We start from the raw sequence: 57671 nt of genomic DNA, 5'->3' as shown, positions 1-57671 counted from the left end.
CAAATTAAATTTATCGATCAATTAATATATCTTCTTCGCTTATATTTAAATCATAAAAGCTTCTTATATACATTTTTAGTTGTTAAACTTTTCATCTAGCATCTCTTTTGCGATTTTATCGCTTAAAGTTGGGTTAACTTGACCTCCAGTAATTTTCATTAAATTTCCTAACACAAATTTTAAAACTCTTTCAGGACGCTCTTTGTATTCATTTACTATTGAAGTATTATTTTCGATAATTTCACTTAATAAATCTTGAATTTGTTGAGGATCGGAAATTTGTTTTAATTTATGTTGATCAAGTAATGAATCTAATGAAACGTCATTAAAATCACATAGTAATGGAATAAGCCTTTTTAATGATTTTCCTGAAATAATTTGTTGATCAAGTAATTTTAAGCTTTGAGCAATATGCTCAGCTTTGATATTTAATTTTGTTGGATGAATTTCTTTAGAATTAGCTAAAGATACAATTTCTGCAAAGAAAACTTTTGAAAGTTTATCTTTATCTTCATAAGGAATTGCATCAAAGTATTTAGCAAGTTCAATATCATCTACTAAACTTTTAACATAAATGTTTTGAATATTTTCGCTTAGATATCTTTTTTCTTTTTCAAGCGGTAATTCAGCTACTTTTACTGAATTAATAAAATCTTGTGAAAGCTTAATGAAAGGAATGTTTGGCTCAGGGAAGTATTTGTAATCAGTTGTCCCAGTTTTAGTACGCATAACAATATTGGTGTTACTTTGATCGTCAAAACGTTTAGTTTGCTGTAAAATTTCTTCATTTTGAAGCAATTTTTGAGTTTGAAGCTTTATTTCAAAATCAATTGCTTTTTTAACATTTGAAAGCGAGTTCATGTTTTTTATTTCTACTTTTGTGCCAAAAAGATTACTTCCATAAGGTCTTAATGAAATATTTATATCAGCTCTTAAAGAACCTTCTTCAAGTTTTCCGTCAGAAATTTCAAGTGAATTAACGGTTTTTTTAATCATATCAATATATGCAGCTGCTTCTTCTCCGTTTTTCAAAACTGGATAAGTCACTATTTCAATTAATGGAGTTCCAGCACGATTATAATCTAATTTAGTTCCATCTTGATCGTGAATTTGCTTTGCAGTATCTTCTTCAAGGTGAATACGTTCAATTAAAACATCTTTTAACCCTTCTGAAGTTTTAATTGAAATTTTTCCATTTTTTCCAATTGGCCGAAAAAACTGAGTAATTTGAAATCCCTTTGGTAAATCGGGATAAAAATAATTTTTTCGATCAAAGTGAAGCTCGTCATCAATTTCCATATTTAGTGCTTTTGCAAAAGCAAGAGCAAATTTTACCGCTTGTTTATTAACTAATGGTAAAGTTCCTGGATATCCTAAATCAATTTGATTGGCATTAGTATTTGGTACAGCATTAAAATCCACTTTTGCTGGAGAAAACATTTTAGTTTGAGTTTTAAGTTCAATATGAATTTCAATTCCAATAATTGTTTCGAAATTATTCATTTTTAGCTCCTATTAGTTTTTCAAGATATAAAGCATAATTTAATAAATCGCTATCACCATAAATTTTTGAATCAATAGTTAAATTAAAAGGCATATTATTTTTATTTCCTAAAGGAATAGATAAAGAAGGATTTCCAGCTAAATTTGAACCTGTTAAAATATAATCCATTACATCATATGAAGTGCTTGAATTTAATAGCGGGGCTATTGAAGCAAATGAAGGATAAATTAATATATCTGCACTTTGATGTAACGAGTTAAGATAATCTCTAATTACACGACGAGCTTTCATAGCTTTAATAAAAATTTCTTCTTGATTTTCACTATATAAAAAGTAACTTCCAAGAGCTAATCTTTCACTTACCATATGTCCAAATTTTTCGCTTCGAGTTTTAGTCATAATTTCGGTGTAATCATTTCCGTTTACTTTGGAACCAAAGCAAATTCCGGTTAAATTGGACAAATTTGAAGAAGCTTCTGAAAAACTAATTACTTGATAAACAGGTTTTATACATCTTAAAATATCTAAATTAGGCTGAATAATATCCACATTTATTGATTGCTTTTGTAGTTTATTAAGCAACTTATTAAAAGTTTCGTTAACCTCAGAATCACAAAATTGCGAAAAATCAAAAGCTATAATTTTTTTAGGTTTTGTTTCTTGAAGATTATCTAATGGAACTTTCACCGAAGACATATCTTTAGAATCTTGTCCGTATAAAGCTTTAGATACATAGTAAATATCATTAACATTATGAGCAAAATAAGCTACAGTATCTAATGAAGAAGCATACGCAAACAATCCATATCGAGAAATAGCTCCATACGAAGGTTTAAACCCCACAATCCCATTATATGAAGCTGGAAGTCTAACACTATCTCCGGTGTCGCTTCCAATTGCAAATGAAATATTTTCGCTAAAAGTTGCAACAGAACCCGAAGAACTACCTCCTGCTAGTCTCAGTGAATCTTTTGGATTAACTATTAAACCATAAGCACTATGTTTTCCAGTTCCTCCTAAAGCGAGTTCATCATTATTAACTTTAGCTACTAATAAAGCCCCTGCTTGTTGAAGTTTTTCTACAACAGTTGCATTATATGAAGGATGAAAATTTTCTAAAATTTTTGAAGAAGATCGCACTACGCCAGTTTTTGTGGCATAAACATCTTTAAGAGTAAAAACAGCTGAATCTAAAATTCCATTTCCGTGTTTTTGTTTTTCAAAAACACTTATAACTGCATTATTTGTGTCTTTTAGTAATTCTTGAGATGCTTTTTCAAAGTTTCCTAAAACTTTTAAATTTTGATTCATTATTTAACCACCTTTGATGTTATGATGTAATTTTGATCCTTATCTTTAGCATTTTTTAAAATATCATCTTTGGAAATTGAAAAAGAATTATCCACAATGTCTTCTCTTAAAAAATCAACTAATGGAGTTTCGTTAATATGTGAAAGGGGAGCTACATTTTCTAAATCTAATTTATTAAATTTTTTCAGTTCATTTTGAATATTATTTCAATTATCCAAAATATTATTTAAAACTTCATCAGTTGGTTCAATCATTAGTGAAGCAACAATTTCTTTTAGTTTTTCTTTGGTTATGTTTTTCATTTTTTCTCCTATCATTTAATTGGACATCAAAATTCTTTGTTATTTAAATAGCTAAGTTGACCATTTAATCCGTTAAATTTTAAGTATCATGAATGTAACATTAAGCGTGATGCTTTTTTACCGCCGTACTTTCTATCACCGTAAATTGGAGCATTTAGATATTTTAAGGTCAATCTAATTTGGTGCTTTCTTCCAGTAAGAATTTGTGCAATTTTTTTATTAGCTTCATTATAAAATAAAGTAATTCCCTCTTTAGATTCTGGGACAAGTTTGGGCGAAACTTTCATTTTTTGAGTTTTTAAATCTTTGTAAAAATAAAGTTTAATCTCTTGATTTTTTGGTATAAAATCAGATAAAAATTGATATTTTTTAATAAATTTAGAACGAGCTTCATTGAGCATTTTTACAGTTAAAAAATTTTTACCATAAACCATAATTCCGCTAGTTTCTTTATCAAGCCTTCCGATATGACTAGGGGTAAAGCTATCAATTTTTTTGAAATTTAAATATGCTAAAACCTGATTATCTAATGCATTTTCCTCTCCGTGAACAGATATTCCAGAATCTTTATTGATAATTAAAATGTTCTCATCTTCATAAATAATGTTAAGTTCGTTTTTTAATGTGTATTTATTGAAATTTTGCTCATTTTTTTGCGAATCATAAATACCATAAACCACAATAATATCACCTTCATTTACTTTATAATTTTTATCTATTTTGCGATTTCCGTTCACTTTAAGATCTTTTTTGCGAAAGATTTTTTCAATTTTACTTAGTGGTAAATTGGACAAATACTTTTGTAAAAGTTTAAAAATACTTCTGGATGCATCATTTTTGGTTGCGACAATTTTAAACATTTACTTGCTCCTTTTGTTTTTTTAGAATAAAAAAGACAACCAACGGTTAGTCTTCCCTTTGACTAGTGAATAAGTCAAAATCAGAACTTTCATTTTCAACACCTTCAATATAATTAAAGTCATTAATTTTGGGTAAATCACGCATAGTTCTAACTTTAAAATGATCAAAAAACTTATTAGTTACACCGTATAGCACCGGATTTCCAGGGGTTGGAGAAATTCCGACCTCTTCAATAATTCCTTTAACTAAAAGAGTATTAACTACTTGTTCGGAAACTAAGCCTCTAATGCTGTTAATTTGACCTTTAGTAATTGGTTGTTTGTAAGCGATAATCCCTGCAACTTCAATAGCAGCATTTGAAAGTCTTTGTTTTTTAACTACTGTTACCATTTTTGAAACATATTCTTTAACTCCTTCACGAGTTGCAAGCTTAAACACATCATTAAAGGATACCACTTTAAGCCCACGATCTTGTGAATTGAAATCTTTATGAAAATCATCCATAACTTTTTTAGCCTCAGCAATTGTGTTTAAAGAAAAAATTTCCTTAACTTGTTCTAAAGTTAAACCTTCATCGCCTTGAATGTATAATAATGCTTCTAAAATTTTATTTTTCATTAAATTCACTTCCTTTTTGAATGTAAATATCTCCAAATTGCTCTTCTTGAACAATGACTAATTGCTGCTGACGAGCTAAATCTAAAATTGCAAGTAAAGTAATAACAAAATGACCAATAGTAGGTTGATTAAAAACCATTTCAAAAGTCACTTTTTCGTTTTGAGCAAGCAATTTCTTAATGAAAGGGAACTGATCTGAAGGGGTTAGCTTAATAGTTTCTAAAGTTGTTTGACGTAATTTTTGTGCATATACACGTTCAAACATTTTTCTTAAAGTAGTAATTAATTTGGTTGGATTAGAAAATCCATCAAGTCTCGAATCATCAGTATCGACAATATATTGATCAATATTGCTTGGTTTTTTAATAAAAATTTCTTCCCTTTGAAATTGAAAAGTTTTTAAGGCTTCTTTTATATCTTTGAATTGCTGATATTCCACTAATTGTTGAATTAAGCTTTCTTTTTCTTGTTTAAGTTCTTCGACAGCTTCAGGCTCTTGAAGAACCATTTTTGCTTTTAATTGAATTAAAGTAGCTGCCATTAATAGATAATCTCCAGCAATATCAATTTCGTTTTCTTTTAGTTGAGCAATAATTTGTAAATATTGAGTTGCAAGATCGGCCACATCAACATCAAAAATGCTCATTTTTTTATCCTTGATTAAACTAAGAAGTAAATCCAAAGGTCCGTCAAATTGCTTGATTTTAAAGGTATATTCGTTTAAATTACTGTTCATTATACTTTTTTATTTCCATTTCAATAAGTTCTTTAACTCTTTGAGCTAGTGCTTTAGGTTCTTGAGTGATGTAATTACCTGGTTTAAGCGGTTTTAAAAAAGAAACAGTAATTTTTAATCTTCCTTTTCTTTTTTTGTTTTCCGCTTCTAAAGAGTTGATAATTGCAACAGGAACAATGGTTAAATAATTACTTGCAGCAATTTTGAAAGCTCCGGATTTAAATTCACCTAAAGCCTCTTGTTTTACTCTAGTGCCTTCAGGAAAAATGACCCCTAAAGTTTTATTTACTCGAACAAATTCACCAAATTCGTTTAATTTTTTAAGCGATTCGCGAAAATTTTCTCGATCAATGATTATTGAATCAGTTAGCTTCAAAATTCTTTTAACTAAAAATTTCTTTTCTAGTTGTTTTTTAGCTAAAAAATTAATAATTCGGTTTTTGCTTCCTTGTTCAAAGTCTTGTTTTTCAAGAGCTGCAAATAGTGCTACAGGATCCATATTGGATTTGTGATTTGGGACAATTAATGTACCACCACTTTTAGGAACATTTTCAAATCCCTTAATTTCCAAGTCGATATTATTAACTTTTAAAAGTTTTTTTGATAATTTTAAAATATAATCGTTTCGAAATTGGGGACTTAGTGATTCATTATCCTTTTTGTATTTTCGATACATTGATGATATTTTTCTGGTTCGATGAAGCCACGCTAAAGAAGTGAAAATCTTCTTCAAAGTACGACTAAATGCTATTTTTTTCATATTTATCCTCGTTTTTAACAACCATAGCAACAAGTAAATCGCCATCATGAGAAATACTAATGCTAAAATTGCGAAAGTTTCATTTATTATTGGTTTTGGTTAAATTAATTTCAGAAAATTGGCTATAAGTATTATCACTTTTAAAAATTGCCTCTTTAATTGCTCAACTTCTAGCCAAAAATAACGCTTGCTTTTCAGAAGGTAGATTTATAAATTCAATTAATTCATTAGGAGATAATATTTTTTTAGCAAAGCTTAAATCTTTATCCTTAAAACGTGAAATTTTTGTTAAATCCACCCCGATATTCAGCATATTTTTATTATATTAAAAAATGCAAATTTTAAGATAAATCAGAGATAAAAAAGCACAGAAGTGCTTTTAATTTTCAATGGTCATTTTAATTTTAAAATTTCCAATAATATCTCTTTGATTTTGGTTTTTTGAAAAAAGTTCATATTCAAAAAAATATTCTTTTCCAAAATCAAATTCATGCTTGATAATTTGAGTGTAAAGATCCATCTCACGACCCACACCTTCGGGAGTCATAAGCTCAAAAACATTCAATGCACTTTGATTTGGATCTAAAACAATATAAAGTGTTGTTGGCCCAGCAAAAATATTAATTCTTTCATTAGAAATTTCGATACGATTAGCAACATTTTTGCTTGGTTCATTAAATGAAAATACCTCAAATTCTCCTTCTTTTGTCAATTCAAGAGGAGCGGTAAATTCGATTTCCTTTTGGTTGTCGTTTTGAAAAACAGTTGATTTAAATTTAATTTTCATATTGATTTAACCTTTTTAAAATTATGTCTTTTCCAAATAAATAAATAGCTTTAGCTAATTCAGGACCATGCTCAGCATTTGTGGTTGCAATTCTTATTGGCATGAATAATTTTTTACCTTTTATACCTAATAATTGTGCAGTTTGATTTATAGTTTCTTGAATATTTGCAATTGTAAAATCGTTTATTTTATTTTTAAGAAGCTCTGAAAAACTTTTAACAACTTGCATTTGTTCATCGTCAAAATCGGCTTTCTGAACTTTAACATTAGAGTAATTAACCAAATGTGAACTTAATTCGCTTAAAGTTGAGCAACTTTCTTTAAAAGTGTCAACAAAAAGATTTAATCATTCTTGCGAAGTCTCATTTACATTTAATCATGAAATTATTTGATCATTTTGCATTTGTTTTAAATATTGTTTTGAAAATCAGTTCATTTTATTAACGTCAAATTTAGAAGGTGATTTAGAAAGGCGTTGAGGATCAAATTTTTCAATTAGTTGTTCTCTGGTCATTAATTCATGTGCATCGGCACTAGTTCAACCCAAAAGAGCTAAAAAATTAAAAATTCCTTGTGAAATGTACCCTTCATTTTTGTAATCTTCAATAAATTGTTTTAATGAAGTATCTCTTTTTGAAAGTTTTTTACCATCCATGTTAGTAATAATGGTTAAATGTCCAAAATGAGGGGCTTCTCAATTTAAATATTGATAAACAACCAATTGTTTAGGAGTATTTCCGATGTGTTCTTCTCCACGTAAAACGTGAGTAATCTCCATATCATGATCATCAATAACTACTGCAAAATTATATGTTGGATATCCATCGGATTTAATAATTACTCAATCAGCAATTTCATCTGAATCAAATTCAATATCTCCTCGAACAAGATCTTTTCAAGTAATTTTTTGCTTGCTAGGCATTTTCAAACGAATTGAATATTGACCTAGGTTGTCTCTTTTTTGTTTTTCTATTTCAGAAATTTGTAATCAATTTGGATTATATCTAAAAGAGGCAAAACCTTGTTGTTCAGATTGGAGTTTTTGAGCTTCTAATTCTTCTGAGTTATCATAAGCTTTATAAGCAAAACCTTTTTCAATTAAAAGTTGTGCAATTTTCTTGTAGTGATTAAGTTTTTCACTTTGACGATATGCTCCATACTTAGAATTTGGGTTAAGTGGACTTTCATCAGGAATAATCCCTAGTCACTGAAGATTATCTAATTGTGATCTTTCTCCACCTTCAACATTTCTTTTTACATCGGTATCTTCAAGTCGAAAGACAAAATCACCTTGAAAATGTTTTGCAAATAGATAGTTAAATAATGCAGTTCGAGCACCTCCAATGTGCAAAAATCCAGTTGGACTTGGAGCGTATCTTGTTCTTATTTTTTTCATTAGTCTCCTTAAAACATAAAGTATTAAAATTATATAATAACTTATTTTTAAAAAATTTATCTACTTTGAAAATATGAATATTTTTTCCACATTTTAATTTTATGCTTTTGTTTTTGTTAAAAAGTGGTGTAATTAAATTAATGACCCATTTTGTAAAAGGGTTTTTAATTTTTTATGTTGGAGGTTGATTTGTTTTGAAGAAAAAATAATAAAGATTCCAATTTAAACAAACCTCAAGTTATTGAAAAAGCTCACACAGTGTATAAAAAAACTAGAATGTCTAATTTTGGTTTAAAGCTAAATTATTTTTACTCTTATTTACCAATGCCAAAGTTAATTTTTATTACTGTAACAACTGCAATTATTTTTGGAGTTATTAGTGTCTTTTTTGTTAAAAATGTTGGAATTTACAATTTTGGATTGGCTGCCTTTGGTCAAGCTATTGCTAGATTAATTATTGTTAAGCTAGCTGGAAGTGTATCTCCAGGACTGTTAAATGGAATTGATCAGTTGGTGTTTTGGCTTGCTTATATTATACTAAGTATCCCAATTTTTGTGCTTGGATATAAAAAAATAGGGAAAATTTTTGGACATTTAACAGTAATTTTTTTAGTAGTTTCTTCTTTAGTTTCTTTTTCAATTGGATTTATTAATGGAGCCAATGATGTATATGTAATTGGAAATTTTGGAAATAAGGATGTTAAGGATTTGATTAAAGATATTGCCAAAAATTCTAATATATTAGCAAACATGAAAGAGAATTTATTGAAATTATCTCCGCTTATTCCGCTTAGTTGACAAGAAGGTGGGAATATTATCGCTTTAATTATTATCGCTATTTTTTATGGAGTAATTTTAGCTTGAATTTTTGCAATAATTCAAATTATCGGCGGAACAGCGGGAGTTACCGGAATTTTAGGGGAATGATATTCAAACGAAACTCAAAAATCATTTGGGACTATTTCTGGATATTTAAATATTGTTATTATTATCATTTCAGTTTTAGTAGGGTCATGATTACCGGGTTCTTTGTATATTCAAATGATCAGTAATTTAGTTGAATCTAAAAATATCAATCATCTGTTATCAGATGGTTCTTTAAAAACTTTAGAAAAACTTAAGGAAAATGCTTGAGGTTTTGAATTTTATTTATCACCTAATTTTGTGGCTACATTTATTACCAATGTCGCTTATATTATGGTTTTAAACAAAATTTATCCTAAGTTTAAACTTGTTAAAGTTGAAATTTTTTCAAAAAAATATAGTCTTATTGAAGAAAAAATAACTAATGATCGTAAAATTGTGATTAAACTAACTTCTTTTGTTGCTCAATCACATAATAATGAGGAGCAAACCCATATTTTAAAAACTGTCACTTTATTTAGACAAGTTCCAAGAATGCTTAAAAAAATTCATCAATATGATCCAGATGCATTTGTGGCAATATCAGAAGTTTCAAGTATTGATGGCTATATTTATTTGCCAAGCGAAAAATTTTAAAATAAAAAATGGTTTCAAACCATTTTTTATTTGTAAAATTGTGGATAAACACTCAAATTTAAAGAATTTTTGTTTTTGAATTTATTAATATCTGAATAATCAAATCCTCTAAAACCACCAATTTTAAGATTCTTTAGGTTTAAAAGAATTTTATTATTTTTTAAGTTAGTAATATCTAAACTTAAAATTATTTGACCTAAATTTTGTGGATCTGTTTTAATATTTTTTATTTGAATATCAAGTGGAGAAAAACCTTGAGTGTTTTCAAAATCAAACAAGTAAGAGTTTAAAATAACAGCAACTTGAGCAACTATTCATTGCAAAGGATTTTGTCTTAAAAGGTTATCGCTAAATTCATAAGGATCAAATTCTTTCATTTTGACACCATTTCAAATAGCTTCATTATCTTTGTTAAGATACAAAAAATAATCAAATATTTTTTGTAAATTTGCTTGAGCAAAATCTTCTAAAGATAATGAAGATTTAATTTTCATTTCTTTATTATCTGAATATTGGTCAAAATTACTCAAAGTGTAATCAAAATTATTTTCAAAATTTAAATTATCATTTACAAAATATCCACTAAGAACGTGATGATGTTTACTAAAATCTACCGAATATCATCGGTATTGTTTTTTGCTCTCATTTTCTAATGTAATAGGAAAAATCAAACCAGAATTATTTAGTGGTAAATGAAGAGGAATTTCAAAAGATTTTTCTAAATTAACCCTTAAAGGAGTTTTTAAATTAACCGAATGAATGTTTATATATCTTTGTAAATATTTAAGCAGCACCAAAAATCCTTTTGCTGAAATTTTATGTAAAATTGAAGAATTTTCAATTAGACTCTCATATGAATTGATTAAAAGTGGATTATTTTTAAATAAAAATTCAAGGTCATTAAATTTTTCGTTTAATAATACTTCAGAATCGTTAATATTTAAGTCAAAATTTCGATTTCAAGTTTTTCTTTGATTATAATCTTTAAAATTAGGGAGCTCAAACTTGAACTTTTTTCAATTTGGGAACAAATCTTGGTTTTGTTCATTTTTAAGAGAAATTAAAACACTTTTATCATTGTTAAATATTATTTCAACATGCGAAAAATGTGGAATTTCAAAAGCTTTTAAGTAAAATGATAATACTTTTGCTAAATACTCTTGCTGTTCTTTATTTTTTAAAAAAGCTTCAAATCTTATTTCAGAAAAATTAATTCAATTAGGAATTGCTAATTTAAATAAATCTTTATTAAGAAAAATATCAAAAAGAGCATATTGTAAATTCGGAAAAAAGGATAAATTATTAAATTTTTCCTTTTTAATTGAATTTAAGTAATTATTAGAAGAAAAAATTTTCAATTCCTCAACTTTAATTTCGCTATTTTGATAAAGAATTTCTAAATCATTATTAAATTTCTTTAAAAATAAATTATTTTTTTGTTCTTTTAATTTTTCAACTTGAATTTTATTTTCCTTAAAATTAATTTGATTAAAAAATAAATGATTCTTAATTAAATAATTTAATTGCTCTTTGTTATATACTCAATCAAATAATTTTTGATTAAAATCATTGGTTTGGACTTGAATTTTTGAACATGAAAAAGCAAGCATTGTAAAACTATTTAGTGCTAAAATTGTCCATAAAAGTTTTTTAAGTTTCATATATTCCTTATCAGTAATATTATAGCAGTAAATAATTCAATTAAACCCTTAAAGAAGTATAAAAAAAGATGCCTTAAGCATCATATGGTGCGCGAGGAGGGACTCGAACCCTCATGCCGGAGGCACTAGAGCCTAAATCTAGCGTGTCTGCCAATTTCACCACCCGCGCACAGTAAAAATTTTATAAAAAAAGGCACTAAGTTGCCTGGTGCCGTCTATAGGACTCGAACCTACGACCTACTGATTACAAGTCAGTTGCTCTACCAACTGAGCTAAGACGGCGATAATATGGTGGAGAATAAGGGACTCGAACCCATGACATTCGCCTTGTAAGGGCGACGCTCTCCCAACTGAGCTAATTCTCCGAAAATGGCAGTCTGTACGGGGATCGAACCCGTGCGTGCATGGATGAAAACCATGTGTGTTAACCTCTTCACCAACAGACCATAAATGGCGCCGATTATTGGGATTGAACCAACGACCAACTGGTTAACAGCCAGCTGCTCTACCGCTGAGCTAAATCGGCAAGTGTGTTCAGCTTATTAATTATAACATTAAAATAACTTTTTAAAAATATTTTAAATGTTTTTATTTTCTTGCACAACGCCCGTCGTTTCGTTGCTTTATAATATTAACATAAAAAATAAAATCATTAAAAATTTTCTTATTTTTATCATAAGAAAACCTAAAATAGTTAAAAATTCACAATAAATTTGAATTTTTTATAAATATTATTATAAAAAAATTAAAATATTAGTTAAGACAATTATTTAATGACTTTTATAATATTATTAAGTTATTAACTATTTTATTATATGAATATTAACAGGAGAAATAATGACAATAAAAGGTATTGGTGCTTCACAAGGTGTTGCAATTGCTAAAGTTTTTAAAATCGAAGAAATTAAACTTAGCTACAATAAATCAACAACAAATGTTGAAGCCTCATTAAAAAAATACAATGACGCTAGAGAAGCAGTAATTGCAAATATTCAAAAATCAAAAGAATTAGCTAAAGATCCAGAGCATGCAGGGATTTTTGAAGCACATTTAAACTTTGTAACTGATGAATATGCAGTTTCAAGCGTTACTGATTTAATTAAAAACGAAAATTATTCATCTGAATATGCAATTGAAAGTTTTTATAAACAATTTGCTGATATGCTTTCAGGTCTTGATGAATATATGCGTGAAAGAGTTGCAGATGTTCATGATGTTGCTAAAAAGTTAATTTACTCAATTCAAGGAATTGAAGAAAAAGATTTAAGCGGAATAAGTGAAGAAGTAATTATTGTTGCAGAAGATCTTTCTCCTTCTCAAACCGTGCAACTTGATAAAAAATATGTAAAAGGTTTTGTAACCAATATTGGAGGAACTACCTCTCATACAGCCATTATGGCTCGTAGCTTAGGAATTCCTTCAGTTGTAGGAACTAATGTAATTATGGAGAAAGTTCAAAGCGGAGATCTTTTGGCTTTAGACGGAAGTAAGGGGGTTGTTGTAGTTTCTCCAAATGAAGATGAAATTGCACAATTTAAGGAAGCGGAAGAACAATATAAACTTTATTTAGAAAGACTCACTAACTTAAAAGGACAACCTTCAGTAACAGTTGATGGACATCATATTGAAATTGCCGCAAATATTGGAACTCCTAAGGATTTAGAATCGGTTTTAAGTAATGATGCTGAAGGAGTTGGTTTATTTAGATCAGAATTTTTATACATGGATAATGAAAATTGACCTTCTGAAGAAGAGCAATTTCAAGCTTATAAAACTGTAGTTGAGGGAATGAAAGGAAAAAGAGTCGTTATTAGAACTTTAGATATTGGTGGAGATAAAACTTTAAAATACTTTAAATTCCCAAGCGAGATGAATCCTTTTTTAGGATATCGTGCAATTAGATTTTGTTTACAAAATCCTGAAATTTTCAAAACTCAACTTAGAGCCTTAATTAGAGCAAGTGAATTTGGGAATGTAGCCATTATGTTTCCAATGATTACTAATGTTCAAGAATTTTTAGACGCTAAAAAAATGTATCTTGAAGCATATGAAGAAGTGTATGTAAACAATCAAAACATTGCTCCAAAAGATAAAATTCAAGTTGGGCTTATGATGGAAACTCCTGCAGCTGCAGTACTTTCGGACCAATTCTCAAAATATGCAGATTTTGTTTCAATTGGAACAAATGATTTAATTCAATACTCAATGGCTGCTGACCGGATGAATGAAAATATTTCATATTTATACCAACCACTTAATCCTTCAATTTTAAGAATTATTAAAATGATTATTGATGGTGCACACAAGCACGGGAAATGAGCAGGTATGTGCGGAGAAATGGCCGGAGATCCTCAAGCACTTCCGTTATTACTTGGACTTGGTCTTGATGAATTTTCAATGTCGGCTTCAAGTGTACTTAGAAGTAGAGAATTAACTCGTAAACTAAGTCATAAAGAAATGCAAGAGTTAGCTAATAAAGCTTTACAACTTGATACTCAAGCTGAAGTTGAGCAATTACTAGAATCAACCCTTAACAAATAGGCCTTTGGCCTATTTTTTGTTTTATAATTATTTTATGAAAACAAGTTCAACTAACGAAATTAAAAGAGAAATAATTAAGGCTAAAAAAATAAAAGAAATTCAGGCTTTTTTATTAGGTCTATTAATTGTTAATTCACCAACATTGCAAGTTTATGATGAAAAAATTTTTGAAATAAAAAGCATTCAATTGCAAAAAGAAATTATAAGAATGTGTAAAAAACTCAAAATTAAATTCGTTATTCCACAAAATTCAAGTAAAAAAATTATCATTACCGAACACAAATTACTATTTCCTGAACTTGAATCTTTACAATGAGATGATGTTGCAATTGATAGTGGAAATACTGATTTAAGCAAGTTTTTCGCTGGAGTATTTTTTGCTGGTGGAACCATTTCTAACCTTAATTCAAAATCATATTTTTTATATATCAGTGCTAAAAATAAAGATAATTTGCTTAAAATTCAAGAAATTTTAAATCAGTATGAATTTGATTTTAAATATCAATTTAAAAAAAATAAACACACTATTTATATTCGTAGTATTGATTTAATCATTGAATTTTTATCAGCAATTGAGGCTAAAAAAGCGTATTTTGAATATTTGGATTTAAAAATCAAGCGTGATATGTATAGTATGGTTAATCGGATTAATAATTTAGATTTTGCAAATCTTAAAAAAATCGCTTCCACTTCAATTAATTATGTAGAATTAATTAATTATGTTTATGAACATAATTTAGAAGAAAAATTTAGTGATAATGAACTTGTTTTTCATCGAATTAGATTAGAAAACCCTGGGCTTTCATTAACTTATATTGTCAATATTTTGCAAAGCGAACATAATATTTTTATTACTAAAGCTGGATTAAATCACTGAAATAGAAAACTTAAAAAAGTAGTTTTAGCACACCAAAAATTAAATCAATAATTATTAACGCATTAATTCAGTATTAAAATTAATTTGTTATAATTTAAATTATCTAGTATAATGATTTTTATACTGAAGAGATCTTATATTTTAGGAGAAATCTATGAACGAAAAATTAGAAAAGTACGCAGATGCTTACGAACACTATTCTAAATTAAAAGTGGAAAATAAAATAATCGAAAAACGTGTTAGATTTGGTCTTATTAAAAAACTCAAATTAGGAATGTATGGCCCTGTTGCTGAGTATGAAGAAGAACAACCAGCTAAAGAATGAAGTAAATTAAGTAAAATTATATTAATTACTATTTTAGTTATTTCGCTTGTTTTACTTGCTGTGTTTATCGCATATTTAGCTGATTTCTTCATTTACAAAGATACTGAATTTGATGGTCTTTTATTAACCAAAGCACAAAGATTCCACGGAATTTTCTGAAGATACTTTTAATCATAATTTCAAATCAAAAAAGCAGTTTTACTGCTTTTTTGTATTTATTAGGAAAAAATTACAGTAAAAAATCAGCTGATCAGACTGACTTTAAAATTATTACTTTAAGCTAAACCTTTAGTTTTAAGTGTTTTAATAGTTTTAGCTGAAACTCTAAGTGTTTGTTTACGTCCACCAATGACAACTTTAATTTTTTGCAAATTAACATTAAATTTACGTTTTGAAGCATTCATTGCGTGTGAACGAGTGTTTCCGCTCATAGGACCTTTACCGGTTAAGACGTCTCTTCTGGCCATAATATTTTCCTTTCTATTTAGCTAATTATTTTTTTAAAATAAGTATGATTATTATACTAAAAAAAGCAAAAAATCAAACAAATTGCTTTGACCCTTAGAAACGAACAAAAAAGTGTATTTTTTATCCACAAATCAACAGCGATTAGTTCCTTTTTGTTATAATTAAAAATATTAATATACAATGAACTTAACTTTCACTTTTAATAATTTTTTCAAGGAGAACAATGGAACAAATAAATATTTTTGCTCTTGGTGGCCAAGATGAAAATGGCAAAAACTGCTATGTTTTTGAATACAATAGTAGTATTTACATAATAAATAGTGGAGTAAAAATTCCAATTAATTCAAGCAATGGAGTTGATGCATTAATTCCGGATTTTTCATACTTAGTAAAACATAAAAAAAGAATTAAAGGAGTTTTTATTACCGATATTAAAAACGAAAGCTTTAGTGCTTTACCGTGACTTGTAATGAAAATTCCTGGAATTAAAATTTATACTAGTGCTTTTAATAAAATTATCATTATCGATCGTTTACAAAAGTATAAAATTAGTGAAAAAGATTACAAAATTCAAGTTATTAACAATGAAGTTCGCTTTGATAATTTAACTGTTAGTCCAATTAAACTAGCTGGAAGTATTCCTGAATCACTAGGATTTAATTTTAAAACTCAAAATGGTTCATATTTGTTTATGTTTAACTTTGTTGAAGGAAATTTGGGATTATACGGAAATTTAAATTTTAATAATTTACAAAAATCACTTTGAGATACTCGAGTTAATGTTCTTGTTTGTGATGCAGGAAAAAGTAGCGGAAAAGGACGAGCAATTGATAAACTCGAGCTTCCGGATTTTATTAAAGATGTCTTTTTAAAAGCTGGTCAGCAAGAAAGAATTATTGTTGGAGCTTATGATGAAGATATGGTTCAGCTTCAACAAGTATTAAATATGGCCATTGCAACTAATCGCCCTGTGTGTGCATACGGAAAAACTTATGGACAATTTATTTATTTAATTAGCAAAATTTCCAAAGATTTTCCGCTTCCACAGATGTTTGATTATCGCCAAATTAACAAACATAAAAATGCCATTATTTTAGTTACTGGTTCAATTGAGCGATTATTTTTAAGATTTGTTCGAATTACTGCTAAACGTGATGTTTATTTAAAACTTAAAAATACTGATAATGTTATTATGATGGCTCATCCAGTTAATGGACTTGAGTCTTTTGCAGCTGCTACTCTTGATGAAATAGCAAAAATTACTTCAAAACTTTATGATATTAATGAAAGTCAGTTTTATAAGCATCATCCAACCAGAGAAGATATTGCGAATTTAGTAGCGGCTATTAAACCAAAATATTTTATCCCTGCTCAAGGACTTTATCGTTATTTAGTTGATGCAGCAAATTACATCAACAACGATCCGGTGTTATCAAAACAGACTAAAACTTTAATTCTTCTAAATGGTAAAATTGCACATTTTACTAACGAAAAACTTTTTAGTCAAAATGGAAAAATCCAAGAAATTGGAGACACAATTATTGATGGATTTGGAATTGGTGATATTTCTTCAGAAGTAATTGCTGAAAGAGAATCGCTTGGACGTGAGGGGGTAATTATTATTAATTTACTTTATTCATCAAAACAAAAACGTATCACAAGCGATTTATTTATTGATTATATTGGAGTTATTGATGATAAAGATAAAGTTGAAATTAGTGAATTAATCAAAAATGTATTAATAAATGTTATTGAAACTAAAGATTTTAGTTCAATGAAAGATTTAAACGAAAAAATTCGTAAAGCAGTTCGTAAAAGAATTTATAAACTAACTGAAAAAGATCCAATGGTTGTGTTAGGAATTAATAATATTTAATATATGAAAGCAAAGCATCTTAATAAATTTTTAAATTTATCTGTTGTTGAAAGAAAAGTTATTAATCAAGTTTTTGTTAGCACCACTAAAAGAAAAATCTTACTAATAATACTTCCGCTAATTAGTATTTTTTTGCTTACGTCCACATTTGTTGCAATATTTGCCAATATTAGAATTTTTAATATTTTTTATAAATATGCAATTAATTTGCCTTTAGGGAACTTGGTTTTTTTAGTTTCGCTATTGTTAATGGTGTGATGAATAATACTTTTATTGCAAAAAAGATTAAGCCAAAATGCTTATTCGTGATTTAACAAAACCAAAAAAATTTCATATGAAAATCTTAAAAAGTTATTTTAAAAGCCTTTTTTTACTTATTTGTTATTGTTGCTTTAGCTGATCATATTATTTTTTACTTTTATAATCAAACCAATAATTTATTTGAGTTTAAATTTAGCCCCGAAAGCGTTTTAAAATTATATCAGAGCGGATTTTGAAATAATTTAGCTTTAAGTGAACTTGCAACTTTTAACTTTAAGCATATTGGATTTTTGTTCGAACCAGTTTTTAATTTATTTTATTTATTTGGATTTACTTGATTTGGCGCTTTAGGAATGGAATTTTTACTTACAATATTTTTTGTTTTAGATATTTATTATTTATCTTTAAGAAAAAAACCGTTTTTAAAACTTCAAAAACTTACACTCCCAGAATATGTGCAAAAAATTCAAAATGATACTGAAATTATTCCTGCTACAAATGATTTTAATACTTACATAGATTTTTTATTTAATGCTTGTAGGTATTTAAAAATTAATTATCAAGAATTGTCGCTTTTTAAAATTGAAAAACTAGTTAAAAAAAGATTAAAAACTAAAAAGGATATTAATTTAATTATTAATCCAAATCATAACGACATTAGTCAAAATAATTCAATCAAAAATAACCTTATATCCACAAATGTGGAGCAAATAAATACTAATATAAACAATCAAATCAATCCAAAATCACAACTATTATTTAATACCGAAGAATTTGAATTTGATGATAATTCTTCAAAAAAATAATTAAACAATTTAACTAAGGAGTCAAAAATGAAAAAACTATTATGAAAACAAGCCCAAAAGCTTCTTGAAGATAATAAAAACAATCAACTTATTTTCTTAGCTTTTACAGTACAATGATGTGGTGATTGTAAAATGATGAGTCCAATTATTAATAAAATAGCATTAAAATATAAAAACTTAAAGAAAATTAGTTTTATTGAAGTTGATGCTGAAGAAGCTAATTTGCTCAGAGATCCAAACACTAATTGAGAAGTTTTAAAAGTCCCAACTTTTATTTTGCTACAAGGTCAAAACATCGTTGAAAAAGGATATGAATACATTCCTGAAGAAATTTTAATTGACTGAATTGAAAAGCGTTTATCAGCAATTTCTTAGTATTTTCACTCTTCTGAAAGCATAAAAAATAATACGATATACCAAAACACGGGGTAAATTTAAAAAACCCCGATTTTTTATTTCTGTTTTTTAACTTTTACTTTATAATTAAAAAGCAACTATAACGATGAACTATAAGGTTGTTAATGGGCCAGTTTGTTGTCAAGGACTCATTAAGTTTTTATAGGGAGTTAGGTTCAAAAAAGAACAAAGGAGACAACATGAGCAAATTAAACATCAAGGTAAAAGGATTTGATCACGCACTTGTTGATGATGCCGCAAAAAAAGTGTATCACACTGCTAAAGCAGTTAATGTCAAAGTAAGTGGTCCAATTCCTCTTCCTACCAAAAGAGATGAAATCACAATTCTTAGATCAGTTCACGTTAATAAAAAATCACGTGAACAATTTGAAAGTAGAACCCATCAAAGACTAGTTGTTGTTAGTGGTGCTACTGAAGAATTCACTGATAAATTAAACAGACTTGAACTTCCATATGGTGTTGCAGTTCAAGTAAAAGTTTCAAAATAAACTTATTTTTAAGGAGAAATTATGAAAGGAATCTTAGGCCGTAAAGTTGGAATGACTCAAATTTACACTGACTTAGGAAAATCAATCCCAGTTACTGTAATTGAAGTTCAACCAAATGTTGTATCAAAAGTATTGACCTTAGAAAAAGACGGTTATGTAGCAACTCAACTTGCAACTGTTGAAAAAAAAGCTTCACGTGTTAATAAACCTGATGCTGGTCAATTTTCAAAAGCAAATACAACACCTAAGCGCTACGTAAAAGAAGTTCGTAATATGTCAGGTTATGAACTTGGACAAACAGTTACAGCAGATCTTTTTAAAGCTGGAGAACTTGTAGATGTTACCGGAACTTCAAAAGGAAAAGGATTTGCTGGAACTATTAAAAGACACAACCAACACATTGGTCCTAAATCACACGGGGGTGGTGGTGGAAGCCAACCTGTAAGACAAACTGGGTCTCTTGGAGATATCTCAGGGAACCGTGTTTACAAAGGAATGACAATGCCAGGTCACCTTGGGCATGTTAAAACCACCGTTCAAAACCTAGAAGTTATTAAAGTGGACGTGGAAAACGGATTACTTTTAATTAAAGGTTCAATTCCAGGGCCTAAAAAATCACTTGTTGTAGTTAAAGAAGCAATCAAAGGTCTTCCAAGCAAAGAAGCTACTAAACTTGTTGATATTAAAGAAGTTCTACTTATGAATGAACTTGTTGAAAAAGCTAAAAAATACCACATTGAAGTTACTGTTGGTATGCATTCAAGCGAACTTGCGCAATTAATTGCTGAGGCTGAAGCTAAAGAAGAAGGAGAAAAATAATTATGGCTAAAACAACTACTAAAGCTAATAAAGTTTCTTCAAATGTTACAGTAGCTAAAGACTCAAAATTAGAGAAAGTGCAATTTGAAGCAAATTTGCCAGCAAATTTATTTGCTAGTGAAAAAATTTATGAACAAGCAATTTTTGACACCATTTTATCAGAAAGAGCTTCACGTAGACAAGGAACTCACCAAGTTAAAAACCGTGCTGAAGTAGCTGGTTCAGGCAAAAAACCTTGAAGACAAAAAGGAACAGGTCGTGCTCGTCATAGCTCAATGCGTTCACCAATTTGAGTTGGTGGAGGAAGAGCTTTTGGGCCTCAAGCTGAGAAAAACTACTCACTTAAAGTTAACAAAAAAGTTAGACACAATGCATTTGTTTCAGCACTTACATTACTTGCACAAGATAAAGCAGTTCTTGTTGATGATTTAAAATTAGAAGTAATTTCAACTAAAGCATTAAACTTAAAACTTAAAGAGTTAAGTGTAAATCATTTAAAACATGTACTTGTTGTAACTGAAAATTATGAAGTTTTTAAATCAGCAAACAACTTACCAAATGTAGCAACTTCAAAAGCTAATTCACTTAGTGTTGAAGCACTTGTTGGTGCAGATGTGATGATTATTTCTCACGAAAGTTTATCGATTTTAGAAGGGAGAGCTAAATAATGGAATTAACTAAAGTTATTACAGCTCCTGTGTTAACAGAAAAAACCTATCAACAAATGTCAAATGGAGTTTACACTTTTAAAGTTGATTATCACGCTAACAAATTTCAAATTGCAAATGCAGTTGAACAAATTTTTAAAGTTAAAGTTGAAAAAGTTAATACTATTAAAGTTGATAAAAAACCTAAAAATGTAGGACGTTTTCACGGATTTACCAATAGATACAAAAAAGCAATGGTAACTCTTGTAGCTGGTCAAGAAATTAACTTCTTCCCCAACGAAGAAGTTAAACCAGTTAAAGAACAAGTTGCTAAAGAAGAGAGAAAAAACCTTGCTTCTGATGTGGAAAAACGTGTGGCAGCAAAACTTGCTTCTAAAAAAACTGCTACCAAAACCAATGCAAACACTTCAAAAACTACAATGCATCGTAAAGTTGGTGGTGGAGAATAATTCTCTTTTAATCAACTATTAATGATTATATTTATTAAATAAAGCGGAAAGAAGCTTGCTTAAAAGACAGATCCGCAACTATTTTTAAGCAAAGGAGAAAAGACATTATGGCTATTAAATATCATAAGCCAACTACTAACGGTAGAAGAAACATGTCTTCTCTTGATTTTAAACAAAATTTATCTGGTCATGCACCTGAAAAATCACTTATGGTGATTTTAAAAAATAATGCAGGAAGAAATAACCAAGGTAAAATTACTGTTAGACATCACGGAGGACGTGTTAAAAGATTCTATAGATTAGTAGACTTTAAACGTAATAAAGACAATATTCCAGCTGTAGTTAAAACAATTGAATATGACCCAAACCGGTCAGCAAACATTAGCTTACTTGCTTATGCAGATGGAGAAAAAAGATACATTATTGCCCCTAAAGGAATTAAAGTTGGGCAAAAAGTTATTTCAGGAGAAAACGTTGATATTGTTGTTGGTAATGCATTACCACTAGCAAATATTCCTGATGGAACATTTGTTCATAACGTTGAAATGCAACCTGGTGGTGGAGCTATTATTGCTCGTTCAGCAGGAACAGCAGCCCAAATTCTTGGGAAAGATGATGATGGAAAATACGTTGTTTTAAAACTTAAATCAGGTGAAACACGTCGTATTTTAGCTCGTTGTCGTGCAACTATTGGAACTGTTGGGAATGAAGAACATTTACTTGTTAATGTCGGAAAAGCTGGAATTAACAGACACAAAGGAATTAGACCTACAGTTCGTGGATCAGTTATGAACCCTGTAGATCACCCACATGGAGGAGGGGAAGGAAAACAACCAGTTGGTCGTAAAGCTCCTCTTACTCCTTGAGGGAAAAAAGCTCTTGGTGTGAAAACTAGAAAAACTAAAAAATCTTCAAATAAACTGATTTTAAGAAGAAGAAAGGATGCTAAATAATGGCACGTAGTCTCAAAAAAGGTCCATTTGCTGATGAGCATTTACTTAAAAAAGTTGATGCCATTTTAGAAGGCAAAGCACCCAAAAAACCAATTAAAACTTGATCAAGACGTTCAACTATTTTCCCAAGTTTTGTTGGTTTAACATTTGCAGTTCACAATGGAAAAGTATTTAATGAAGTATATATAACCGATGATATGGTCGGTCACAAACTTGGAGAATTTTCACCAACAAGAACATTCTCAGGTCATGGTGCAGATAAAGGTAAGAAAAAATAATGCAACAAGCAAAAGCACACGTTAAATTACAAAGAGTTAGCGTTTCAAAAGCTAAACTTGTAGCTAATCTTTTCCGTGGAAAAGATGTCAAAATGGCATTGTCATTATTACACAATACCAGTAAAAAATCTGCTCGAATCTTCTTGAAATTACTTAATTCAGCCATTGCAAATGCTACTAATAACCATGGAATGGACGCATCAAAATTATTCGTAAAAGAAGTTTATGTTAATGAAGGCCCTACTCTTAAAAGATTCCAACCAAGAAGCCAAGGTCGAGCTTATTCTATTTTTAAACGTACATCAAATTTATCAATTGTTTTAGAGGAGAAAAACTAATTATGGGACAAAAGGTCAATCCAAATGGATTCCGTTATGGAATTACCAAAGCACACAATTCAACTTGATATGCTGATAAAGCTAACTTTGGAACTCAATTAGTTGAAGATGCTAAAATCTATAAGTTTTTTGATAAATATGTACGTGAATACCAACTTGGTAAAGTAAATGTTCAAAGAAACCAAAAAAATAAAGTTAACGTAGTTTTACACACTGCTAAACCTGCAGTTGTACTTGGAAGTGAAGGAAAAAACATTCAAGAATTAACTTTAAAACTCAAAAAAGCACTTAAAAATAAAAACCTTGATGTTAATTTGCAAGTGTTAGAACTTAAAAACCCTGATTTAAATGCAAGATTACTTGCAGAAATGATTGCTCAAAAACTTGAAAATCGTGAGAGATTTCGTACCGCTCAAAAGATTGCTATTCGTAGTGCAATGCGTAATGGAGCTAAAGGAATTAAAACTGCCGTTTCAGGTCGTTTAAATGGAGTTGATATGGCTCGTACTGAAGGATATTCAGAAGGAGAAATGAAACTACATACTCTTAGACAAAACGTAGATTATGCAACTGCAACAGCTCGTACAACTTATGGAGCTATTGGAGTTAAAGTTTGAGTATCACTTGGAGAAATTTTGGAAGGAGAAAATAAATAATGCTTCAACCAAAAAGAACCAAATATAGAAAACCATTTTTAGTAAAACACGACAAACGTAAAGCAACTAAAGGAAACACTGTTGCTTTTGGTGAATATGGTCTTAAAGCTGTAACTAGTGCGTGAGTTGACGCTCGTCAAATTGAATCAGCTCGTATTGCAGCAACTAGACATATGGGTCGTGAAGGGGATGTTATTATTCGTATCTTCCCACATTTTTCAAAAACCTCTAAACCTATCGGAGTTCGTATGGGTTCAGGAAAAGGGGCTCCTGAAAAATGATACACAGCTGTTAAAGTTGACACTGTAATGTTTGAAGTGGCTGGAGTTTCAGAGGAAGTTGCTCGTGAAGCTTTAAGACTTGCTGGTCATAAATTGCCGGTTAAATGAAAAATTGTATCAAGAAACCAAGAAGGAAGTAACTAATGCTATATAAAGATTTGCTAAATAAATCAGCTGAAGAATTACAAAATCTAGTTCAAGATTTAAAAGCTGAACTTTGAACATTACGTTTCCAAAATACTACCGGTTCACTTGATCAAACTCACAAAATCAATTTACTTAAAAAAGATATTGCTAGAGCACTAACAGCATTAAATCAAAAAGGAGCTAAATAATGATTCAAAGAAACACAAGAAAAACATTAGTTGGTACAGTTGTTTCAGCTCATAAAACCCCAAAAACAATTATTGTTGCTGTTGACACATACAAAAAACACCCACTTTATTCAAAACGTTTTAAATCAACCAAGCGTTTTGCTGTGCATGATGAAAACCAAGTTGCTAACTTAAATGATGTTGTAGTAATTATGGAAACTCGTCCACTTTCAAAAACCAAACACTTTAGACTTGTTTCAGTAAAACAAGCAGCCACTGAAGGGAGCAAATAATGTTATTAGAACTATCTAAAGCAAATGTTGCTGATAATTCAGGAGCAAAAGAAGTAGGAATTTTCAGAATTTTAGGGTCAAATAAAAAAGTCGCTAAAATTGGGGATGTAGTAATGTGTTCAGTTAAAAAAGCCATTCCAAATGGTGGGGTCAAACAAAAACAAGTTGTTAAAGCTGTTGTAGTGCGTTCACGTTATGGAATTAGTCGTGAAAATGGTTCATACATTCGTTTTGATGAAAATGCAGTAGTACTTTTAAAAGAAGATGGAACCCCAAGAGGAACTCGTGTTTTTGGACCGGTAGCTCGTGAAATTCGTGAAAAATATCCAAAAATTGTTTCTCTAGCACCTGAGGTTTTATAATTAAGGATTTTTTATGAAAGTAAAATTCAAAAAAAATGATGAAGTTATTGTAATTGCAGGAAAAGAAAAAGGGAAAGTTGGAACCATTTTAAAAGTATTACACGATAAAAACGCTGTGGTGGTAAAAGATTTAAATATCGTTACCAAACACAATAAACCATCTCAACAAAACCAAGATGGAACCATTACCACTAAAGAAGCTCCAATTCACGCTTCAAATGTAGCATATCTTATTAAAAAAGAAACCAAAGACAAACCAGCACAATATTCAAAACTTGGATACAAAATTAATAAAGATGGTAAAAAAGTTCGAGTAGCTAGAAAAACTAAGAAGGAAATTTAATTATGCTCAAAAAAGTTTACTTAGAAAAAGCAGTTCCTGCACTTAAACAAAAATTTAACTACTCTTCGCCAATGCAAGTTCCAAGAATTGAAAAAGTGGTTCTTAATATGACCGCCGGAAAAGAAGTTTCAAACTCAAAAGCAATTGAAGAGGTTTTAAATGAACTGACTCTAATTGCTGGACAAAAACCATTTCAAACCAAAGCTAAAAAATCAAATGCTTCATGAAAACTTCGTGAAGGAATGCCTATGGGGGGGAAAGTTACTCTTCGTAGAGATCGTATGTGAGAGTTTTTAGATAAACTCATTAATGTTGCAATGCCACGGATTAGAGATTTTCGTGGTGCAAATCCCAAAGCTTTTGATGGAAGAGGAACTTTTGCTTTAGGAATTAAAGAAGAAATCATCTTCCCAGAAATTGAATTTGATAAAATTCGTCGCATTAAAGGACTTGATGTGATTGTTGTTACTACCGCTAAAACCAACAAAGAAGCAAAAGCTCTACTTGAATTAATTGGTGTTCCATTTGAGAAAAAAGGAGATAAATAATGGCTAGAAAAGCACTTATTGAAAAAGCAAAACGCCACCCAAAATTCTCAAGCCGTGCATACACACGTTGCGAATTATGTGGACGTCCACATGCGGTTTTAAGAAAATACAAAGTATGTCGTATCTGTTTTAGAAACCTTGCTCATGAAGGTAAAATTCCAGGTGTGAAGAAAGCGAGCTGATAATTTATGTTTATTACAGATCCTATTTCAGATTTAATTGTTCGCATTAAAAATGCAAACGCAAGAAAACACAAAACCGTTGAAATCCCATTCTCAAAGAAAAAAGAAGCGATCGTTAAATTAATTCAAGAACAAGGTTATGTTGCTTCATATGTTGTTGAAGGTCAAGGAATTGCTAAAAAACTTGTGGTGTCTTTAAAATATAAAGGTTCACAATCAGCAATTATTGGAATTAAAAGAGTTTCAAAACCTGGACTTAAAGTTTATGTTAAATCAACTGAAATTCCTACTGTTTTATCAGGGTACGGAACAGTGATTATTTCTACTTCAAAAGGACTAATGACTGGAAAAGAAGCTAAGAAAGAAAATGTTGGTGGCGAAGTTGTTGCCTACATTTGATAGGGGAATGTTATGTCACGTGTTGGTAATCGTATTTTAACAATCCCAGCAGGAACAAGCGTTACTGTTGAAGGAACTAAAGTTACTGTTTCAGGAAAACTTGGAACTTTAACTAGAGAATTTAGTTCAAAAATTGCCGTATCAGTTGACCAAAACAAAGTAACAACACTTAGAGCAAACGAAGAAAAAACAACTAAACAATTGCACGGAACTACTAATGCTCATATTGCCAATATGATCACCGGAGTTTCACAAGGATTTACAAAAGAATTAGAAATTAAAGGGGTTGGATACAAAGCAACTCTAAAAGGAACTCAATTAGTAATTTCTGCTGGATATAGCCATGAAGTTACCTTAGAAGTTCCTAGTGATGTAAAAGTTACCTTGCCAAAACCAACAGAAATTACTGTTTTTGGAATTGATAAACAAAGTGTAGGTTCATTTGCAGCAATTGTAAGAAGCGTAAGAAAACCAAGTGTGTATTCAGGTAAAGGAATTTCATACAAAGGTGAAAAACTTAGACGTAAAGAAGGGAAAACCTCTTCTAAATAAAAGAGGTTTTAGGTGAATAAAATGGCTAAATTATCTCGTAATAAAGCTCGAAAAGTTAAACACGTTCGAATTCGTCAAAGTATTAGCGGAACTGCAAATAAACCTCGTTTAAATGTTTATAAATCACACCAAAACTTTTACGCACAACTTATTGATGATTCAAAAGGAACCACTCTTGCAAGCGTTTCAACTCTTAAAGATAGCTCTTATTCAGGAAATATTAAAGCAGCTGCAATGCTTGGAAGCAAAATGGGTGAATTAATTGTTTCACTGGGGGTTAAAGAGTTAGTCTTTGATCGTTCAGGGTATCTTTACCATGGAAGAGTTAAAGCATTTGCTGAAGCTGTTAGAGAAAAAGGAGTTAAATTCTAATGGAAAATCAAAAACAAAATAAACCAGTAGCTGGAACTAAAGAAGTCAAAGCACCTCATCAACCAAAACCAGCTGCTAAACCTTCGCTTCCAGTTGAAGAAAGAAGAAACTTCAGAAATCCTAAAGCTAAAAGTGATAAACGTCCAAGAAAAAACCGAAACTTTGATGCACAAGTTTCAGAATATTCAGAAAAAGTTATTGATATTGCCAGAGTTACAAAAGTTGTTAAAGGTGGAAGAAGATTTAGTTTTAGTGCCTTTGTTGTAGTTGGAAACAAAAAAGGAAGTGTTGGACTTGGACACGGTAAAGCAAATGAAGTTCCAGATGCAATTAAAAAAGCTATTAAAGACGCTCAAAACAATCTCATTGATGTTCCACTTGTTAATGGAACAGTTCCACATGAAATCCAAGCTAAATTCCTTGCCTCAAGAGTTATGCTTAAACCGGCTCCAAAAGGAAAAGGACTTATTGCTTCAGGAACAGTGCGGGCAGTAACTGAACTAGCTGGATATACTGATATTGTAACTAAAACTTATGGTTCACGTTCAAAAGCTAATACCGTTAAAGCAACCCTTAAAGCTCTTTCACAACTAAGAACAGTTGAACAAATTGCTGAAATTAGAAACAAAGATGTAAAGGATTTAATGTAATATGGCAATTAAATTACACACATTAAAAGCTACCGAAGGTTCACGTAAAGAAAAACACCGTAAAGGACGTGGACATGCAGCCGGAAAAGGGAAACAAGCTGGTAAAGGACAATCAGGACAAAACAAACGTAAAGGACACAGATTAGGATTTGAAGGGGGACAAACTCCTTGATTTAGAAGAATTGGAAAACGTGGATTTACTAATGTAAATCATTTAGAATTCCAAGTAGTTAATCTGAAAGATTTAGAAAACAAATACCAAGATGGCCAAGAAGTTACCATTGAATCATTATTTGCACACAACCTTATTAAAAGAACTCTTCCTATTAAAGTTTTAGGAAATGGAACCTTAACTAAAAAATTAGTTGTTAAAGTACATCGTGTTTCAAAATCAGCTCAAGAAGCAATTGTTAAAGCTGGTGGCGAAGTAGTTGATTTATAATTTTTAAAATTCAATTTTTACATAAAAACACAGGACTAACTGTGTTTTTATTCACAATTTTTGGTATGATATATAGCAATATGGGTTGATTTAGAAGAAAAAAACGCATCAAAAATCAAGAAGTTTCATTGCAAATAAAAGATAACTTCGAAGAACAAATGCATAAGTTTAAGGAACAAAGTATCCAAGATTGAACTCAAAAACGTAAATGAGTTGCTATTTACTATGAGGTTTTATTGCAATTATTACTCAAATACAACTACACAAATTTTATTCCTTACAAAACATATAAAGAACAAGAAAAAGATAACAAAATTCCTGGCAATTATTTTTTAAAGAAATATCGACCATTAAAAAGCGATACTATTAAATTTGTGTGAAAATTTAATATGCATCACATTGATGAGATTTATTATACATCAAGTGACTTAAAGAAACTTAAAATTTATGATAATGGATTGTCTTTAAAGGTTTCTTTTGAAGAACATTGCTTTTTACATTATTTAATTGTCTTAGCTAATTTTCGAGATATTCATGGCGGAGTATTATATGCTTTAAAAGATCCTCAAAAAATAGATGAAATTATTCAACAACAATGTCAAGTTTTTAATATTGAATATGTTACAAATTGAAGAGATAAAATTAAAAATAAGTAAAATAAATTCACCTTAGTAAAGGTGAATTTATTTGTTAATTAAGCTTTATAACTCTTTTTTCGAGTGTAAATGTAAATTTTTTCAGCTAGTTCTTCTTTTGAAAGTTCTTTAAAACCGAAAATCCCTAACACTTCAGCCATTTTATATAATTGTTCAGTTTTAAGTTCAAGCAATTTTTGAATTTGTTTGTCTTTTTCTAAGTCTTGCGGTTTTTTTATTTCTTCTTGAGCATAATTAGGATTTTGATTCTGGTTTTCGTCACTTGTAGCTTGCTCAGCATTAGCTCCATTAAAAGGAGGGTAATTAAATCCAAAAGGGTTTTGTTGTGAGAATTTTGAAAATTCTTGAGACATTGCTCTAATAGTCTCTAAGCGTGTTGCTCTAGCAAAAGACATTTTAATAAGATAAACATGTCAGGTTATAAAAATTACCGAAATAATTCCTAATATAATATTTGTAATAAGTAAGGAGAAAATTGGTACAAATGGTAAATTTAGTACATCTTTACCTAATGAAGAAAGATTGCTAATTCACCCGAATGATACCATTAACAAGATAAAAATTACAAAATTACTTGTTGTTAGTTTCATAAAATTTTTTTCGATATAACTTGTATATGCTGAACGAACAAATAAAATACCAAAAATAAATAAAAATAATGTCGGTCAAATATTACTTCAAAATAATGAATTTCATCCTGAATTAGCGGATGCAGTAACTTTTTCCTGTTCTTTGTATATTTTTGCTGCAATATTAGTATAAAAACTAATAATATCAGGTCTATAAACTATCATTAAAATACTCGCAATTACACTAGTTAAAAATAAAATGAAAATTGCAATTCCATTTGCAATGATGAATTTGCGAAATTTATGTTCAAGATTTCACAATTCACCAACGGAATTGAGTTTTAAAAAACTTCTGTCATAAATACCAAACATTTCTCCCCTAACTAAATAGCTGCATAAAATCAAAATCAGCTACGTCAAATTCTTTTGGTGGTTTTGCATATAGTACAATTTGCTCACTGGTAATTGGGTGAGTAAATGATAATTTATATGCATGAAGTCGCTGATTAAAATCATCAACTTTCTTCCCATAAATCGGATCGCCATAAACAGGATTTTTAATATAGCTTAAATGAACTCGAATTTGATGAGTTCTCCCTGTTTCTAGTTTGCATTTAACCAAAGTTTTTGGGAAGTTATCAATGTAAAAACTAGTTAATGTTTCCACATGGGTAATTGCATTTTTAGAGTTTTGATTAGTTACAGCCATTATTTGGCGATTTTTCACATTTCTTCCAATTGGAAGATCTAATTTTAATCTTTTATCCTCTAAAATTCCATCAACAATGGCCACATATTCTCGACTAATATCGTGATTTTTAAAGTGATCAGATAAGAGTTTATGAATATGATTGTTTTTTGCAATAATTAACAAACCACTAGTATCTTTATCAATTCGATGAACAATTCCAGGACGAAGTAATCCATTTTCATTTGATAAATTGTTCTTAAAATGATAAAGCAATCCATTAACTAAAGTTTGATTAACATGTCCTGGTGCTGGATGAACAATTAGTCCTGAAGGTTTATTAATAACAAATAAATGTTCATCTTCATAAACAATATCTATATCCATTTTTTGTGGTTCTAAGTGAATTTCTTTATCAAGTAGTTTTACTATTTTAATATCTTGCCCTTCGCGAACAATATATTTAGGTTTAATTACATTATTACCATTAACATAAACGGCCCTTTGCTCAATTAAAGCTTTAATGTCATTTCGTGATATATCACTATGATCACTAATGTACTTATCAATTCTTTCTTTGTATTGTACTTTGAGAGCTATCATGTTATCTAAATTATACTAATTTTAAAAAATAAAAAATTAAATTTAGCAAAATATTACTTTATTTGCTAATAAAATTTTTTAAGAGCAAATATCACCTTTTACTTAGAAAATTAGGATTTTTTTAATAAAAAATCAACTTTTAAAGCACGGTGTTTAGTTATTAATTTATAATTAAAATAATACAATAAATTATCAAGCAAGGAGATTGAGATGAATCAAAAAGAACGCAAGAGCATCTTAAAGAATATTGAAGTTTGAAAAAACAGATTGCTTGATTTGAGCATGAAAAATCAATCGATTAATTATCGAAAAACAAAATCACAAACTGTCGAAATTTTATCACCTAATATTGAAGTGTTTTTAAATCGATTTTATGGACTTAAAAATCTTCAATTTGCCAATTTATTTGGAAATGCGGCCGAGGATGATTATGAAGAAGACCAAGTTAAGCTTGTTCGAGTGAAGGGAAAAAGAATTTCTTTTGGAATCGAACTTGAGCAAAAAGACAAATATTTTAAAAGTGAAATTTTTCCATTAATTAATGCCTTTCAAAAAAAATATAAGGGAAATTATTTGTTCTCAAATCTTTATGACACTGTTCAAAATCGAAACTTGTCAAATTTGATGAAAAAATCCAACCTTTTTAAAGAAGAAAACGGAATTAACGTTTTATATTTTGCTGTTGGATTTTTAGAGTGATACGAAAACAAAGAATCTGAAGATAAGCATTTAGCTCCTATTTTATTTATTCCAGTGGAACTTTCAAAAGATGCTTATAATTCACCATATAAAGTGAACTTTTTAGATGATGAGTTTTTACTTAATGAATCTTTTATTCAAAAACTAATTAATGATTATGATGTTAATTTAACTTATAAATTTGAAGCCGATAAATCTAATTTTGATCTTTTTAATGATTATAAAAACTTTATTTATCAACAAATTGAAAAAGTTAAAGATAAAAGATGAAAAATTATTGATGAAATTGACTTAGGAATTTTTTCTTTTTCAAGAATTAATATGGTTAAAGATCTTGAAGAAAATACAGATAAAGTTATTAATAATCAATTTGTTAAATTAATTTCAGGAATTCAAGATCCAGTTGAAAATATTAAATTTACTGAATCGGACATTGATGATGTAGTCAATCCTTCAGAGTATTTCCATACTTATAATGCTGATTCTTCACAAGAAATTGCAATTCAAGCCGCTATTAGCGGAAAAAGTTTTGTTCTTCAAGGACCTCCAGGAACCGGAAAATCTCAAACAATTACTAATATTATCACTGAGTTAATTGCTCGAGATAAAAAAGTCCTTTTTGTTGCTGAAAAGCAAGCGGCTCTAGATGTTGTTTACAATAACTTAAAAAGGATTGGATTAAATGACTTTGTTTTACCAATTCATAATACAAAGTTAGATAAAAAAGTTGTTTTACATGAACTTGCCTCAACACTAGAAAAAGGTCAACATAACATTTCAATTGAAGATAATTTTCACAAAGATGCGGTCAATAAATTCACCGTTTCACATGAAGAATTATTAAATTATCCTCAAGGACTGTTGAATATTTTTCAACCAATTAATAAATCAATTTATCAACTTTATGGAGCTTATTTTAAATATGCTAAGCATCCAGAAATTGTCTTTGAAATTCAAGATGTCGAAAAAGTTTCCGAACAAGATCTTTTAAAACGTCGTAAATTAATTGATTCGTTTCACAATGCTTTAAACATTAATGATTTTGACATTTCAAAAAATGATTGATATGGATTAATTTACGAGGAAATGTCGCTTAAAAAGCGAGAAAAAACCGTTGATAATTTAATTAAACTTCGTGAAAGCATTCATGAAGCAATTGCCTTTACTAAAAAATATCCATTCTTAGAAATTAAAAAAGAAATTTTTCTTAAAAGTGCTTTAATTTACAAAGAAACATTAAATCATTTAACCAAAATTGCTTCAATTAATTCAACAATTATTTCCAATCCTAACACCGAAATAGACACATCGCATTATAAATCGTTAGTTCAAATTCGTGGAGAAATCGAAGAGCTTAAATCTAAAATTAAGCATAAATACAGTCTAGAAGTAGTCAATTTAGATGCAGTTAATTACAAAAATCAATTGGCATTTTTTAACACCACTTCAAAAAGAGTCTTTTATCCAGGATATAAAAAAATTAAAAACAGAATCAATACATATAAACTAACTGAAGAAAAAATTAAATATCCAGATTTAATGTATCTTTTTAACATTATTGAAGAAATTCAAAGCAAAGAAAAAGAATTTAATGAAATTAGCAAACTTGTTAGCTATCGGGTACCATTAAATGAGTTTCCGTTTTTAAAAAATACTTATGAACACATTGATTGATTTAATGATTTTCAAAGGCTTGCTCACTTTTTAAAATGAGATACTAAAGACATTTATCATCTTTTTGCATTTGCGTTACTTCAAAAAGATGAAGCAATTAATTTAGCCAATGAGTACGGAGCTATTTTTGATAAATTACAACATCATGTTGATATTTTAAAAAATGATTTTGATAATCAAATTTTTGACGTTGATGCATATACTTTTAATGAACTAGATCAAAAATTAGATAAAGCAATTCATAATAATGAGCATTTAACCACAATTTTAGAGTTTAATCGGGTTTATAAACTCATGAAAGAAAATCACCTGCAAGAATACGCAGATGCATTAATTAAGCGAAATATTACCAAAGATTATTTTGGAATTTATCTTAGAAGATTTTATTTACTACTAATTGATAAATATCAAGGGCAACTATTCCCTGATTTTAATGGGGAAGTAATGGACTCTATTCGAAAAACTTTTGGTCAATCAGATGCTGTGATTCAATCAATGGCTAAAACTAAAGTTGAAATGTCTATTATTGAAAAAATCCCTAACTACAATAGTATCGAGGGACTTAACTCTGAAGTTTCAATTTTAAGAACTGAAGCAAATAAATCACGTCGAATTATGCCATTTAGATTGCTTTTTGATAAAATTCCAACTTTAATAACTAAACTTAAACCGTGTTTAATGATGTCACCGCTTTCGGTATCATCATTACTCAAAAATTCAAATTTAGAATTTGATGTAGTTATTTTTGATGAAGCATCGCAAGTTAGACCTGAAAATGCCATTGGAGCTTTATCAAGAGCAAGTCAATTTATTATCGCCGGAGATAAAGAGCAACTTCCACCAACAGATTTCTTTGCTCACTTTGATGAAGATGATTCCATTGATGATAGTGTTTGAGACACCACTGCTTTTGATTCGATTTTAGAAGTTGCTAATATTGTTCTTCCGACAATTAAATTAAAATGACACTACCGGAGCAAATTTGATGAACTTATTCATCCTTCAAATAAAGAAATTTATAATGAATTAGTTACTTTCCCAGCTTCAAAAATTCCTTCTAAATTTGAAGGAGTTTCACATGAATATGTTCGGGGACAATTTATTGATTCGGTTAACCAAGTTGAAGCTGATAAAGTTGTTGAAATTGTTGTTGATATTATTCGAAAATATGGAACTCGAAGAACTATTGGGGTTGTTACCTTTAACACTCAGCAAAGAGATTTAATTGAACGTAAAATTAACTTATTAAGACGTAAATCAAACGAATTTGAACACTTTTTTAATGCTTGAGAAATCGAAAAATTCTTTGTTAAAAATATCGAAACAGTTCAAGGAGATGAAAGAGATATTATTATTTTATCAGTTGGATATGGACCAAATGCTAAAGGAATTATGACAATGAACTTTGGGCCATTAAATCAACAAAATGGATATCGTCGTCTTAATGTTGCAGTAACTCGTGCTAAAACAGCTGTTATTGTTGTTTCATCATTTTTAGAAAATGATATTGATTTATCAAGAACTAATTCACGTGGAGCTAAGTTTTTGAAAAACTACATTGGATATGCTGCTTCTAAAAACAAACAAATCGATGAAACCCCTCAATATATTTCAGAATTTGATTCACCATTTGAAGATGATATTTATAATGAATTAAAAGCACTTGGATATAATGTGGTCAAACGAATTGGTTCTTCAGGATATAAAATTGATTTAGCTATTTTAGATCCAAAGAAAAGTGGACATTATATTTTAGGAATTGAATGTGATGGTTCTGTTTATAAAACTTCACGTTCAAGCCGTGATCGGGACATTTTGCGTCAAAGAGTTTTAGAAGGTCGAAACTGAAACATGTATCGGATTTGATCGGCTGATTGATATAAAAATAAAACCAAGCAAATTGAAAAACTCACTAACTTTATCGATCGTTTAATTAGCAATAAATCGCTATCAAAATCCTCAATGCAAAGTGCTGATGCCCTTAAAATTGATGTTCCAGTGGAAGTTAAACAAAAAGCAATTGAAAAAATTCACTTTAATCCATACCTTAATTATGAGGATTTATTTGCCAAAGTTAAAGCATCAAATCCAGAAAGTGACATTGAATTTATTCGAAATTTAATTAGCGAACTTAATCCAGTGCATTATGATGAATTGAAAAAATTCGTTCCAAGAATATTTAATAAAAAAAGCTTTACTAATGCTTTAAAAGAAGATTTAGATGCAATTTTAAATGTTCTTTCACAACAAGATTTAATTGACTTTGAAGGCGATTTTATCGTTGCAAAAGATCAAATTATTGAATTTAGAGAGTACAATAAAGACTTAACTAAACGTGATTTTGCACGGATTCACATTAGTGAGGTTGAACACTTTTTATCAACCTTTATTAACGCAACTAAAACTTTAAGTTTAAACGATATTATGATGACTTTTAGCAAATATTGTGGATTTAATAGTGTTACCCCAGTATCTAAAGATTTAATTTTACGAGCTGTAGATAATTTAGTTAATAATAACTTAATTGAAGTTCATGATGAAGTTATTTACCTAAAAACTCAAATTAATTAATAACGTCAAACAACTGTTGCTACAGTTGTTTTTCTCAAGCTTTTGAAAAATCTAAAATTTTTGCAAATAATTATGTTACTTTTTGGCTTTCTTTAAAAGTCCAAAATGAAAAAGAGTAAAATTAAATTGTTAAAGTTACTTATTTAAATAAAGGAGAATAAAATATGCTAATAGGAAATTCAAAAGTTGCTAAAGACGCTATTGAAAAATACGATTCAATTGTTATTTTTCACCACATTCGTCCAGATGGAGATTGTTTAGGGTCTCAACATGGACTTGCTGAATTAATCAAAACTAATTATCCAAATAAAAAAGTTTATTGTGTTGGAGATAATGTTGGGGTGCTGGATTTTATGCAGTATCATTTTACCGATGAAGCAGAAGTAGATTATCATAATTCCTTAGGGATTGTAGTTGATGCTTCTTCAGGAGATCGAATTGAAAAAGCTCATTTGCTTTATGAAAATAAAACCACTGCTAAGTTAAGAATTGACCACCACCCTAATGGAAGTGATATTGAGTATGATTATTTATGAGTTGATGAGCATTATGTAGCAGCCGCAGAAATGATTGCGATGCTTGCTTATGAATCAAAATGAGAAGTATCAAAATCCGCTTCAGAATATATTTACTTAGGAATTAATACTGATTCAGGAAGATTTTTATATCCTGATACTAGTCCTCGTACCCACAAATTAGTGGCCTTCTTGATGGAAAATGGTTTTCATCCACAAAAAATCTTAAAAGAACTTTCAAAAAGAACCTTTAGGGGACTTAAATTTATTGGTGATATGCTTGCTGGATTTAAAAAATCCGGAAGAGTGCTTTATTTTGAAGTTACTAGTGAAGTATTAGCTAAACATGTTTTTTCTTCACTGGATGCCTCAATGTATGTTAATGAATTAGCCAATGTTGAAGATAATGCGTGCTGAGCTTTATTTATTCAGCTTGAGGATGGAAGTGTTCGTGGTAGATTACGGTCAAATGGCCCCTTAGTAAATAAAGTTGCTAATGAATTTAATGGCGGTGGACATGATAATGCTGCTGGAATTACCTTAAGTTCATGAGAGCAAGTACCTGAGGTTTTAGAACGATTAAATAAAGAAATTATCATTTATGAAAGTGAGAATAAATAATGCAAGTAGGTTCACTTAAAGAAGCAGTCCAAGAATTATTAAACTATGATTCTATTGTCATTTTTCACCACATTCAACCCGATGGAGATTGTTTAGGTTCTCAACATGGACTTGGTGAATTATTAAGAACTAATTTTCCAAACAAAAAAGTTTATTGTGTTGGAGATGAAAAAGGATTATTTAAGTTCTTAGATATTAAAATGGACGAAGTTCCAAATGATGAGATATTAAAACAATCTCTTGCAGTAGTTGTGGACGCAAACTATAAAAATCGCATTGAATATAGTCATTTATTAGATAAAAATATTTTTGCAAAAGTCTTACGAATTGATCACCATCCAAATGATGATGATTTAGGAGATAATGTAACAAGATGAGTAGATAGTTCATATATTGCTGCAGATGAAATGATTACCGAAATTGCTTATGAAACAAAGTGAAAAATTAGTTCTAAAGCAGCAAAATTCTTGTATTTAGGAATTGTAACTGATTCAGGAAGATTTTTATTTAGCAATACAAGTGCAAGAACCCTAAAATTAGCTTCTTATTTATACGAACATGAATTAGAGCCTGATTTTATGCATTTAAACATGTATAAAACTTCAATTGAAGATTTAAAATTTAATGCTTGATTAACCTCGACATTAAAAACTCGTGATGGAGTTGCTTATTTACAAAACTCATATGCAGAAACAATCGCAAGAGGTAAAACACCTGAAAAATCGGTACGTCCAAATTTAATTTCAAATATTGATGGATATCCAGTTTGAGTTCAATTTATTGAAGATGAAAGCGGAAAAGTTAGAGTTGAATTGAGATCAAATGGACCAATTGTAAGAAATGTTGCTCTTAAATGAGGTGGAGGCGGACACGAAAGAGCCTCTGGATGTGTTCTTAATTCGTTAGCAGATCTTGAATTAGTTGTTGATGATTGTGTTTTAGAAATTCAAAGATATTTCCAAGAAAGAAAATAAGTAATTTTATGTTTTGAAAGGACACTAAAGGTTCTTTAGAGGTTATTACCGGTCCAATGTTTGCTGGTAAAAGTGCCGAATTAATCAAACGACTTACTATTTTAAAGATTGCTCAAGTAAAATTTTTAGTTTTTAAACCAGATTTTGACACTAGATTCGGAAATGATGTTATTGTTAGCAGAACTGGTTCAAATGTCAAAGCAATTTCTCTTGCTGATGCAGAAGAAATTTGAAAATATTGGAATGAAGATGTTAAAGCCGTAGCTTTTGATGAAGCCCATTTTTTTAGTGAAAGCATTTTAGAAGTAATTCAAAAACTTATTTCAAAAGGAGTTAGAGTTATTGTTTCGGGACTGGATATGGATTTTGCTGGAAAAAGTTTTGCAATAACATCAGAATTGCTATCACAAGCTGATTATGTTAGCAAACTAAAAGCAGTGTGCATGAAATGTTTTGATCAAGCATCTCTTTCGTATCGAAAAGTTAAATCTAAAGAAAGACATCTTTTAGGAGATTCAGAATATGAAGCTAGATGTCGACAATGTCATAAAGTAAATTAGAAAAATAAATAAATGCACGAGAAAATCGTGCATTTATTTATAACCAAATTTAGCTAATTCTTTTTCATTATTATTTCATTTATTGGCAATTTTAACTTTTAAATTCAAAATGACCTTACTTTGAAATTGATGCATCATTTTATAACGGGCATTTTGACCAATTTGTTTAATTTTTGAGCCTTTAGCTCCAATTACCATTCCTTTTTGAGATGTTTTTTTTACATAAATAACTGCATCAATTTCAATTAAATCTTCGTGTTCATTAAATTCATTAATTTCCACTGCAATTGAATGTGGTAGCTCTTCGTACAGAGAATTAATAGTTGCTTCTCTGATAATTTCTTTGGCTAAAAAACGCATACTTTTATCAGTTATATAATCTTGATCGTATTGAGCTTGTCCTTCATATGCATATGATTTAATCATATTTACTAATGCATCAATTGATTTATAATCATTTTTTGATGTAGAAACAATATGATCAAATTCATACTGTTGCATTTCTTTAATTTTTTCAATTAATAATTGTGGATTTTTAGAAATTTTATCTATTTTTGTAATTACACCTATTTTGTGTTTAACTTTAGAAATTTTTTCTAAAATCATTTTATCTCCAGTTCCAATTTTTTCATCAGATGGCGATAAAAACAGCAGTACATCAATATCTTTAACAGTACTATAAGCGTTTTTGTTTAAAATTTCACCTAATTTATTTTCGGGTTTGTGAATTCCTGGAGTATCTGTAAAAATAATTTGATATTCATCATCAGTATAAATACCAGTAATTTGATCTCGAGTAGTTTGAGCAACATCAGTAACAATGGCTACATCATAACCGATAATTGCATTAATTAATGTACTTTTACCCACATTTGGACGACCAATTATTGAAGCAAAACATATTTTCATTATTTAATATCACTTTCTAAAATACTATAAGGAACTAATTCAGCAACTGTGTTTATACGTACTTGCTTTGCATTATTTGAATATTGATACACCTTTGCTTCTGGAGGCATAAATTCAGTCATTACTTGTCTGCATCCTGCACAAGGACTAATAATTCCTTCTTTTTTGCTAATAATATGAATTTCTTTAAAAGTTCCAACTTTAGCTCCATAAGCAACAGAACCAAATAATGCACTTCTTTCGGCGCAAATTCCAGATGGATATGCAGCATTTTCAACATTTACGCCATAATATTCTTTTCCATTTTCATCAATAGCACATGCAGCAACTTGAAAATTTGAATAGGGAGCATAAGCCTTTTTTAATAAATCTTTTAATTTTTGAATTTCCATTTTAACTACTCTCTGTTAATTTTTAAAGGTTTAAATATTTTATCAACAATTTTATTCATTTTAACTCTTTCTTCTTCTATTTCGTGATCATAACCAGCTAAATGAACTAAACCGTGCGTAAATAAATAACAAAATTCTCTTTTAATTGAATGGTTAAACTCAATAGATTGTTCAAGCATTTTGTCATAACAAATAATCAATTCACCCAACAAAATAAAAGGCAATTGTTTAAATAGTAATCCATCATCATTTCCAAAAGAAAGAATATCAGTTACATAATCTTTATTTCTGTATTGCTTGTTTAATTGCTTGATTTTTCGCTTTGAAACAATTTTTACATCTAAGATTATTTTCTTTTTGATTTTAAAATATTTAGCAAAATTTTTGAGTATTTCATTCATTTCATAATGATAATCAATATCATTTTTAGTTCTGTTATCAAAAGAAATTTCATGAATAATCTTGTTCATAGTTAAAATTATAAACTTATTTAACTAAAATTTGCTTTAAAATATATTCTAAAAAAGTTGTTTTTCCCGAATTATAGGTGCAATAAATTTCAAATATATTATTTTCCTTCATTTTCAAAAGCAATGATGGAGAAGTTATTTTAATTTGATTTTCATCTAATAGATATTTAAAAGAATAATTTGAAATTTGATTATTTAATTTTACTGATAATTGTGGTTTTTGATCTATTTCTTCTATTTTAATTCCGTTTAAGAAAATGTCATCATACTCTCTTCTTATATAAACTTTTTTATATGAATTAATTTGATAAGTTAAAGCAATATAGCACATAAATCCAAATAAAAACAACAATAAAAAGATTAACAAAATTTCAAATTTATAAGCAAACGTGGTTTTTTTCAAGATATATCTCCTTTGCATTGTCAAAAATAAATTTATCGTTATGACTTATCTCTATAATTAACGAATTATTTATTTTTTCATTTAAATAATTTTTTATTTCTTTAAAAAATGTTTCACTTAAATTATCAAAAGCCTCATCAAATATATAAAATTGATAATTATTTTGAATTACTTTTAAAAAATTAACTATTTGCATTTCGCCACTAGAGAGCTCAAAAAATTTTTTATTTTTGATTGATTGAATTTTATTAATTAATTCATTCGAAAAAACTTTACCCAATTCATTTATTTTTGAAAAATCTGTGTATTCTTTTACAAAAGTTTGAGATAAATTTATTTTGCTCCCTGTATAAATAATGCTATTTTTTAACATTTGATTATCAAATATTTCTGTTTGGATATTATTTATTTTAATTATTCCATTATTAGGTTTTAAATTACCACTTAATATTGCTGAAAGAGTTGTTTTACCAATTCCATTTGCACCCTTTAAATGTGTGTTTTGATCAATTATTAGTCTTTGAATATTCAAAGCTTTGTGATTTTGTTCATATTGATAATCAATATAAGAAAGCTCTATTTTGTCAATAGTATCAAAACTACTTGATAAATCTTTTAGTTCTGAAATTTGCTCTTTTTCTTTGAAAAAGTCAATTAAAATTTTGGATGTTTTATATTTAATTTGTAAATTAAACAAAGGCCAAAAATTTTGTGTTGATTTAGTTAATAAACTTGCTGCAGTTAGTGTAAAAATTAAATCTACTAAAGTCATTTGGCCTTTTCAAATTTGAAAAGACCCTAAAAACAAAATCACAAACGGACCTAACGATTCGATAATTGCTGATATTGAAAAAATGCTTTCTGAAACATAATTTGTTTTTAAATAATGATTTTGCATCTCTGAAAATTGTGTCTGTATATCATTATAAAGTTTGTTTTCGATTTCTAAAATATTAACAGAATTTACATAATTAAAGTATTCTTCAATACTTCCGCTAAGAGTTATATTTTGTTCCAAAATCTTTTTGTATGAATTGTTATATCAATTTTGCATCATTAAGCTAATAAAGAAGTTGATCAAACAATAAATTAATAAGGCATATAACAAAATAAAACTAATTTTATATATCATTAGCGACCCGATGATTAAATATAGACAATTTATAATAACTGAAGCAATAAAAGAACTTTTATAATCTCAAATTGTATCTATAGCAGTAAGACGGTTTATGAATTCAATTGCATTTAATCTGGCAATTTCTTGAAAATATTGAGATTTTAAAATTTTTAACAGCTTTAACTTTTTTTCATTTGCAACATTTGTAATTTTAGTTAAACTTCATTTATTAATTAAATATTTAAATGTTTGCTGAACTACTAAAATTCACACAACAAAAACACCACTAAAATATAAATATATTTCCAAGTTATAAGGAATTATTTCAGAAAAAATATACTTGGTCATCAAGGGAATTAGTAGTATTACAAACATTTCTAATAATTTACTTAGAAAATGAAATATTTGCATTTTAATGGGATTAAAGTTTAATTGAAAATTTAAATTAATGTCTTCTTTTTGAGTTTGTAATTGCTTTTTAGAAACAACCGCTTGAAAATTGACAAGCAAATTTAAAAAAACTTTTTGAAATTCTTCAAAAGTTATTTTCTCATTTCCATAAACTGGATCAATATAAAAAATGTGTGAATTAGTTATTTTTTCAATAATAATCATGTGTTGATTATTATTTTGATTAATAATTGTAGCAAACGGAAATTCATTACTAGATAATTTTTTAAGTGTATCAAGGTCGCAATTAAAAACCTCAATATTTAGATAATATTGACTTAATAATTTTTGTAAATTCGCTATTGATATTCCATTTTCGCTGTAAATTGCATTAAGTTTTAACTCGTTTAGAGAAACTTTCTGTCCATGAATTTTTTCAATAAAATATTGAGATACCACTAGCGAACAATCTTTTGAATCTGTTTGATAATTCATACCACTTAAGATATAAATTTTCTGATTAAAAATCTTAAAAAAAGAATTTTTCTGTATTTTTCCACAAAGATTTTTTAATAAAAAAAGTTTATAATTTAATCAATAATATTTTAAGGGGAATTAATGAAAAAAGTAGTTGCATTTGCAAGCGACCATGCAGGATTTAAACTTAAAGAAGATTTAGTCAAATATATGCAATCATTAGGATATGAAACAGTTGATTTAGGTCCTAAAACCGATGAATTTCCAGTTAGTTATGCTACTCAAGGGAAAGAACTAGCTGAGTATGTTGATAGCCAAAAACCTGATTTTGCTATTGGAGTTTGTGGAACTGGATTAGGAATCTCATATGCTTTAAATCGTCACAAACACATTCGAGCAGCTCGAGTTACTTCTGTTGAAGATGCTCATTTGGCAAAATTACACAATAATGCTAATGTCTTGGCATTTGGTGGACGTCAAATTTCCACAAAGGATGCACAAAAAATAATTGATGAATATTTAGCAACTCAATATGAAGGTGGCAGACACCAACAAAGAATTGATGAATTAGATCTTTAATTTTATTTGATTTTTCTTGGAAAATTAAAGCAAAAATTTGTAAATTTGTTATACTTAAAGATATATATTTATAAAATTACATTTAGTTAGGAAAAATATGAAAAGAAAACTAGCTTTATTCTTATCAGCTTTTGGTGGATTGATTGCTCCTTTAACAGTTGCTATTTCTTGTACTCAACGCGAACCTATAAAACCTGTTCAGCTACCAAAACAAGAAGATCCTTCATCAACTAATCCACAACCTAAAGAAGTTTCTCCTGAAGAAGCTGCAAAAATTGCTTCACTTAAAGAATCGGTTTCAACTGAAGAAAAACTAAAAAGAATGTCAGAAAACACAATTGTTCTTCTTAAAGATTCAGCCAAAGATAAAACCGTAAATGACGCTTCATCAGAAGATATTTATCCTGTTTTTGATAAACACTTTTTAGATTATTCAAAAGAAGTCAAAACTCAAGTATCACTTGTTTCTGTTGAAGAAACCAAAGCTAAATTCTCTGTTGCTTTTTCTAAAGTTCTTTCAAATGGACAATCTCGTTCATTTAGTAAAGTCTTTGAAGTTGATGGATATAAAACACAACAACCAGCAGAACAATAATAAAAGAAAACATTCTCTAAAAGAATGTTTTTTTGTTCCTTTTTTACTTTAAATTAGTTTATCAAAAATATCATCACCAGTTTCAACAACAATTTCTGCACCAAAATTGCGTGCAATAATATTTCCTAAAGTCCCTAATCCATTAAGTGTTTCTAAAACTTTAGGCTTGGTAAAGCTTTTTGAATAAATAGTTGCAGGAAGATATTCACGAGTGTGATTAAATCCTGGATATAGCGGATCATTTCCATGATCGCTAGTCATAATTAGTAAATCATCTTCTTTTAAACAGTTGATTAATTTTGCTAATTTGACATCTAAATCAGCGATATTTTGTGCAAATCCATGTACATCTCTACGATGTCCATAATGAGAATCAAATTGAACTAAGTTAGTAAAAATAAATTGATTTTGCCCATTTTCTAGTGCAATTTCGATGGTTTTATCCATTCCAACAGCATCGCTTCCACTTGGGATGTGTTTTGAAATTCCTTGACCGACAAAAATATCGTTAATTTTTCCAATTGAAATAACTTCTACTCCTTTGTCTTGTAATTTATTTAATATTAATTTTGGAGGTTTGTTTGCGTAATCATGGCGATTAAAAGTTCGAGTATAGTTTCCATCTTCTCCAATGTAAGGTCTAGCAATAATTCTACCTACATTTCACGCAGGGTTTGATGAACAAATTTCTCGAGCTGCTTTAGCATAACGATATAAATTATCTAATCCAGTCCATTGTTCATGAGCGCAAATTTGCAACACTGAATCCATTGAAGTATAAACAATAATAGAACCATCTTGTTTTTCTAAGTGTGCTAATTCTTTGATAATTTCAGTTCCACTACTTGCTTTATTTCCGATGATTTTACGACCATCAAACGCTTTTTCTAATTCAGCAATTAATTCAGGTGGAAATCCTGTTTCGGTAAAAGTTGGGAAAGGAACTAAAGTTTTAATTCCCATCATTTCTCAATGTCCAGCTAAAGTATCTTTTGCATTTGAAACTTCTTGCACTTTAGCTACATAAGCTAGTGGATTTTTAACATGATAATTTCCTTGTAAATCAGTAATATTTCCAATTCCAAGTTTTTTTCAAGTATCAATTTTAAATTCTTCAGCCATTGAGGCTGATCTAATGGTGTTAGCGCCGCTATCACCAAAAGCTTTTTGATCTCGATCGGCCCCAATTCCTAGACCATCAGTAACGATCATAAAAACTCTGTTAAATTTTGGCATTTGTCTTTCTCCTTTTAATAAAAAAGATGCTAATTAAATTTTAAACATTTTTATTTAAAAAATCTTAAAAAATAAATAAATGGTTGTATAATTTATGCGCTGTTTAATGCATTTAAGTGTATTAGGCAGCAAAAATAGATTTAAGTTTGTTTTAGGTTATACTTAACATTCATCTAATCTCACAACAATTTTTATTTCGTTAGTCGTTATTATCAATAAAAAAAACACAATTTATTTTTTTAAAATTACTTTCTCTAAACATATATTTCTCAGTTTAAACCCCAAAAATTATCGCCCTTCTTTTACGTGATTTTATTAAAATATTAAATTTGCCCTAATATTATATTGTGTCTTTTATTTATGATAAATATATGATAAATAATCAAAAAGCAGCTAAAGCTGCTTTTCTTTTTACTGTTTTTGTTCAAAAATAGTTAGTTTTGGGAAAATAACAGTTTCTGTTCAGTTGACAATTTAGGATGCTTAATAATAACAATTGCTTCAGGTCCAGTATGAATTGAAATAACCGGTGGAATATTGGAAATAAGTACTTTTAAAGAATATTTTCTTTGAGCATAGCTAATAAAATCATTAATTTCACTATTTTGTGAGTGTAAAATAATTAAATCAAAATCTTGAGGATTTGTTAGGTGTTCAAATTTTGAATCAATACAATTTATAACTGTTTTAGAAAAAACGCGCCCAATTCCCTCTTTTTCTAATTTTCCATTTTCAAATTTTATAATAGGAATTATTTTTAGTAAATTCGCTATTGTAGCAGCCCCAGGCGTTAGGCGACCGCCTTTAACTAAAAAGTGATTGTATTTTGGAATTAAAGAAACCGAAAGCAATGAATTAGGTGCTTGAATTTGCTCAATGGCTTCATTTAAAGGAACTTTAGATTTAATTAAATGCTCAAATTCAATAACTTTAAGAGTAATTAAATGAGCTACATCTAAAGAATTAATTATGTAAATATTTTTAAAATTACTGGCAAAATGAATTAAATTTTGATATTCTCCAGAAAGATGTTGAGAAATAGGAAATACCACAACTGCATCAAAAGTATTTGAAAGTTGTGCAAATAAATTCATTATATATCCAATATTGGTGGAACTAGTTTTAGCACTTTTAGAATCTTTGGAGAATTTTTCAAATAAATTTGTGCTTGTTAAGTCAATTCCATCTAAATAATTTTTTTCATCAATTTGAATATTCAACGGTAAATAAAATCATCCCCGCTTTTTTGCCTCTTCTTCAGTTAAGCCACAAGAAGAACTTACCACAATAGCTATTTTTTTCATATGTTTTATTATTATAATACTACACAAAATAATTAATGTAAAATATATTATTATGATTCTAGTCCACAAATTAAGCAACCAATTTAAAAATTGCACTCTTTTAAGTATTGATACCAGAGTTAAAATTACTCAAAAAATCACCATTGAAAATTACTTATTTTTATTTGACGATCAAGGAAATGTTGGTTCAATTAATGTTTTTGATGATGAAGATATTTTATCTGCTAGTGAGAAGAGATTTTTCAGCTTAAATGAACATTTGAGTAATAAAGTTAAAGCAAAAGCAACCCAAGCAAATTTAAAAATCAATGATTCAAAGAAGTTTGTTTATGTTGAAATTCTCAAAAGAGAAGTTCACCCAAAAAGCGAAAAACTTTTTGTTTTAACTTTATCAGATGGACAAAAAGAATTCCAAGTAGTAACTAATACTCTTGATTCTACAGAAGGAAAAGTTGTTTTAGTGGCTCTTCCAGGCTCAATTACTGCTTTAGGAGCTGAAATTTTAGAAGGAAAAATGCTTGATGTGACTAGCTCAGGAATGCTTGTGGGATATTCTAGTTTAGGTTTTGCTCAAGAAGGATTAGTATTTGGGAGTTTAGAAAATATTGGGAAGGAATTTCAAATTTAATTATGAATATTATTGATGATTTAAAAAAACGTGGTGTTTTTAAGCAAATTTCCAATTATGATAAATTTTTAAATATCCCTCAAGGAAGTGGGGTTTATGTAGGATTTGATCCAACTGCCGATAGCTTGCATTTGGGAAATTATATTCAAATTATTAATTTACTTAGATTTAAAAAATATGGTTACCAAATAATTGCTATTTTAGGTGGAACTACTGGAATGATAGGCGATCCGTCTTTTAGAGATTCAGAAAGAGTACTGCTTAATGAGGAACAAATTAATTTTTACAAAGCAAAAATTAAAGCTCAACTAGAAAAATTTGGTTTTAAAGTTATTGATAATTATGACTTTTATAAAGATATGTCTGTAATTGATTTTTTAAGAAATGTTGGTAAGTTAGTTAATGTTGCTTATATTTTATCTAAAGATTCAATTACTTCTCGGATTGAAAAAGGACTTAGTTTTACGGAATTTTCATATCAGCTAATTCAAGGATGAGACTTTGTACAGCTTTATAAAAATCATAATGTTAAATTACAATTTGGTGGTTCGGATCAATGGGGTAATATTACTACTGGACTTGATATGATTTCCACAATTTTTGGGCAACAACATCAAGCAGTAGCTTTAACATCGCAACTACTTACTGACAGCAATGGGCAAAAATTTGGAAAATCTACTGGTGGCGGAAATAATTGACTTTCCAAAGATAAAACTAAACCTTATGATTTATACCAATTTTTACTAAATCAACCCGATTCAGAAGTTGAAAAGTTATTAAAATGACTTACTTTTATTGAAGTTGAGGAAATTGAACAATTAATGAAAAAACATTTTGAAGCTCCTTTTTTAAAACTAGCTCAAAAAACTTTAGCCTTTGAAGTTGTTAAAGATATTCATAGTGAGCAAGATGCTAAAAATAGTGTTAATATTAGCGAAATTTTATTTAATAAAAAGCTTAATTTAAATAATTTTACCGTTGAAGACATTCAAAACATTCAAAATGAATTAAAAACACTCTTTGTTGATAAAAATAGCAATTTAGTTGATTTTTTAATTGAAAATAAAATTTTAAAATCCAAGCGCGAAGCTAGAGAATTTATTCAAGTTAATTCTTTAAAAGTGAATTTAGAACCAATTAAAGAAGATTTTTTAATGCATTCAAAGTTTTTTGATAATCGATATGCTTTTTTAAATATTGGAAAAAAACAATTTTACTTAATTAAAATTACAAAATAAAACTTGCAATGGCAAGTTTTATTTTTGTTTAAACTTAAATAGTTTATAATTAACATATTACTAATTAGTAATATAAGGAGAAAAATGAACAAAAAAGTTAAATTATTATCATTAGGATCACTTGTTAGTCTACCAATTGTTGCAGTAATAAGTTGTAGCACATCAGCAGAAACAAATGGTCAAAATCCAATAAGTGCAAAAATTTCGCAAGCAAAAATTAATGCATTACCTGAAAATGATAAAAAAGTTGTTAATTCCTTAGTTGAATTATTAAAAGCTAACAATCAATTAATTAATAAATATGCAGAAATTACATCAAAAGGACCTCATTTATTAAGCGGTAAAATAGCAAAAATCTTTAATTTAGTTGATGGAAAAGATAATCAATCATCAATTGTTAATCTTTTCAAAAATAAAATTGGTTTAAAACTTCAAGAACAAGGAAAAACCAAACCCGAAGCTTTAGATAAAATTAATAGAATTTTTGAATATGTTGTTTTTAATAAATTAGGAGATTTAACCGAGGATTTAAGAGAAGTATTTAGCGAATATTCAAAAGCAAAAATGGAAGAAAAATCGCAAAAAATAGAGCAATACATTTTACAAAAATCAGATAAAAAATCAGAAATTACCGATAAAGATGGTTCTCTTCCTTCGCAGCAATATTTAGCTAGTTTTCTAAATTTACTTAATCAACAAGTTTCAAATGTTTATTTTGATGAAAATTATTTTGATAGTGTTCAAAAAAATAAAACAGCTGATTCAATTTTACAAAAAGACCTTGCTTTAATTAAAGAAGATCTTGGTCAACGCGATAAAGAACATGGTCATAAAAATGAAAATGACGAAAAACACAATCAAGCTCAAGGGAAAGAAAAAGATAATGAACACAGTCATGATGAAAATCATGAGCATAAAACAGATGAAGAAACTCATTCACACTCTCATGCGCTAGCTAATTTAATTTACGATTTTTATCAATCAGCAGAAATTTTGGTTAAAAAAGTTAATATTGATGAACTTATTACTCAGCTCAAAGAACGTAATAAAATTTTGGAAGCTCAAAATAAAATTGATCAAGAAATTACACAATTAGAAGCTAGTTTAAAAGAACTTAAAAAAGAATTTTCAGCTTCAATAGTTGAAAGTGCAAATGAATTTTTTAAATCTACAGTTTTAGAAACTAAAAAAATCAAACAATTAATACAAAAATCAGCACAATTAGGAAAAGTATCCCTTCTTAATACTAAAACTAAATTAGCTAATGAATAAAAAATTCAAATTTTATTTAAATATGCTATATTTTTTAGTTTTTCGTTAATGTGTTAAAATTAAATTGCTAATGTAAAACGAAAAAATAATTAGCTTTCGTGTTTTTAGCGTTAGAATAATCGTATTTTGAAAATAAACTAGGGCATATTTTTTATTTTTTAAAAAAGATATTTCGTTCCCAACTTTTTGGGACGTTTTTTTATTTTTAGAACTAACTTTTAATTTTTGTCTTTAGTTTAAAAAGGTGTTTATTTTTTACAAATATATGATCAAATTATTTATTTTAATCATTTAAAAAATATCAAAAAACAGAAAGGATAGTTTATATATGTCAAAAACTAAGATTATTGCAGTAACTGGCGGAGTTTTTTCTTCATTGGGAAAAGGATTGATTTTAGCATCCATTGGTCGAATTTTACACACTCAAAAATTTAAAGTAGCAACTTTAAAACTCGATCCTTATTTAAATGTTGACCCAGGAACTATGTCACCAGTTCAACATGGAGAAATTTTTGTAACTCATGATGGTATGGAAGCAGATTTAGATCTAGGTCATTATGAACGTTTTCTTGATTATGAAATTTCCAAAAGTTCTTCATTATCAGCTGGTCAAATTTATCATCAAGTTTTAACTAAAGAGAGAGCAGGAAACTATTTAGGAAAAACTGTGCAAATTGTTCCGCATTTTACTGACGAAATTCACGAACGAATTAATCAAATTATAAGTAGCGATCCTGATTTAGATTTTTTACTCATTGAAGTAGGAGGAACAGTTGGTGATATTGAATCGCTTCCTTTTATTGAAGCTTTACGCTCATATAAGTTTCGCTATTCTTCAAATCAAATTTGTTTTATCCACGTTTCTCCGCTAATTAGATTAAGAATTGGTAATGAAATTAAAACTAAACCAACTCAGCATTCGGTTATGAAACTTAGAGAACAAGGAATTATTCCTGATTTTTTAATTTTACGAACTAGCGAAGATTTTAGTGAACAATTACAAGCCAAAATAGCATTACATTGTGATATTAATTACGATAATATTTTCTATTCCCCAGATGTGGAAAATATTTATCTTTTGCCTGAGCAACTTTATGAACAAAAAATTCATACCAAATTATTTAATTTTTTTAATTTTGATGACCCTCGAACCAAAAATGATTTATCATCATGATTGGCTTTCACTAATACTATCACTCAACCTAAAAAAGCTACCTATAAATTAGCTATTGTAGGAAAATATGTCCAATTATCTGATTCATATTTATCAATTCTTGAATCATTTACTCTTGCTAGTTATCATTTAGGAATTGAAATTAAAATTACTTTAATAGATTCAGAAAAAATTCAATCTTATTCTAAAGCAGAAGAAATACTCGCTTCTTATGATGCGATTTGTGTTCCTTACGGATTTGGTAATCGGGGAATTGAAGGAAAAATGTTTGCTATTGAATATGCAAGAGTTAATAAAATACCATTTTTAGGGATTTGTTTAGGAATGCAATTGGCCGTAATTGAATATGCTCGAAATGTTTTAAAACTTACTAATGCCAATTCAACTGAGTTTGATGCTCAAACTCCTCACCCACTTTTTATTATTCAACCTACATTTCATAATACTAACCGGCTAGGAGGGACATTATCTTTAGGGAGTTGTGAAGTAAATATTAAACCAGATACTTTAGCTAGCCAAATTTATCAATCACCAACTATTATTGAACGTTATCGTCATCGTTATGATTTTAATCCTGATTATTTAGACCAATTATCAGATGGTAACTTTGTTTTTTCTGGAGTAAAAAGTGTAGGTGCTCAATCTTTAATTGAATTAAAAGACCACCCATTTTTTATTGCTTGTCAGTTCCACCCAGAATTTTTATCTAAACCACTTAAACCACACCCTCTTTTTGTAGGTTTACTAAGTTCTTTGATGGTAAAAACTAATCAAAACAAAAACTAATATTTACAATTTTAGATTAAATAATGCTTAAATTTAATCGATTCAATATTTTTGAGCAAATATCATCTTTTAGTTTTAATTTCGTTAACTTTTATAAAAATTTAAAATTTATTTTAAAGTTTAAAAGTCTAAGAAAAGAATTTTTAAGTTTATTTATCAAAACCATTAACTTAACAACTATTAAATTGTAATAATTACTACAAAAATCAGAATAATTAGGAATAAAATGAAGTTCTTAATATTAAAATTAATTATCTAACAAAAAGCAGTAATCTATGAAATTTTGTTTATATGATATTCTGCTTTTTTCTGTAATATGTTAAAATTTAAATGCTAATTTCAAACGGACAGGTTCTAGTTGAAAGACTAGACTATGGTGGTTTTAGCGCTAAAACAATCGTAATTTGAAAACACGTTTATTTTTAAAAAAACAATTACGAAAAAAATATTTTATAAATCATAAATTTACTTAAAAAATAGAAAGGATATTAACTTATGGCAAAATTAGATTTTGATCGTAGTAAAGAACACGTTAACGTTGGTACCATTGGACACGTTGACCATGGTAAAACTACATTAACAGCTGCTATTGCAACTGTTTTATCTAAGAAAGGTCTTTCAGAAGCTCGTGATTATGCTTCTATTGACAACGCACCAGAAGAAAGAGCGCGTGGAATTACCATTAACACAGCTCACATTGAATATGAAACTGAAAAACGTCACTATGCACACGTTGACTGTCCAGGACACGCCGATTATGTTAAAAACATGATTACTGGAGCAGCTCAAATGGATGGAGCTATTTTAGTTGTTGCTGCAACAGATGGTCCTATGCCTCAAACACGTGAACACATTCTTTTATCTAAACAAGTTGGGGTTCCTCGTATCGTTGTTTTCTTAAACAAAACCGATATGCTTGAAGGTGATGAAGAAATGATCGAACTTGTTGAAATGGAAATTCGTGGACTTCTTTCAGATTACGGATTTGATGGAGACAATGCACCTATTATTCGTGGATCAGCTCTTAAAGCTCTTCAAGGTGATGCAAAATATGAAGAAAAAATTATGGAACTTATGAACGCTGTAGATTCATACATTGAAACTCCAGTTAAAGAATTCGAAAAACCATTCTTAATGGCTGTTGAAGACGTATTTACAATTACAGGACGTGGAACTGTTGCTACAGGTCGTGTAGAACGTGGAAAACTAACACTTAACGAAGAAGTTGAAATTGTTGGTCTTAAACCTACCAAAAAAACTGTTGTTACAGGAATTGAAATGTTCCGTAAAAACCTTAAAGAAGCTATGGCTGGGGATAATGCAGGTCTATTGCTTCGTGGTGTAAACCGTGATGATGTAGAACGTGGACAAGTTCTTGCTAAACCAGGATCAATTGTTCCTCATACAGAATTTGAAGCTGCTATTTATGTACTTAAAAAAGAAGAAGGTGGACGTCACACACCATTCTTTAAAAACTACAAACCACAATTTTACTTCCGTACAACTGATGTTACTGGTGGAGTAGAATTTGAAGCTGGACGTGAAATGGTTATGCCAGGGGAAAATGTTAACCTTAAAGTTAAACTTATTGCTCCTATTGCCGTTGAAGAAGGGACCAAATTCTCTATCCGTGAAGGTGGACGTACAGTTGGTGCTGGATCAGTTACAAAAATTATCAAATAATACTACAATCAAAAAGAACAGATACTTTTCTGTTCTTTTTTTGTGTTAATTGGATTTAAAATAGTCCGCCAAAACCACCAGATTTAAGCTTAGTACGCATCTCTGTCATTCGCTTGGACATTGCATCAAAATCTGAAAGGAGCTTATTAAATTCCTGGGCACTTCGTCCACTTCCTTTTAAAATTCGCTCCTTACGTGAAGCGTTACGTAATAGTTTAGGATTATTTCGTTCACTTGCAGTCATTGAAGACATTAAAATTTTGTATGTTTCAAGTTTTTTTTCAGCATTTTCTAATTCTTCTTCGTTAATTTTGCTTGCTAAATTTCCTGGCATCATTTTAAGTAATTTTGAAAATTTTCCGAGTTTTTTAATTTCATTGATTTGATCAAGTAAATCATTTAAATTAAAATTCCCCTTAAACATTCGTTCCATCATGTTGGTGGCTTTATTTACGTCAATAGAATCTTCAACTTTTTCAATTAAACTAAGCACATCGCCCATCCCTAAGATACGATCGGCCATGCGATCAGGGTAAAATAAATCTAAATTGGAAACTTTTTCTCCAGTTCCAATGAATTTAATTGGTAAATTTAATACTTGCCTTAGAGAAAGAGCAGCTCCTCCACGAGCATCCGAATCAAGCTTAGTGATAATTGAACCATTTAATTTTAAATGTTCATTAAAAGTCGAAGCAACATTAATGATATCTTGACCTGAAAGTGCATCAGCAACAAACAGAATCTCACTTGGGTTAGCTATTTTTTTAACTTCTACTAATTCTTGCATTAATTGTGCATCAATAGATAAACGTCCAGCAGTATCAATGATAATTAAATCATTTTGATTTCTTTTAGCAAAGTCTAAAGCTTCTGCAACAATTTGTGCAACAGGGACATTAGTTCCTTTTTCAAAATAATCAACATTAATACTTTTAGCTAGTGTTATTAACTGATCAACAGCTGCAGGACGATAAATATCTGCAGCAACTACAAGTGGATTTTGAATATATTTTTTCTTTCGTAAATAAAAAGCTAACTTAGCTGTTGCAGTGGTTTTTCCTGAACCTTGTAACCCGCACATCATGATAATATATGGTTTTTTATTAATATTAATATCTTGAACTTTTTCACCTAAAATTGCCACCAATTCTTGGTGAAAAATTTTTACCATGGTTTGATATGAGTTTAATTTACCAATGACTTGTCCATCTTCAAGTGCTTTATTTTTAACATTTGCAATAAAATCTTTCACTACTTTTAAGTTAACATCAGCTTCCAGAAGAGACATTTTTACTTCGCGAATAACTTCTAAAACATCTTCTTCTTTAAGTTGAGTTTTTTTAGATAATTTTGCTAAACTTTTTTGTAATCTCTTTTCTAAAAAATTAGTCATAAAATAATTATACTTAAAGCTTCTTAAAAAGTTATGAAAGTATCTTAATTTATCATTTTTGGAAAATTTGCTAAAATATATTAAGTTACTTAAAATCACTTAATATACTATTTAAAAGGAAATAATATGCGTAAAGTTGTAAGAAGAAAAAACAAAGAACGTGCTGAAAAACGTGCACATAAATTAGCTCTTGAACTTGCTCGTGCAAAACGAAGAGCTTTAAGAGAACAAGAAGCTCAAGCATAGTTACTTTTATTTTTTAGCTAACTTAAACTTAAAAAACGAAGAGAAATTTTATTTATTCTCTTCGTTTTTAATTTCATCAATAATTTGTGGAAGTTGCTCTAAATCAGCTCCTAAAATTTTATCTTTATATTTTGCTTCTTTGGATATCTGTTTAGCAAGATCAAAAGCTTCAGTTTTTAGTTTTATAACTTCTTTAATTCTTTTAGTAAGGTCTTGATGAGCTTTTTCTAATTCTTGAGTTGTTTTTAAAGCATTTTTTCCTAATGTTATATCATAAATTTTACTTATGTAATTTATTGAAAGAGAAGAACTAAAAAATTTTTTATCATTAACTATTTCAAAAAGACTTTTTTCTTTGAATTTATCAACTTTGTTTTTGTTTTTATTTTTGTCATCTTCAATGCTTTTTTGTCGCAATATTACTGAATAAGTAATAATTCCTGATATTAAAGCTCCTGAACCAATAGCTAAAGCAACAAAAGGCATAAATCTTTTAAATTTCATATGTTAATTATAAATTATTTATTTTACAAAATGACAAATATCCACAAAATAAGCAGAAATTTTTAGGAAAAAACCTCTTGAATAACCCTGTATAATGATCTTTGAATTTTGTAAAATTATAATTAGATAAAACAAGGAGCTTAATGAAACGAAGAACTCTTAATCTTAAAAAAACCTTTGATTTTGCTCAATTGAATGAAAAGTTAAAATATTTTCAAAAGGAATTTAATTTTGAAATTAATCCTTTTATTGAAAATATTTCTCATTATATTAAAACCTTACCTACTAATGAGCAAGAAACTTATTTTTCAGATTTAAAAAGCATTGTAACTTTATTTACTCCTTTACCAGTTAAAGTTTATTTGGCTTTAAAGGTTTTGACTTTAGATCCATCACAAGAAACTTTAGTTAAAATTTGTTTTTTATTTGATATTAATTATAAAAGTCCAGATTTTATTAGCGACGAAGAACTTGAAGATGATGAAGAAATGCCACAAAGTTTTTACATATCCCATGAAGAGGCTCAAAAAAACGAAGAAGAATGAAGGGAAATTTTAGAAAGTAATAATAATGCTCAAGCAAAGGACAAAAATTATGAGGAAATTTTTGATTGAGAAAACGCAAAATTACCTGTTAGTGAAGCTTTTGCTTTATCAGTTCTTAAAGAAATGCTTAAGAAAAAAGGTCATTAAAAAGTGTAAAGAAATACAAAAAAGGAGAACAATGAAACGAAGAAATCTTAAAATCGAAAAAAAATTTAACTTCGATAAATTGCAAGACCAACTAAATTATTATCAAAAAGAATTCAATTTAAATATTGAAAATTTTATTACACAAGTTACTAATTATATGAAATTATTATCAACTGAAGAACAAGAAAATTATTTTGAAGATTTAAAAAGTATAATAACTTTATTAACTCCTCTTCCAATAAAAGTTTCTCTAGCGCTAGAAATTTTATCATTAGATCCGTATGAAGGAACTTTAATTCAAATTTGTGAAAACCTAGGTATTGACTATAAAAGTATGCCTTATTATTATGAAGATGAGGAAGAAGACTTAGAGCTTTCAGAAGAAGAAATACAAAAAGGTCAAGAAGTATTAGAAAAAATTTTCGGAACTAAAGAGGAAATAGAGCAAGCAAAAAAAGAAGCAAAAATTAATAAACATTTTAAAAAAATTTATGAGTGAGAAAGTAAAAATTTATCATATTCAGATGCATTTACATTAAGAATATTGCAAGCAATGCTTGATGAAAGAAAAAATAAAAAATAAAAAGAGGTGTAATTTCTTACACTTTTTTACAAAAATGGTAAAATAAAAAAGCAATAACTATTTAATTGCAGAAAGTAGAAATCACTTCTCACCTGATGGCCAATAGCCTTGGGTTTTGCTACAATTAAATGTATCAACAAAATCATCAAAAGTTTTTTGATACCTTTTTTAGTAGAGAAGTGGGATACCCACTTTATTTTTTATTTTTAAGGAGTAATTATTCAAAGTCAAAGAAAACAAAAAAGACCTACTGCAGAACACTATGTAGATCGAGATATTCCATTTAAACAAGTCTTTTTAATTGGTTCAAGTGGAGAACAACTTGGTGTTCATTACACAGTAGATGCTATTGATAAAGCAAAAGATGAACGTAAAAATTTAGTTTTAATTGCAACTGAACCTAAGCCAATTGCGAGAATTCTTGATTATGGAAAGTTCAAATATGACCGTAAAAAGAAACAAAAAGAAATTAAAGAAAAACAAACCAACGTTCAAAATCGTGAAGTTCGTCTCACTCCTTTTATTGGTGAAAATGATTTAATGGTTAAAAGCAGAAAAGCTCGTGAATTTCTGCTTAAAGGCGATCGAATTAAAGTTTCGCTTAAATTAAGAGGACGTGAAATTGGAAGAAAAGATTTAGGTTTTGCTACTTTAGATAAATTCTTCAAAACTCTTGAAGATATTTCAGAAATTACTAAAGAAGCTAAACTTGTTAATGATCGTTTCTTAGACATGAATCTCCAACCAAATAAACAAAAAATCGCTAAATACCTTAAAGAATTAAATTCTGAAAAGCAAAAACAAGCTAAAGAAGGAGAAAATAATGCCAAAGATGAAAACTAAAAGCGCCCTTAAAAAGCGTATTAAAGTCACTGGAACTGGTAAAGTTTTAAGAGAACAAGCATACCGTTCACATTTAGCACAAAATAAATCAACCAAACAAAAACGTCATGCAAGAAAATCGGTTCTAATGTCAAAAAGCGACCTTAAAAGATTTAAACAAATGTTCTAAAAATTTGATTGTTTTATTTATTTTTAATCACATATGAATTTAATAAATCATACATAGAAAGGAA

The 57671-nt window shown here is 28.7% G+C and carries 67 protein-coding genes, 5 tRNA genes and 1 pseudogene (1 of these 73 only partly in view); 44 read left to right on the top strand and 29 right to left on the bottom strand.

Annotated features, from left to right (window positions below):
• From EXC58_RS02025 to gltX, 11 genes are all read right to left on the bottom strand, one after another.
• On the bottom strand, window positions 1-95 hold the 5' end (the start) of the coding sequence (locus EXC58_RS02025; protein WP_129725381.1) for a YihY/virulence factor BrkB family protein. 1063 nt of this gene lie to the left of the window's left edge; only the first 95 of its 1158 coding nucleotides appear in the window; it begins with the start codon at window positions 93-95; its stop codon lies beyond the left edge, outside the window.
• A complete protein-coding gene (gene gatB, locus EXC58_RS02020; protein ID WP_129725380.1) occupies window positions 76-1503 on the bottom strand; it encodes an Asp-tRNA(Asn)/Glu-tRNA(Gln) amidotransferase subunit GatB in 1428 nt (475 codons plus the stop codon). The genes EXC58_RS02025 and gatB overlap by 20 nt, the downstream gene beginning before the upstream one ends.
• A complete protein-coding gene (locus tag EXC58_RS02015; RefSeq protein ID WP_129725379.1) occupies window positions 1496-2815 on the bottom strand; it encodes an amidase family protein in 1320 nt (439 codons plus the stop codon). The genes gatB and EXC58_RS02015 overlap by 8 nt, the downstream gene beginning before the upstream one ends.
• Entirely contained in the window at window positions 2815-3117 is a 303-nt protein-coding gene (locus tag EXC58_RS02010) for an Asp-tRNA(Asn)/Glu-tRNA(Gln) amidotransferase subunit GatC (protein ID WP_129725378.1), read from the bottom strand. The genes EXC58_RS02015 and EXC58_RS02010 overlap by 1 nt, the downstream gene beginning before the upstream one ends.
• 8 nt (window positions 3118-3125) lie before the next feature.
• Window positions 3126-3977: an RluA family pseudouridine synthase gene (locus EXC58_RS02005; RefSeq protein ID WP_129725377.1), complete on the bottom strand. Its 852-nt coding sequence runs from the start codon at window positions 3975-3977 to the stop codon at window positions 3126-3128.
• Between the two features lie 46 nt (window positions 3978-4023).
• On the bottom strand, window positions 4024-4596 hold the full coding sequence (scpB, locus tag EXC58_RS02000; RefSeq protein WP_129725376.1) for an SMC-Scp complex subunit ScpB: 573 nt from the start codon (window positions 4594-4596) through the stop codon (window positions 4024-4026).
• On the bottom strand, window positions 4586-5332 hold the full coding sequence (locus EXC58_RS01995; protein WP_129725375.1) for a segregation/condensation protein A: 747 nt from the start codon (window positions 5330-5332) through the stop codon (window positions 4586-4588). The genes scpB and EXC58_RS01995 overlap by 11 nt, the downstream gene beginning before the upstream one ends.
• Window positions 5322-6092, bottom strand: a complete 771-nt coding sequence (locus EXC58_RS01990) for a lysophospholipid acyltransferase family protein (protein WP_129725374.1) — start codon at window positions 6090-6092, stop codon at window positions 5322-5324. The genes EXC58_RS01995 and EXC58_RS01990 overlap by 11 nt, the downstream gene beginning before the upstream one ends.
• Window positions 6073-6405: a 4'-phosphopantetheinyl transferase superfamily protein gene (locus tag EXC58_RS01985; protein ID WP_129725373.1), complete on the bottom strand. Its 333-nt coding sequence runs from the start codon at window positions 6403-6405 to the stop codon at window positions 6073-6075. The genes EXC58_RS01990 and EXC58_RS01985 overlap by 20 nt, the downstream gene beginning before the upstream one ends.
• Before the next feature lie 66 nt (window positions 6406-6471).
• Window positions 6472-6879 carry a DUF1934 family protein gene (locus tag EXC58_RS01980; protein ID WP_129725372.1) on the bottom strand — a complete coding sequence of 136 codons (408 nt, stop codon included), beginning with the start codon at window positions 6877-6879 and terminating at the stop codon, window positions 6472-6474.
• Window positions 6869-8275 carry a glutamate--tRNA ligase gene (gene gltX / locus EXC58_RS01975; protein ID WP_129725371.1) on the bottom strand — a complete coding sequence of 469 codons (1407 nt, stop codon included), beginning with the start codon at window positions 8273-8275 and terminating at the stop codon, window positions 6869-6871. Before gltX ends, EXC58_RS01980 begins: the two co-directional genes overlap by 11 nt.
• A 189-nt stretch (window positions 8276-8464) precedes the next feature.
• Between gltX and EXC58_RS01970 the strand changes: the two genes are divergently transcribed.
• Window positions 8465-9775 (top strand): DUF2179 domain-containing protein, encoded by a 1311-nt coding sequence (locus EXC58_RS01970; RefSeq protein ID WP_223211619.1) that lies wholly within the window; start codon window positions 8465-8467, stop codon window positions 9773-9775.
• 26 nt (window positions 9776-9801) lie between these two features.
• Here EXC58_RS01970 and EXC58_RS01965 read toward each other — a convergent pair whose 3' ends face one another.
• From EXC58_RS01965 to EXC58_RS01940, 6 genes are all read right to left on the bottom strand, one after another.
• Window positions 9802-11436: an MAG3240 family lipoprotein gene (locus tag EXC58_RS01965; protein WP_129725369.1), complete on the bottom strand. Its 1635-nt coding sequence runs from the start codon at window positions 11434-11436 to the stop codon at window positions 9802-9804.
• Window positions 11437-11521: 85 nt separating this feature from the next.
• Window positions 11522-11605, bottom strand: a tRNA-Leu gene (locus EXC58_RS01960).
• 37 nt (window positions 11606-11642) lie between these two features.
• A tRNA-Thr gene (locus EXC58_RS01955) sits at window positions 11643-11718 on the bottom strand.
• Between the two features lie 7 nt (window positions 11719-11725).
• Window positions 11726-11801 (bottom strand) — tRNA-Val (locus EXC58_RS01950).
• A 5-nt stretch (window positions 11802-11806) separates the two neighbouring features.
• A tRNA-Glu gene (locus EXC58_RS01945) sits at window positions 11807-11882 on the bottom strand.
• 5 nt (window positions 11883-11887) lie between these two features.
• A tRNA-Asn gene (locus tag EXC58_RS01940) sits at window positions 11888-11962 on the bottom strand.
• A 311-nt stretch (window positions 11963-12273) separates the two neighbouring features.
• Between EXC58_RS01940 and ptsP the strand changes: the two genes are divergently transcribed.
• From ptsP to EXC58_RS04825, 3 genes are all read left to right on the top strand, one after another.
• Window positions 12274-13977: a phosphoenolpyruvate--protein phosphotransferase gene (gene ptsP, locus EXC58_RS01935; protein ID WP_129725368.1), complete on the top strand. Its 1704-nt coding sequence runs from the start codon at window positions 12274-12276 to the stop codon at window positions 13975-13977.
• Window positions 13978-14011: 34 nt separating this feature from the next.
• Window positions 14012-14905, top strand: coding sequence for a DNA-binding protein WhiA (gene whiA / locus EXC58_RS01930; RefSeq protein ID WP_129725367.1), 894 nt, complete (start codon window positions 14012-14014; stop codon window positions 14903-14905).
• A 103-nt stretch (window positions 14906-15008) separates the two neighbouring features.
• Window positions 15009-15350, top strand: coding sequence for a hypothetical protein (locus EXC58_RS04825; protein ID WP_223211618.1), 342 nt, complete (start codon window positions 15009-15011; stop codon window positions 15348-15350).
• Between the two features lie 104 nt (window positions 15351-15454).
• On the opposite strand, the gene rpmB is transcribed toward EXC58_RS04825, so the two are convergent.
• Window positions 15455-15646, bottom strand: coding sequence for a 50S ribosomal protein L28 (gene rpmB, locus EXC58_RS01920; protein WP_129725366.1), 192 nt, complete (start codon window positions 15644-15646; stop codon window positions 15455-15457).
• Between the two features lie 224 nt (window positions 15647-15870).
• On the opposite strand from rpmB, the gene EXC58_RS01915 reads away from it, so the two are divergent.
• From EXC58_RS01915 to EXC58_RS01795, 25 genes and pseudogenes are all read left to right on the top strand, one after another.
• Window positions 15871-17523 (top strand): ribonuclease J, encoded by a 1653-nt coding sequence (locus EXC58_RS01915; protein ID WP_129725365.1) that lies wholly within the window; start codon window positions 15871-15873, stop codon window positions 17521-17523.
• Window positions 17524-17526: 3 nt separating this feature from the next.
• Window positions 17527-17883 carry a hypothetical protein gene (locus EXC58_RS01910; RefSeq protein ID WP_129725364.1) on the top strand — a complete coding sequence of 119 codons (357 nt, stop codon included), beginning with the start codon at window positions 17527-17529 and terminating at the stop codon, window positions 17881-17883.
• Window positions 17884-18074: 191 nt separating this feature from the next.
• Entirely contained in the window at window positions 18075-18590 is a 516-nt protein-coding gene (locus EXC58_RS01905) for a hypothetical protein (RefSeq protein ID WP_129725363.1), read from the top strand.
• A 27-nt stretch (window positions 18591-18617) separates the two neighbouring features.
• Complete coding sequence (locus EXC58_RS01900) at window positions 18618-18965, top strand: thioredoxin family protein (protein WP_129725362.1); 348 nt, start codon at window positions 18618-18620, stop codon at window positions 18963-18965.
• A 221-nt stretch (window positions 18966-19186) separates the two neighbouring features.
• Entirely contained in the window at window positions 19187-19495 is a 309-nt protein-coding gene (gene rpsJ / locus EXC58_RS01895; RefSeq protein ID WP_129725361.1) for a 30S ribosomal protein S10, read from the top strand.
• Window positions 19496-19516: 21 nt separating this feature from the next.
• Entirely contained in the window at window positions 19517-20314 is a 798-nt protein-coding gene (rplC, locus tag EXC58_RS01890) for a 50S ribosomal protein L3 (protein ID WP_129725360.1), read from the top strand.
• A gap of 2 nt (window positions 20315-20316) precedes the next feature.
• On the top strand, window positions 20317-20982 hold the full coding sequence (gene rplD / locus EXC58_RS01885) for a 50S ribosomal protein L4 (RefSeq protein ID WP_129725359.1): 666 nt from the start codon (window positions 20317-20319) through the stop codon (window positions 20980-20982).
• Window positions 20982-21431 (top strand): 50S ribosomal protein L23, encoded by a 450-nt coding sequence (gene rplW, locus EXC58_RS01880; RefSeq protein WP_129725358.1) that lies wholly within the window; start codon window positions 20982-20984, stop codon window positions 21429-21431. The genes rplD and rplW overlap by 1 nt, the downstream gene beginning before the upstream one ends.
• A gap of 107 nt (window positions 21432-21538) precedes the next feature.
• Window positions 21539-22384, top strand: a complete 846-nt coding sequence (gene rplB, locus EXC58_RS01875; protein WP_129725357.1) for a 50S ribosomal protein L2 — start codon at window positions 21539-21541, stop codon at window positions 22382-22384.
• Window positions 22384-22662 (top strand): 30S ribosomal protein S19, encoded by a 279-nt coding sequence (gene rpsS / locus EXC58_RS01870; protein ID WP_129725356.1) that lies wholly within the window; start codon window positions 22384-22386, stop codon window positions 22660-22662. The genes rplB and rpsS overlap by 1 nt, the downstream gene beginning before the upstream one ends.
• Window positions 22662-23000 carry a 50S ribosomal protein L22 gene (gene rplV / locus EXC58_RS01865; RefSeq protein ID WP_129725355.1) on the top strand — a complete coding sequence of 113 codons (339 nt, stop codon included), beginning with the start codon at window positions 22662-22664 and terminating at the stop codon, window positions 22998-23000. Before rpsS ends, rplV begins: the two co-directional genes overlap by 1 nt.
• A 2-nt stretch (window positions 23001-23002) precedes the next feature.
• Window positions 23003-23684, top strand: a pseudogene (gene rpsC / locus EXC58_RS01860) (30S ribosomal protein S3).
• Window positions 23656-24081, top strand: coding sequence for a 50S ribosomal protein L16 (gene rplP / locus EXC58_RS01855; protein ID WP_129725353.1), 426 nt, complete (start codon window positions 23656-23658; stop codon window positions 24079-24081). The pseudogene rpsC and the gene rplP overlap by 29 nt, the downstream one beginning before the upstream one ends.
• Window positions 24081-24272: a 50S ribosomal protein L29 gene (gene rpmC, locus EXC58_RS01850; protein WP_129725352.1), complete on the top strand. Its 192-nt coding sequence runs from the start codon at window positions 24081-24083 to the stop codon at window positions 24270-24272. The genes rplP and rpmC overlap by 1 nt, the downstream gene beginning before the upstream one ends.
• 2 nt (window positions 24273-24274) lie before the next feature.
• Window positions 24275-24544 carry a 30S ribosomal protein S17 gene (gene rpsQ / locus EXC58_RS01845; RefSeq protein WP_129725950.1) on the top strand — a complete coding sequence of 90 codons (270 nt, stop codon included), beginning with the start codon at window positions 24275-24277 and terminating at the stop codon, window positions 24542-24544.
• Entirely contained in the window at window positions 24544-24906 is a 363-nt protein-coding gene (rplN, locus tag EXC58_RS01840; protein WP_129725351.1) for a 50S ribosomal protein L14, read from the top strand. The genes rpsQ and rplN overlap by 1 nt, the downstream gene beginning before the upstream one ends.
• A 13-nt stretch (window positions 24907-24919) precedes the next feature.
• Window positions 24920-25249: a 50S ribosomal protein L24 gene (rplX, locus tag EXC58_RS01835; RefSeq protein ID WP_129725350.1), complete on the top strand. Its 330-nt coding sequence runs from the start codon at window positions 24920-24922 to the stop codon at window positions 25247-25249.
• A gap of 2 nt (window positions 25250-25251) precedes the next feature.
• Entirely contained in the window at window positions 25252-25797 is a 546-nt protein-coding gene (gene rplE, locus EXC58_RS01830; protein ID WP_129725349.1) for a 50S ribosomal protein L5, read from the top strand.
• Entirely contained in the window at window positions 25797-25982 is a 186-nt protein-coding gene (locus EXC58_RS01825) for a type Z 30S ribosomal protein S14 (RefSeq protein WP_129725348.1), read from the top strand. The genes rplE and EXC58_RS01825 overlap by 1 nt, the downstream gene beginning before the upstream one ends.
• Before the next feature lie 3 nt (window positions 25983-25985).
• The gene (gene rpsH, locus EXC58_RS01820; protein ID WP_129725347.1) at window positions 25986-26381 is read left to right on the top strand and encodes a 30S ribosomal protein S8; all 396 of its coding nucleotides are present in this window, start codon (window positions 25986-25988) and stop codon (window positions 26379-26381) included.
• A gap of 9 nt (window positions 26382-26390) precedes the next feature.
• Window positions 26391-26930, top strand: coding sequence for a 50S ribosomal protein L6 (gene rplF / locus EXC58_RS01815; protein ID WP_129725346.1), 540 nt, complete (start codon window positions 26391-26393; stop codon window positions 26928-26930).
• Window positions 26931-26951: 21 nt separating this feature from the next.
• A complete protein-coding gene (gene rplR / locus EXC58_RS01810; RefSeq protein ID WP_129725345.1) occupies window positions 26952-27302 on the top strand; it encodes a 50S ribosomal protein L18 in 351 nt (116 codons plus the stop codon).
• The gene (rpsE, locus tag EXC58_RS01805) at window positions 27302-27952 is read left to right on the top strand and encodes a 30S ribosomal protein S5 (RefSeq protein ID WP_129725344.1); all 651 of its coding nucleotides are present in this window, start codon (window positions 27302-27304) and stop codon (window positions 27950-27952) included. The genes rplR and rpsE overlap by 1 nt, the downstream gene beginning before the upstream one ends.
• Window position 27953: 1 nt before the next feature.
• On the top strand, window positions 27954-28394 hold the full coding sequence (gene rplO, locus EXC58_RS01800) for a 50S ribosomal protein L15 (RefSeq protein WP_220096556.1): 441 nt from the start codon (window positions 27954-27956) through the stop codon (window positions 28392-28394).
• A 65-nt stretch (window positions 28395-28459) separates the two neighbouring features.
• Complete coding sequence (locus tag EXC58_RS01795) at window positions 28460-29050, top strand: hypothetical protein (RefSeq protein WP_129725343.1); 591 nt, start codon at window positions 28460-28462, stop codon at window positions 29048-29050.
• A gap of 38 nt (window positions 29051-29088) precedes the next feature.
• Here the strand turns inward: EXC58_RS01795 and EXC58_RS01790 are convergent, their stop codons facing one another.
• Both EXC58_RS01790 and EXC58_RS01785 read right to left on the bottom strand, forming a co-directional pair.
• Complete coding sequence (locus EXC58_RS01790) at window positions 29089-29991, bottom strand: hypothetical protein (protein WP_129725342.1); 903 nt, start codon at window positions 29989-29991, stop codon at window positions 29089-29091.
• 7 nt (window positions 29992-29998) lie between these two features.
• The gene (locus EXC58_RS01785) at window positions 29999-30910 is read right to left on the bottom strand and encodes an RluA family pseudouridine synthase (RefSeq protein WP_129725341.1); all 912 of its coding nucleotides are present in this window, start codon (window positions 30908-30910) and stop codon (window positions 29999-30001) included.
• A gap of 210 nt (window positions 30911-31120) precedes the next feature.
• On the opposite strand from EXC58_RS01785, the gene EXC58_RS01780 reads away from it, so the two are divergent.
• The 4 genes from EXC58_RS01780 (at window position 31121) to EXC58_RS01765 (ending at window position 38524) form a co-directional block, all read left to right on the top strand.
• Window positions 31121-35854, top strand: coding sequence for a DUF4011 domain-containing protein (locus EXC58_RS01780; protein WP_129725340.1), 4734 nt, complete (start codon window positions 31121-31123; stop codon window positions 35852-35854).
• 164 nt (window positions 35855-36018) lie between these two features.
• Window positions 36019-36990 carry a DHH family phosphoesterase gene (locus EXC58_RS01775; protein WP_129725339.1) on the top strand — a complete coding sequence of 324 codons (972 nt, stop codon included), beginning with the start codon at window positions 36019-36021 and terminating at the stop codon, window positions 36988-36990.
• Window positions 36990-37964 (top strand): DHH family phosphoesterase, encoded by a 975-nt coding sequence (locus tag EXC58_RS01770; protein WP_129725338.1) that lies wholly within the window; start codon window positions 36990-36992, stop codon window positions 37962-37964. The genes EXC58_RS01775 and EXC58_RS01770 overlap by 1 nt, the downstream gene beginning before the upstream one ends.
• An 8-nt stretch (window positions 37965-37972) precedes the next feature.
• On the top strand, window positions 37973-38524 hold the full coding sequence (locus tag EXC58_RS01765; RefSeq protein WP_129725337.1) for a thymidine kinase: 552 nt from the start codon (window positions 37973-37975) through the stop codon (window positions 38522-38524).
• Between the two features lie 33 nt (window positions 38525-38557).
• On the opposite strand, the gene era is transcribed toward EXC58_RS01765, so the two are convergent.
• Genes era through EXC58_RS01740 form a run of 5 tightly spaced genes read right to left on the bottom strand, consistent with a single transcriptional unit; the run spans window position 38558 to window position 42700 of the window.
• The gene (gene era / locus EXC58_RS01760) at window positions 38558-39433 is read right to left on the bottom strand and encodes a GTPase Era (RefSeq protein WP_129725336.1); all 876 of its coding nucleotides are present in this window, start codon (window positions 39431-39433) and stop codon (window positions 38558-38560) included.
• Window positions 39433-39825: a cytidine deaminase gene (cdd, locus tag EXC58_RS01755; protein ID WP_129725335.1), complete on the bottom strand. Its 393-nt coding sequence runs from the start codon at window positions 39823-39825 to the stop codon at window positions 39433-39435. Before cdd ends, era begins: the two co-directional genes overlap by 1 nt.
• A gap of 5 nt (window positions 39826-39830) precedes the next feature.
• Entirely contained in the window at window positions 39831-40295 is a 465-nt protein-coding gene (gene ybeY / locus EXC58_RS01750; protein WP_129725334.1) for an rRNA maturation RNase YbeY, read from the bottom strand.
• 16 nt (window positions 40296-40311) lie between these two features.
• Window positions 40312-40698, bottom strand: coding sequence for an MAG1140 family protein (locus tag EXC58_RS01745; RefSeq protein WP_129725333.1), 387 nt, complete (start codon window positions 40696-40698; stop codon window positions 40312-40314).
• Window positions 40673-42700, bottom strand: coding sequence for an Mbov_0121 family peptidase domain-containing ABC transporter (locus EXC58_RS01740; protein WP_129725332.1), 2028 nt, complete (start codon window positions 42698-42700; stop codon window positions 40673-40675). Before EXC58_RS01740 ends, EXC58_RS01745 begins: the two co-directional genes overlap by 26 nt.
• Before the next feature lie 123 nt (window positions 42701-42823).
• Here EXC58_RS01740 and EXC58_RS01735 point away from each other — a divergent pair, with 123 nt between their 5' ends.
• Together EXC58_RS01735 and EXC58_RS01730 are read left to right on the top strand one after the other, a co-directional pair.
• On the top strand, window positions 42824-43261 hold the full coding sequence (locus tag EXC58_RS01735; protein WP_129725331.1) for an RpiB/LacA/LacB family sugar-phosphate isomerase: 438 nt from the start codon (window positions 42824-42826) through the stop codon (window positions 43259-43261).
• Window positions 43262-43358: 97 nt separating this feature from the next.
• The gene (locus tag EXC58_RS01730; protein WP_129725330.1) at window positions 43359-43856 is read left to right on the top strand and encodes a hypothetical protein; all 498 of its coding nucleotides are present in this window, start codon (window positions 43359-43361) and stop codon (window positions 43854-43856) included.
• Window positions 43857-43904: 48 nt separating this feature from the next.
• Here EXC58_RS01730 and EXC58_RS01725 read toward each other — a convergent pair whose 3' ends face one another.
• Together EXC58_RS01725 and EXC58_RS01720 are read right to left on the bottom strand one after the other, a co-directional pair.
• Window positions 43905-45092 carry a phosphopentomutase gene (locus tag EXC58_RS01725; RefSeq protein ID WP_129725329.1) on the bottom strand — a complete coding sequence of 396 codons (1188 nt, stop codon included), beginning with the start codon at window positions 45090-45092 and terminating at the stop codon, window positions 43905-43907.
• A gap of 434 nt (window positions 45093-45526) precedes the next feature.
• Window positions 45527-46396, bottom strand: coding sequence for a DegV family protein (locus EXC58_RS01720; RefSeq protein ID WP_129725328.1), 870 nt, complete (start codon window positions 46394-46396; stop codon window positions 45527-45529).
• Window positions 46397-46448: 52 nt separating this feature from the next.
• On the opposite strand from EXC58_RS01720, the gene tapR reads away from it, so the two are divergent.
• The 5 genes from tapR to tuf all read left to right on the top strand — a co-directional run bounded on the left by tapR (window position 46449) and on the right by tuf (window position 53177).
• Complete coding sequence (gene tapR / locus EXC58_RS01715; RefSeq protein ID WP_129725327.1) at window positions 46449-47024, top strand: TyrS-associated PheT N-terminal domain-related protein TapR; 576 nt, start codon at window positions 46449-46451, stop codon at window positions 47022-47024.
• Window positions 47024-48262, top strand: coding sequence for a tyrosine--tRNA ligase (gene tyrS / locus EXC58_RS01710; protein WP_197723791.1), 1239 nt, complete (start codon window positions 47024-47026; stop codon window positions 48260-48262). Before tapR ends, tyrS begins: the two co-directional genes overlap by 1 nt.
• An 84-nt stretch (window positions 48263-48346) precedes the next feature.
• Complete coding sequence (locus EXC58_RS01705) at window positions 48347-49534, top strand: hypothetical protein (RefSeq protein WP_129725325.1); 1188 nt, start codon at window positions 48347-48349, stop codon at window positions 49532-49534.
• A gap of 328 nt (window positions 49535-49862) precedes the next feature.
• Window positions 49863-51494, top strand: a complete 1632-nt coding sequence (locus EXC58_RS01700; RefSeq protein ID WP_129725324.1) for a CTP synthase — start codon at window positions 49863-49865, stop codon at window positions 51492-51494.
• Between the two features lie 495 nt (window positions 51495-51989).
• Window positions 51990-53177 carry an elongation factor Tu gene (tuf, locus tag EXC58_RS01695; RefSeq protein ID WP_129725323.1) on the top strand — a complete coding sequence of 396 codons (1188 nt, stop codon included), beginning with the start codon at window positions 51990-51992 and terminating at the stop codon, window positions 53175-53177.
• A gap of 55 nt (window positions 53178-53232) precedes the next feature.
• Here tuf and ffh read toward each other — a convergent pair whose 3' ends face one another.
• Entirely contained in the window at window positions 53233-54570 is a 1338-nt protein-coding gene (gene ffh / locus EXC58_RS01690; RefSeq protein WP_129725322.1) for a signal recognition particle protein, read from the bottom strand.
• A 294-nt stretch (window positions 54571-54864) separates the two neighbouring features.
• Window positions 54865-55320, bottom strand: coding sequence for a hypothetical protein (locus tag EXC58_RS01685; protein WP_129725321.1), 456 nt, complete (start codon window positions 55318-55320; stop codon window positions 54865-54867).
• Window positions 55321-55463: 143 nt separating this feature from the next.
• On the opposite strand from EXC58_RS01685, the gene EXC58_RS01680 reads away from it, so the two are divergent.
• From EXC58_RS01680 to rpmI, 4 genes are all read left to right on the top strand, one after another.
• Window positions 55464-56012, top strand: a complete 549-nt coding sequence (locus EXC58_RS01680) for a hypothetical protein (protein WP_129725320.1) — start codon at window positions 55464-55466, stop codon at window positions 56010-56012.
• 31 nt (window positions 56013-56043) lie between these two features.
• Complete coding sequence (locus tag EXC58_RS01675) at window positions 56044-56595, top strand: hypothetical protein (protein WP_129725319.1); 552 nt, start codon at window positions 56044-56046, stop codon at window positions 56593-56595.
• Between the two features lie 216 nt (window positions 56596-56811).
• Complete coding sequence (gene infC, locus EXC58_RS01670) at window positions 56812-57438, top strand: translation initiation factor IF-3 (protein WP_197723789.1); 627 nt, start codon at window positions 56812-56814, stop codon at window positions 57436-57438.
• Window positions 57419-57607, top strand: a complete 189-nt coding sequence (gene rpmI / locus EXC58_RS01665; RefSeq protein WP_036434280.1) for a 50S ribosomal protein L35 — start codon at window positions 57419-57421, stop codon at window positions 57605-57607. The genes infC and rpmI overlap by 20 nt, the downstream gene beginning before the upstream one ends.
• Window positions 57608-57671: the final 64 nt, after the last annotated feature.

The organism is Mycoplasmopsis citelli (assembly GCF_900660645.1).
GTDB classification, from domain to species: domain Bacteria; phylum Bacillota_I; class Bacilli_A; order Mycoplasmatales; family Metamycoplasmataceae; genus Mycoplasmopsis; species Mycoplasmopsis citelli.
Note: the sequence above shows the minus strand (reverse complement) of the source record. Positions and strands in the feature narration are given on the sequence as shown.